This is a genomic window from Cohnella sp. GCM10020058 (assembly GCF_042683485.1).
Classification (GTDB): Bacteria; Bacillota; Bacilli; order Paenibacillales; family Paenibacillaceae; genus Cohnella.
Genome location: NZ_JBHUJV010000002.1, coordinates 57,672 through 115,342 on the forward strand (window position 1 = coordinate 57,672; position 57,671 = coordinate 115,342).

Annotated in this window: 41 protein-coding genes and 1 pseudogene (1 of these 42 only partly in view); 11 read left to right on the forward strand and 31 right to left on the reverse strand. The window is 59.4% G+C overall.

The genetic code is table 11. The features are described from left to right. The 17 genes from iolG to ACFSR7_RS03620 all read right to left on the reverse strand — a co-directional run. On the reverse strand, positions 1-964 hold the 5' portion of the coding sequence (gene iolG, locus ACFSR7_RS03540) for an inositol 2-dehydrogenase (protein WP_378159140.1). Its footprint begins 62 nt before the window's first position; the window shows 964 of its 1,026 coding nt (coding positions 1-964); it begins with the start codon at positions 962-964; its stop codon lies beyond the left edge, outside the window. Between the two features lie 30 nt (positions 965-994). Further along, the gene (locus ACFSR7_RS03545) at positions 995-2,440 is read right to left on the reverse strand and encodes a CoA-acylating methylmalonate-semialdehyde dehydrogenase (RefSeq protein ID WP_378159142.1); all 1,446 of its coding nucleotides are present in this window, start codon (positions 2,438-2,440) and stop codon (positions 995-997) included. Positions 2,441-2,480: 40 nt separating this feature from the next. Then, a complete protein-coding gene (iolC, locus tag ACFSR7_RS03550) occupies positions 2,481-3,539 on the reverse strand; it encodes a 5-dehydro-2-deoxygluconokinase (RefSeq protein WP_378159144.1) in 1,059 nt (352 codons plus the stop codon). Beyond that, entirely contained in the window at positions 3,536-4,456 is a 921-nt protein-coding gene (gene iolE, locus ACFSR7_RS03555; protein ID WP_378159145.1) for a myo-inosose-2 dehydratase, read from the reverse strand. Before iolE ends, iolC begins: the two co-directional genes overlap by 4 nt. Positions 4,457-4,468: 12 nt before the next feature. Continuing rightward, positions 4,469-6,334: a 3D-(3,5/4)-trihydroxycyclohexane-1,2-dione acylhydrolase (decyclizing) gene (gene iolD, locus ACFSR7_RS03560; RefSeq protein WP_378159147.1), complete on the reverse strand. Its 1,866-nt coding sequence runs from the start codon at positions 6,332-6,334 to the stop codon at positions 4,469-4,471. A gap of 149 nt (positions 6,335-6,483) precedes the next feature. Further along, positions 6,484-8,601 (reverse strand): DUF5054 domain-containing protein, encoded by a 2,118-nt coding sequence (locus ACFSR7_RS03565; protein ID WP_378159148.1) that lies wholly within the window; start codon positions 8,599-8,601, stop codon positions 6,484-6,486. A gap of 298 nt (positions 8,602-8,899) precedes the next feature. Further along, entirely contained in the window at positions 8,900-9,916 is a 1,017-nt protein-coding gene (locus tag ACFSR7_RS03570) for a LacI family DNA-binding transcriptional regulator (protein ID WP_378159150.1), read from the reverse strand. A 555-nt stretch (positions 9,917-10,471) separates the two neighbouring features. Next, positions 10,472-12,217 (reverse strand): right-handed parallel beta-helix repeat-containing protein, encoded by a 1,746-nt coding sequence (locus ACFSR7_RS03575; RefSeq protein WP_378159152.1) that lies wholly within the window; start codon positions 12,215-12,217, stop codon positions 10,472-10,474. 253 nt (positions 12,218-12,470) lie between these two features. Further along, complete coding sequence (locus tag ACFSR7_RS03580) at positions 12,471-14,138, reverse strand: extracellular solute-binding protein (RefSeq protein WP_378159154.1); 1,668 nt, start codon at positions 14,136-14,138, stop codon at positions 12,471-12,473. Positions 14,139-14,186: 48 nt separating this feature from the next. Beyond that, positions 14,187-15,113 (reverse strand): carbohydrate ABC transporter permease, encoded by a 927-nt coding sequence (locus ACFSR7_RS03585; protein WP_378159156.1) that lies wholly within the window; start codon positions 15,111-15,113, stop codon positions 14,187-14,189. Next, the gene (locus ACFSR7_RS03590) at positions 15,114-16,022 is read right to left on the reverse strand and encodes an ABC transporter permease (RefSeq protein ID WP_378159158.1); all 909 of its coding nucleotides are present in this window, start codon (positions 16,020-16,022) and stop codon (positions 15,114-15,116) included. A gap of 217 nt (positions 16,023-16,239) precedes the next feature. After that, entirely contained in the window at positions 16,240-17,652 is a 1,413-nt protein-coding gene (locus tag ACFSR7_RS03595; RefSeq protein ID WP_378159160.1) for a response regulator transcription factor, read from the reverse strand. Next, positions 17,645-19,435 carry a sensor histidine kinase gene (locus tag ACFSR7_RS03600; RefSeq protein WP_378159162.1) on the reverse strand — a complete coding sequence of 597 codons (1,791 nt, stop codon included), beginning with the start codon at positions 19,433-19,435 and terminating at the stop codon, positions 17,645-17,647. The genes ACFSR7_RS03595 and ACFSR7_RS03600 overlap by 8 nt, the downstream gene beginning before the upstream one ends. A gap of 146 nt (positions 19,436-19,581) precedes the next feature. Next, the gene (locus ACFSR7_RS03605; RefSeq protein ID WP_282907294.1) at positions 19,582-19,863 is read right to left on the reverse strand and encodes a hypothetical protein; all 282 of its coding nucleotides are present in this window, start codon (positions 19,861-19,863) and stop codon (positions 19,582-19,584) included. After that, positions 19,863-21,056, reverse strand: coding sequence for an NAD(P)/FAD-dependent oxidoreductase (locus ACFSR7_RS03610; RefSeq protein ID WP_282907293.1), 1,194 nt, complete (start codon positions 21,054-21,056; stop codon positions 19,863-19,865). The genes ACFSR7_RS03605 and ACFSR7_RS03610 overlap by 1 nt, the downstream gene beginning before the upstream one ends. A 474-nt stretch (positions 21,057-21,530) precedes the next feature. Further along, entirely contained in the window at positions 21,531-21,677 is a 147-nt protein-coding gene (gene sda / locus ACFSR7_RS03615; RefSeq protein ID WP_090110608.1) for a sporulation histidine kinase inhibitor Sda, read from the reverse strand. A 293-nt stretch (positions 21,678-21,970) separates the two neighbouring features. Next, positions 21,971-22,642, reverse strand: a complete 672-nt coding sequence (locus ACFSR7_RS03620; protein WP_378159164.1) for a YheC/YheD family protein — start codon at positions 22,640-22,642, stop codon at positions 21,971-21,973. A 330-nt stretch (positions 22,643-22,972) separates the two neighbouring features. Here ACFSR7_RS03620 and ACFSR7_RS03625 point away from each other — a divergent pair, with 330 nt between their 5' ends. The 3 genes from ACFSR7_RS03625 to ACFSR7_RS03635 all read left to right on the forward strand — a co-directional run bounded on the left by ACFSR7_RS03625 (position 22,973) and on the right by ACFSR7_RS03635 (position 28,062). Then, positions 22,973-26,359: a DEAD/DEAH box helicase gene (locus ACFSR7_RS03625; protein WP_378159166.1), complete on the forward strand. Its 3,387-nt coding sequence runs from the start codon at positions 22,973-22,975 to the stop codon at positions 26,357-26,359. A gap of 569 nt (positions 26,360-26,928) precedes the next feature. Next, a complete protein-coding gene (locus ACFSR7_RS03630; RefSeq protein ID WP_378159168.1) occupies positions 26,929-27,420 on the forward strand; it encodes a hypothetical protein in 492 nt (163 codons plus the stop codon). Between the two features lie 222 nt (positions 27,421-27,642). Beyond that, positions 27,643-28,062 (forward strand): DUF3997 domain-containing protein, encoded by a 420-nt coding sequence (locus ACFSR7_RS03635; RefSeq protein WP_378159573.1) that lies wholly within the window; start codon positions 27,643-27,645, stop codon positions 28,060-28,062. Between the two features lie 128 nt (positions 28,063-28,190). Here the strand turns inward: ACFSR7_RS03635 and ACFSR7_RS03640 are convergent, their stop codons facing one another. Next, entirely contained in the window at positions 28,191-28,553 is a 363-nt protein-coding gene (locus ACFSR7_RS03640; RefSeq protein WP_378159170.1) for a HesB/IscA family protein, read from the reverse strand. A 150-nt stretch (positions 28,554-28,703) separates the two neighbouring features. Between ACFSR7_RS03640 and ACFSR7_RS03645 the strand changes: the two genes are divergently transcribed. Beyond that, positions 28,704-29,300, forward strand: a complete 597-nt coding sequence (locus ACFSR7_RS03645) for a pentapeptide repeat-containing protein (RefSeq protein WP_378159172.1) — start codon at positions 28,704-28,706, stop codon at positions 29,298-29,300. Between the two features lie 328 nt (positions 29,301-29,628). Here the strand turns inward: ACFSR7_RS03645 and ACFSR7_RS03650 are convergent. Next, positions 29,629-31,081 (reverse strand): annotated as a pseudogene (locus ACFSR7_RS03650) (IS1182 family transposase). A gap of 113 nt (positions 31,082-31,194) precedes the next feature. Continuing rightward, entirely contained in the window at positions 31,195-31,662 is a 468-nt protein-coding gene (locus tag ACFSR7_RS03655; RefSeq protein WP_378159174.1) for a hypothetical protein, read from the reverse strand. Between the two features lie 271 nt (positions 31,663-31,933). Between ACFSR7_RS03655 and mqnE the strand changes: the two genes are divergently transcribed. Both mqnE and ACFSR7_RS03665 read left to right on the forward strand, forming a co-directional pair. Further along, positions 31,934-33,037, forward strand: coding sequence for an aminofutalosine synthase MqnE (gene mqnE, locus ACFSR7_RS03660; protein WP_378159176.1), 1,104 nt, complete (start codon positions 31,934-31,936; stop codon positions 33,035-33,037). 15 nt (positions 33,038-33,052) lie between these two features. Next, positions 33,053-34,114: an NAD(P)/FAD-dependent oxidoreductase gene (locus ACFSR7_RS03665; protein ID WP_378159178.1), complete on the forward strand. Its 1,062-nt coding sequence runs from the start codon at positions 33,053-33,055 to the stop codon at positions 34,112-34,114. A gap of 28 nt (positions 34,115-34,142) precedes the next feature. Here the strand turns inward: ACFSR7_RS03665 and ACFSR7_RS03670 are convergent, their stop codons facing one another. Next, entirely contained in the window at positions 34,143-34,409 is a 267-nt protein-coding gene (locus tag ACFSR7_RS03670) for a YuzB family protein (RefSeq protein ID WP_378159180.1), read from the reverse strand. 82 nt (positions 34,410-34,491) lie between these two features. Between ACFSR7_RS03670 and ACFSR7_RS03675 the strand changes: the two genes are divergently transcribed. Further along, entirely contained in the window at positions 34,492-34,740 is a 249-nt protein-coding gene (locus ACFSR7_RS03675; protein WP_090111072.1) for a NifU family protein, read from the forward strand. Positions 34,741-34,808: 68 nt separating this feature from the next. On the opposite strand, the gene ACFSR7_RS03680 is transcribed toward ACFSR7_RS03675, so the two are convergent. The 5 genes from ACFSR7_RS03680 to ACFSR7_RS03700 form a co-directional block, all read right to left on the reverse strand. Continuing rightward, a complete protein-coding gene (locus tag ACFSR7_RS03680; RefSeq protein WP_378159574.1) occupies positions 34,809-35,591 on the reverse strand; it encodes an SDR family oxidoreductase in 783 nt (260 codons plus the stop codon). A gap of 28 nt (positions 35,592-35,619) precedes the next feature. Then, a complete protein-coding gene (locus ACFSR7_RS03685) occupies positions 35,620-36,342 on the reverse strand; it encodes a Cthe_2314 family HEPN domain-containing protein (RefSeq protein WP_378159182.1) in 723 nt (240 codons plus the stop codon). 188 nt (positions 36,343-36,530) lie between these two features. Next, positions 36,531-42,122 carry an NHL domain-containing protein gene (locus tag ACFSR7_RS03690; protein WP_378159183.1) on the reverse strand — a complete coding sequence of 1,864 codons (5,592 nt, stop codon included), beginning with the start codon at positions 42,120-42,122 and terminating at the stop codon, positions 36,531-36,533. Positions 42,123-42,228: 106 nt separating this feature from the next. Further along, the gene (locus tag ACFSR7_RS03695; RefSeq protein ID WP_378159185.1) at positions 42,229-43,353 is read right to left on the reverse strand and encodes a response regulator; all 1,125 of its coding nucleotides are present in this window, start codon (positions 43,351-43,353) and stop codon (positions 42,229-42,231) included. Further along, complete coding sequence (locus tag ACFSR7_RS03700; protein ID WP_378159187.1) at positions 43,353-46,421, reverse strand: ATP-binding protein; 3,069 nt, start codon at positions 46,419-46,421, stop codon at positions 43,353-43,355. Before ACFSR7_RS03700 ends, ACFSR7_RS03695 begins: the two co-directional genes overlap by 1 nt. A gap of 211 nt (positions 46,422-46,632) precedes the next feature. Here ACFSR7_RS03700 and ACFSR7_RS03705 point away from each other — a divergent pair, with 211 nt between their 5' ends. Genes ACFSR7_RS03705 through cls form a run of 3 tightly spaced genes read left to right on the forward strand, consistent with a single transcriptional unit; the run spans position 46,633 to position 49,801 of the window. Continuing rightward, complete coding sequence (locus ACFSR7_RS03705; RefSeq protein ID WP_378159189.1) at positions 46,633-48,189, forward strand: ABC-F family ATP-binding cassette domain-containing protein; 1,557 nt, start codon at positions 46,633-46,635, stop codon at positions 48,187-48,189. A 41-nt stretch (positions 48,190-48,230) separates the two neighbouring features. Continuing rightward, the gene (locus ACFSR7_RS03710; RefSeq protein ID WP_378159191.1) at positions 48,231-48,353 is read left to right on the forward strand and encodes a hypothetical protein; all 123 of its coding nucleotides are present in this window, start codon (positions 48,231-48,233) and stop codon (positions 48,351-48,353) included. Continuing rightward, positions 48,350-49,801: a cardiolipin synthase gene (cls, locus tag ACFSR7_RS03715; RefSeq protein WP_378159192.1), complete on the forward strand. Its 1,452-nt coding sequence runs from the start codon at positions 48,350-48,352 to the stop codon at positions 49,799-49,801. Before ACFSR7_RS03710 ends, cls begins: the two co-directional genes overlap by 4 nt. Before the next feature lie 97 nt (positions 49,802-49,898). On the opposite strand, the gene ACFSR7_RS03720 is transcribed toward cls, so the two are convergent. From ACFSR7_RS03720 to ACFSR7_RS03740, 5 genes are all read right to left on the reverse strand, one after another. After that, positions 49,899-50,708 carry an acyltransferase domain-containing protein gene (locus ACFSR7_RS03720; RefSeq protein WP_378159194.1) on the reverse strand — a complete coding sequence of 270 codons (810 nt, stop codon included), beginning with the start codon at positions 50,706-50,708 and terminating at the stop codon, positions 49,899-49,901. A 62-nt stretch (positions 50,709-50,770) separates the two neighbouring features. Then, positions 50,771-52,546, reverse strand: coding sequence for a UbiD family decarboxylase (locus tag ACFSR7_RS03725; protein ID WP_378159196.1), 1,776 nt, complete (start codon positions 52,544-52,546; stop codon positions 50,771-50,773). 18 nt (positions 52,547-52,564) lie between these two features. Further along, positions 52,565-53,596, reverse strand: coding sequence for a COX15/CtaA family protein (locus ACFSR7_RS03730; RefSeq protein ID WP_378159197.1), 1,032 nt, complete (start codon positions 53,594-53,596; stop codon positions 52,565-52,567). A 320-nt stretch (positions 53,597-53,916) separates the two neighbouring features. Then, entirely contained in the window at positions 53,917-54,267 is a 351-nt protein-coding gene (locus ACFSR7_RS03735) for a thioredoxin family protein (RefSeq protein ID WP_378159199.1), read from the reverse strand. A 128-nt stretch (positions 54,268-54,395) separates the two neighbouring features. Further along, on the reverse strand, positions 54,396-55,943 hold the full coding sequence (locus ACFSR7_RS03740) for a stalk domain-containing protein (protein WP_378159575.1): 1,548 nt from the start codon (positions 55,941-55,943) through the stop codon (positions 54,396-54,398). A gap of 133 nt (positions 55,944-56,076) precedes the next feature. Between ACFSR7_RS03740 and ACFSR7_RS03745 the strand changes: the two genes are divergently transcribed. After that, positions 56,077-57,423 carry a DUF2515 family protein gene (locus ACFSR7_RS03745; RefSeq protein ID WP_378159200.1) on the forward strand — a complete coding sequence of 449 codons (1,347 nt, stop codon included), beginning with the start codon at positions 56,077-56,079 and terminating at the stop codon, positions 57,421-57,423. Positions 57,424-57,671: the final 248 nt, after the last annotated feature.

Below are 57,671 nucleotides of genomic sequence, written 5' to 3' on the forward strand. Positions count from 1 at the left end.
AAAGCTTGGATGCCAGCGCGATCCGCTCGGCCCTGTAGGCGTCCTCGCCGCTTACCGGCACCGGCGTCCCGTTCAGCAGGCATTCGACGAACTGCCGGGTCTCTTCGATATAGGCGCCGTTGTACCGTTCGAGGAAAAAATGCAGCGGCTTGTCGCTCCGCACGCCCTCGGCGCTTGCCACCACCGCCGTGTTCGGAAAGTCGTTGGCCGCCGCGACGCTGCCCCCGGAGCCGAACACTTCCGCGCGCTGGTCGTAGCCGTAAGCCGCCCGCCGGCTGCAGTCGATGACGCCGAGCGCGCCGCCTGCGAAGCGCAGCGTGACGATCGCCGTGTCTACGTCGCCGTGCGCCGCGAATATCGGATCGACCAGCACGGCGCCTTGCGCAAACACCTCTTCAACCTCGCGGCCCGACAGGTATCGCGCCATGTCGAAGTCGTGGATCATCATATCCATATAGATGCCGCCGGACACCTTGATGTAATCGGCAGGCGGGGGCGCCGGATCCCGGGAGGTGATCCGGATCATGTGCGGCTCGCCGACCGATCCCTCCTGCACATGCTCGCGGATGCGCCTGAAGTTGTGATCGAACCGGCGGTTGAAGCCCACCTGCAGCTGGACGCCCGCGAGACGGACGGCTTCAAGCGCCTCTTCGGTCGCGGACAGATCCATGCTGACGGGCTTTTCGCAAAAAATGTGCTTGCCGCGCGCAGCCGCCCGCTTAATGAACGGAACGTGCGTATCGGTGGAGGAGCAGATGAATACGGCGTCGATCGCCGGATCGTCCAGGACGGCGTCGCTGTCCGCGATCGCGATGCCGCGCGCCGCGGCCCATTCGCGCAGCTCTTCGCCGGCGTACGGATCGCTGATCGCGACGAGACTCGCCTGCGGATCGCGCAGCAGATTGTCCGCGTGAATCCGGCCGATCCGGCCCATGCCGATAATGCCGATGTTTATTTTTCTCATGCCGCATCGCCTTTCGTCAGTAGATATGGATTACCAGCGCGCCGTAACCATCTTCTTGCGGGTGTAGAACTCGACGCCGTCGCCGCCGTTGGCGTGCAGATCGCCGTAGAACGACTTCTTGAAGCCGGAGAAGGGGAAAAACGCCATCGGCGCCGGCACGCCCAGATTGATGCCGAGCATGCCCGCATCGATCGTCTCGCGGAACTGCCGCACGCTCGACCCGCTCGACGTGAACAGGCACGCGCCGTTCGCGAGCTCAGAAGCATTGGCGATGCCGATTGCCTCGTCCAAGGTATCGGCCCTCATGACCGACAGCACCGGCGCGAAAATCTCGTCCCGCCAGATCGCCATATCTGTGCCCACCCGGTCGAAGATGGTCGGGCCGACGAAATAGCCCTCGCCCTGGGCCGCCTCGTCGAGGCGGCCGTCGCGCACCAGCTCCGCGCCTTCGCGCTTGCCGGCCTCGATATAGCCGATCGTGCGCGCCTTGTGCGAATCGCGGATGACCGGACCAAGGAATACGCCAGGCTGCGAGCCGTCACCGATCGTCAGACGATCGGCTGCCTCGTTCAAGCGCCGAACGAGCTCGTCGCCGATGCCGCCGACCGCGACGACGACGGCGCAGGCCATGCAGCGCTCGCCCGCCGAACCAAAGGCGGCGCTTACGATCTCCTTGACCGCGAGATCCAGGTCGGCGTCGGGCAGGACGATCGAATGGTTTTTGGCACCCGCGAGCGCCTGGACCCGTTTGCCGTGCGCGGCGCCGGTCTTGTACACGTACTCGGCGACCGGCTGCGAGCCGACGAAGGAGATCGCGCGGATGCCCGGGTGCTCCAAAATGCCGTTCACCACGTCGCGCGCGCCATGCACGAGGTTTAGGACGCCAGCCGGCAGGCCGGCCTCATGGAACAATTCGGCGAGCCGGTTCGCGAGCAGCGGCGTGCGCTCCGACGGCTTGAGCACGAAGGCGTTGCCGCAAGAGATGGCCAGCGGGAACATCCAGCAAGGCACCATCATCGGAAAGTTGAACGGCGTGATGCCCCCCACGACGCCGATCGGGTAACGGTACATGCCCGATTCAAGATTCGTCGCGATGTCGGGCAGCTGCTTGCCCATCATGAGCGAAGGCGCGCCTGCGGCGAATTCGACGCATTCGATGCCGCGCAGCACTTCGCCGTGCGCTTCCGCATAGCTCTTGCCGTTCTCAAGCGTAACGAGCCGGGCGAGCTCCTCCCAATGCTCGACCAATAGCTGCTGGTACCTGAAAAGGATGCGCGCGCGCTTCGGCACGGGCGTCCGGCTCCATTCCTTGAAGGCGGCTTCCGCCGAGGCGACCGCGCGGTCCACGTCCTCGCGCGAGGACACCGGGACGTGCGCCAGCACCTCGCCGTTCGCGGGATTGACGACCGCTTCCGATCCTTCGCCCAATGCCTCGATCCATTCGCCCGCGATCCAGTTTTTCAATGTATGTGCCATGCGTGATTCCTCTCTTCCATGTTCATAGTTAAACGCCGAGTCAGTTGGCGACGATCTCTCCGCGCTCGCAGCGCGCGATATAGTCTTCGACCTGCCGCACCGTCGGCATCGCGTCGGAGCAGCTGTGGCTGGACACGACAATGCTGGCGGCGGCGCTGCCGAACGACATGCTGCGGTCGACCGCCCAGCCGGACAGCAGGCCGTACAGGAAGCCCGCTGCGTAAGAGTCGCCGGCGCCGAACGTCTTGATGACCTTCGCCGGATAGGAGACGGCCCGGTGCTCCCCGCCGTCACGCGTATAGGCGACTGAGCCGGCTTTGCCGTGCTTGACGATGACGAGGCTGGCGGCATGGCCGAACCACTTGGAAGCCGTGAACGCATCGCTGCGGTCCGGATTATGCTCGAAGCGCTCCATGCTGTCGAATTCCTCGCGCGTGCCGACGATGATGTCGCTTTTCTCTGCGGCCAGATTGTAGTAGACGGCCGTCTCCTCCGGGGATTTCCACGTATAAGGGCGGTAATCGATGTCGAAGGCGACGGCGGTGCCGTGTCTGCGCGCATAGGTCAGCGCCAGCAGCGCCGCTTCGCGGGACGGACTTGCGGCCAGTGCCGTGCCCGACAGGAGCAGCAGCCGGCTGCGCGCGATCAGCGCCTCGCTTACCTCGGACGGCGAGAGCAGCAGGTCGGCGACGTTATCCCGGTACATCAGGATGCTGCAGTCGGACGGGCTCTTGATCTCGGTAAACGCGAGCCCCGTCACCGCGCCCGTCCGGTCGGTCGACACGCCCTGCGTATCAATGCCGTCGCGACGCAGATAATCGGCGATAAATCGGCCCATCTGGTCGTCCGCGAGCTTGCCGATGAAGGCCGTCCGGAGTCCGAGCCGGCTCGCGCCGATCGCAATGTTGGCCGGAGATCCGCCGACGTACTTGGTGAACGTGAGCGTCTCCTCCATCGGACGGTTGATCTCGTTCGCGTTCAGATCGATGCACAGGCGTCCGAGCGCTGCCAGGTCGAACTCGCGACCCTCCGGCAAGGTCAATCCCCCGCTCGCCTGGCCCGTTTTTGCGTTTATGCTGCGGCCGTTTTCACTGCTCATTTCCGCTCCTCCTTCTCCTGTTCGTCCTTCAGCGCCGTCAGGTAAGCAAGCGCCCTGGCCGCGTACTCGCGCGGCGGATGCGCAGCCGGATCCTGTTCGCCCTCGAGCATCGCCCAGCCGTCGTAACCGCGCGTCCGCAGCTCCCGTACGATCGGCCCGAAGTCGATGCCGCCGTCGCCCGGCACGGTGAATACGCCTCTGCGGATGCAGGTGACGAATTCAACCCCGTCCGCGCGTGCCACCTCAAGCTCGTTCAGGCGCACGTCCTTCAGATGGATATAAGCGATGCGGTCGTAATGCTTGCGCAGCAGCGCGAGCGGATCCGCCCCGCCGTACAGCGCGTGCCCGGTGTCGTAGAGCAGGTACACGGCCGCGGGATCGGTCATGGCCATCAGCCGATCGATCTCCTCCGGCGTCTCGACCGCGGTGCCGCCGTGATGGTGGTAGGTCAGCTTGAGACCGAGCTCGCGCGCGATCCGCCCCGCTTCGTTCAGTCCTTCGGCCAGGTGGCGCCAGCCGTCCTCGGTGAGCCGCAGCACCTCGCGCTCGTGCGGCGTGCGCCGCGGATCGAAGTGCAGCGAGCCGCCGACCTCGCAGGTGCTGATGACCGTACTGCCCATATCGCGCAAAAACTCGGCGTGCTTCCGGTAGTCCGCCAGCTCCCGCTCGCGGTAAGCCGGGTCGCTCAGCAGCACCGATTTCCAGCGAGAGACGAGCCCGATGCCCCGCGCGTCCAGCAGCTTGCGCAGCCGATCGCGGTCCTCCGGGAATTTGCGGCCCATCTCGGTGCCGGTAAGCCCCAATGCCGCGATATCGTCCAGGATCTGCTCGCAGGTCGTCTCCTCGCCATGCTCCCGTACGTCCTCGCCGACCCAGTTAATCGGATGAATGCCCATTTTCCAAGGAAAAGCGCTCACTGAAATTCCCTCCTAATAAGGTCTGGCCTCGCCGAGCTTCTGCTTCATGACCGCATGCGCCTCGACGACCCGTTCGCCTTCCGAAACCTCCGGTACGCCCACGTTCCACCACGACTCGTAGCCGTCCGTATTCGTGCCGGGCAGCACGGCGATCTCGATCAGCGTCGTGACCTTTTCCGCACGGGCGCTCAGCAGCGCTTCGCGAAGCGTCTCGGGGGAATCGGCCTTGTAGGCGGCCGCCCCCAGACTGCGGGCGTGCGCCGCAAAGTCGATCGGCATGTATGCGCCCGTATAGCGGGCGGAAGACGGCTCGCGGTAGCGGAATTCGTTGCCGAAGCCGTCGCTGCCGTGACCGCGCTGCAGATTGTGGATGCATTGGAAGCCGTGGTTGTCGAACAGCAGAATCGTGAACTTGCGTCCCTCCTGCAGGCTGGTGATGAGCTCGGAGTGCAGCATCAGGTAGCTGCCGTCGCCGACGAACGCATACACGTCGCGGTCCGGCGCGGCAAGCGCCGCGCCGAAAGCGCCGCTGACCTCGTAGCCCATGCACGAGAAACCGTATTCGAGATGATAGCCGCCCGGCGTGCCGGTCCGCCACAGCCGCTGCAGGTCGCCGGGCAGGCTGCCGGCCGCGCACACGATGACGGCCTCGTCGCCGAGCGTCTCGTTCACGACGCCGAGCGCGCGGGTCTGCGTCAGGCCGTCCTCGCGCTCCAGCGCGTACAATCGGTCGATCTCGGCGTTCCATAACGCGCGGATATCGGCGATCTCGTTCGCACCGTATGCGGTGCGGTAACCGAGCGCGAACAGACGCTCAAGCAGTACCTCCAGCGCCGCCTTCGCGTCGCCGATCCAGGCCGCGCCCTCCAGCTTGGCGGCGTCCATGCCGCTCACGTTGATGTTGAGAAAAGCGGCACCCTCGCGGGCGAAAGCCGACTTGGAGGCGGTCGTGAAGTCGGAGTAACGCGTGCCGATGCCGATAATCAGGTCCGCTTTCTTCGCGAGCCGGTTCGCCGCGAGCCCGCCCGTCACGCCGATGCCGCCGACGTTCAGCGGATGGCTCCAGGGCAGCGATCCGCGGCCCGCCTGCGTCTCGGCGACCGGAATGCCGAAGGCTTCCGCCAGCGCGGCCAGCGCCTCGGACGCGCCTGAATAGCGGACGCCGCCGCCGGCTATGATGAGCGGACGCTTGGCCTTGGCCGCGAGGCGGATGCAGCGTTCGATCGCCTCGGCAGCGGGCAGGGTGCGGTCGCGGTAATGCACGCGCTTCGCGAAAAAGGCGGCCGGATAATCGTACGCCTCGGCCTGCACGTCCTGCGGCAGCGCGAGTGTCACGGCGCCCGTCTCCGCCGGATCCGTCAGCACGCGCATCGCGTTCAGCGCCGCGCTCATGAGCTGCTCCGGCCGGACGATCCGGTCCCAATAGCGGCTGACCGGCTTGAAGCAGTCCGTGGCGGATACGGTGTAGTCGCCCGGCGCCTCGATCTGCTGCAGCACCGGATCGGGCTGGCGGGACGCGAAGTTGTCGCCCGGCAGCAGCAGCAGCGGGATCCGGTTGACGGTGGCGGTGCCCGCCGCGGTCACCATGTTAAGGGCGCCCGGTCCGATCGAGGATGTACAGGCGTAAATTTGCTTGCGGTTTTTCTGCTTGGCGTACGCTGTCGCGGCATGGGCCATGCCCTGCTCGTTTTTGCCCTGCACGTAGGTCAGGCTGCCCGGACTCCGCTCGAGCGCTTCTCCGATGCCCGTCACGTTACCGTGGCCGAAAATGCCCATGACGCCCGCCACGAACTTCGTCTCAACGCCGTCCTCGCTGATGTACTGCGCGTCCAGAAACCGGAGCAGCGCCTGCGCCATCGTCAGTCGGATCGTTTCCATAAGCCAAGTCCTCCAATCTTTTATTGGGATTAAGCGCTTAATCTAATTGGCGAGAAAAACGGCTGCGAAATGGTTACTACGAACTCGCATCGCCGCAATTCCACACTTTTTTTCGATCTCAAATCTGAGCCTCGGCCAACCCGATTCGTCTAGACTGGATTCGACCGCAGCTTCAGCCGGAAGCGGAACTTCCCCTCTTCCCCGTACCACATCGGGAAGTTGGTGCCCCAGATGTTGTTGTGCAAATTAAAATGCCAGCCGCCGTCAAGCGGCGCGAACGTGCCGTCGAAGCGGAGCAAACGCCGCTCGCCCGGCGCCGCCAGCGCGGCATCCAGCGTCGCGATGTCCGCTTCGCCGTCCGCTCCCCGGTAGCTCACGCCCGTGCCCACGGCATGCAGATTGCGGTTGCCGCCCTGCACAACCTGCAGCGGTGATACCGCACTTCCCATTTTGTCCATCGTCCAGCGGTTCGGATTGCCGGCCTGGAGGCAGCAGCTTAGCCAGCTCGCCTCGGGCAACCGGTTCGCGTCCTTGCCGAACCACTGCAGCGTCAGGCCGATCTCGTCAGCGGCGTTCGTATCGAAGACATAAGACAGCTCCAGCTCCCGTGGCGCGCCGTACACCTCCCATGATTCCTCGGGCATGCGCAGTCGCAGCACGTACCGCTCTCCCGACGCCTCCGCCGCATGCTTGATATCGACCACCGTCGGCCGGAAGGCTCGGTGACTCGGCAGCGGACGAACGAACTCAAAGCCGGGCTTGCCGAAGTCGGCGTCGGCCCACGGATGGGTGAACGGCAGGTTTTGCATATACGTGCGGAAATAGTGACCGTAGCTGTCGGTACCGAACGTCTCGTACACGTAGCCGCCGACGCCGCCTTCGGCGCTCCATTGCTTGCCGTTGCCGTCCGCCAGATGCGAGAGCGAGCCGTCGTCCGCGAACGCCAGCTCAAAGCCGCCGCTCTTGTAACGCTCGTGCGTTCGCCGCTCGGCGAATCCGGCCGTATCCGTGCGGCGCGGCTCCAGTTCGGCGAGCGCGGCCTGCGCTTCATTCCGCAGCTCCGTCGGGAGCGCTCCGACCGCTTGCTCCGCATACGCGCGCTGCTCCGCCCAGGAGCGCTCGATCATGGCATACGACCGGACGCTCTCCTCCCCCTCGAACAGCCCCGCCGAATGCTTGTCGAATTCATCCATGGCGAACGCGCCGATGTAGGCGAACTTCGCGGGCTGGTCGTGCGGATCGACGATGTCTCGGCGGCGCGCCTCCATGAAGTCGGCCTTGGCATAGTTGCGGAAGTCCGGCAGCCACTTTTTCACGTCGAGCCCCCACGTATGCTCCGCGGTGAGCAGCAGCGCCTCGTTCAGCGCGAGGCCGGCATCTTCGTCCGCCCGCAACCGGCCGTTCGCCAGCCATTCGCTCCGCAACCGCTGCAGCGCCCGCAGCCGGGCGAGCTTAAGCGGATCGGTGCCCGCGCCGTGAATCCAGGTGTCCCCGATCTCCTCGCGGACGACCGGCAGCCTGTCGCGTACCGTCTCCAGCCGCAGCGCGAAGGCGTCCATCGTCGAAGCCTGCACCTGCGCGCCCGGGTAACGACGTTCGATGTCCTTGAACTGCTGACGGATCTCCTCCGCTTCGGGAGGGCCGCAGTTGTCGCCGGTATGGGCGAACAGCAGCGCGTCGCCGAGCCCCTCGACCTCCACCGCTTCTCCGTAATTGCCGGCGTAATTGACGATGATCTCCGATCCGTCGTCGGCCTGCCAGCGGAACAGGCGCGGCACGTCCGGCCGCTTGGACGCCGGATTGACGCCGAGGTGCAGGTAACGCAGCCCCGACCGTGCCATCAGCGGCACCATGCCGATCGTGTGGCCTGGGACGTCCGTCATCTTCGCCGCGACGGTCCCCTTGCCGTACCGTGCGTCTAGCTCACGGCCGATTGCAAGGCCGGCTTCGAACAGCCCCGCGTCCATCAATTCCGTATGCGTCGTAAACGGCAAGCCGTGCCAGGCGATATGACCGGCCGCGATCGCGCGCTCCATGCGCGCCTTGTCCTCGGGCTGCGCCTCGTCCAGATAGCGGCCGATAAGCCAGGAGCCGGTCGTCCATACGAACCGCTCGGCGCCGCCCTCTTGCTCTAGCCGCTCGGCCAGCGCGATCGCCTTGGGTATATAGTCGTCCATGTACTGCCGGACCACCTGCTCCGCCAGATGGGTAAAGCCGATATCCAGATGCGTTTTGAAAATGACGTGCACGCGTTCGATTGGCGTCACCGTCGCATTCCCCCTGCAACCGTTTTATTCATTTCTACTTTAATCGAAAATCCGAAATGGGTAAAGCGCTTAACCCAAATTGAAAAAATTTTTACCATACAATTTTTCATTATCTATACTTCTTGGTAACTTCGCCCCGCCATAGCGGAAAATTGTTCCGCTATCCGCTCCCGCGGAGTACCTTCGCTCCGCCATAGCGGCAAAAAGGGCCGCAATAAAGCAAGCGCGAAAAGCTGGCCCTGCCCGAATGCCCGCCTAGGCCATGCATCGCCGGCCAGCAGGCAAAAGCCAGTTACCTTCAAGCCCCGGAATCCGTCGCCGCCGTCGACTCGCGCACGACGAGCTCCGGCTGCATGACGATCCGTTGGGGAACGAGGCTATCACTCTCTTGCCCGCCCCCGATCAGCAGCTCAAAAGCCAACTTCACCATCTGCCCGATCGGCTGGGCGATCGTCGTCAGCAGCGGGTTGGTCGCCGTCGATAGCAGCGTGTTGTCGTAACCGATGACAGACAGCTCGGTTGGCACGGAGATACCGGCTTCCCGGGCCGCTTGAAGCGCCCCGACCGCGAGCAGCTCGTTGCTGCAAAACAACGCCGTCGGCCGATCGACGCGCCGCAGCAGATCGAGCGTGGCGCGTTTGCCGTCCTCGATGCTGGAGGCGCAGGGCTGGATGTCGCAGTCTTCGAGACGAACACCCGCCTCGAATAGCGAGAAACGGAAGCCCCGCACCCGCTCTTGGCTGCTGCTTACCTTCAAGTCCTCGGCAAGCACTGCCATCCTGCGATGACCGAGCCCGAGCAGATGTGCGGCGGCAAGCGATGCGCCACGAAAGTCGTCGGTGGCGACGCCGCTGACCGGCAAGCCCTGCACTTCGCGGGCGATCGTCACTGTCGGCAGCGGCTTCTCGGCGAGCTGCGCCAAAATATCGGCGCCGCCCCCGGTGCCGATGAGAATTCCGTCGACGCTTTTCTGCTCCAGCAGCCGAATATAGGCCAGAACGCGTTCGTCCTGATTGTCCGTGCTGCACGTAATGACGCTGTACCCCGCCGAATGGGCGATGTCCTCGACCGCCCGCGCGATTTCCGCGAAAAACGGGTTGGCGACGTCCGGGATGAGCAGTCCGAGCGTGTACGTCTTTTTGCCCGTCAGCGCGGAAGCGATGACGCTCGGCTGATAATTCAACCGTTCCATCACCTGAAGGATTTCTTCTCTTTTTTTCTTGCCGATCTTGCCTTTGCCGTTGATGGCGTTGGAGACCGAGGCGATCGACACGCCCGCCTCCCTGGCGACATCGTATATGGTAGTCGGTTTCATAGACGCAGCTCCACTTCGGTCGAATCGGAAAACGCGCTTGCCGCGCGCCTAGAGCTATTATCCGATGTTAGGACCGGCATTGCAATCGGAGCCGAATCTCACTCCAGGTTCGTGATTCCACGTCGCTTTACACAAACGCCTCACCGAGGTTGGACGTCAGCTCTACTCTCACATCCGTCACCACGTTGTGGACACCCACTCAGTTTCACATCAGCCGCTCCATTGTGGACATCCACTCTACTTCTGACTCCGCCGCTCCGCCGTGGACAGTCTTTCAACTTTCACATCAACCGCTCCGTTGTGACCACCCGCTCTACTCCTCATCCGCCACGACAGAAATAATTGCATTTGAACATTTATTTTTCCTGCGCAGCGGAAGTTATTCTCGATAAGTGTCAAAGAGCAGTTATTTTGAATACTTTTGACGCAAAATGCCGGTTTGGGTTGAATTAGATGCCTTTTGACAGCTATCGACCTAAAAAAGGCCATTCTAGTTGAAAATAAATGCCTTTTAGCAACTATCGCTCGGCAACACGGCACCCATGCCAGTCCCGTCTACGCTTCCGAAACGAAAAACAGATTGTCCCGAACGTCCGTATCCGCGCATTCGTTCATACGAACCGTCTGCTCGAACAAGCCGAAGCCGCCGCCCGATACCGCCGCCACCTGAATCTCGTTGTCCGCAAAAGAAACGTCTGCCGCTCCCTTTGCCTTCAGCACCAAGGCCTCCCGCGTCTCGAAGCGATTGCCTTCGATACGAATATGGCGATGCACCGGCCGCGCCGCGTCAGGCGCGTCGACCGCCGGCGTGATGGCGATCACCGGAAATTCGGCGTCGCCGCATTCGACGAACCGGTTGTTCCGGATCGTCAGGTCGTGCACCGGGCCGGACTCGAACCACGACGAGGCATCCCCTTCGATCAGGATGGCGTTCATTCGCATCCGCTCGAACGTGTTGCCCTCGATGACGACCTTGCGGCGCGTCGTGATCAGAATGCCGCGCGTCGGAATGCGGACGAAACGGTTGCCGGCAATGCGCACCTCCGGCGTCCAGGTTACGTTCTCGACGACATCTCCCGGCTCGCAATCCTCCGCTGCCGGCGCAGGTTTCTCCAACGTCAGCCGCAGCGTGCGGTCGTCGATCTTTTCTACCGAACGTACCCTGCCGGTTCTGAACGACGTCAAAGAACTGCGCCTCGCGAACTCGATCTCATCTCCCGCCCGGAAAGCTTCGAAGCCATAGCTTTGCGGATGCATAAACCGCACCTCGACCACGCCCGCCGAAGGCCGGCCCACGATTTGCAAATACGTGCCGTGGATGTTGATCGCATCGTCGTGAGCGCCGGCGAACCGGGAGTCCGCAATCTCGATCCGGCCCCGGCAGCCCATCAGATGGATACAGTCCGCAAAAGCAGCGACGGTCCTGCCCGTCTCCGGACGCGGTGCCAGCTCCATGCGCACAAAAGATAAGTTCTCACTGTACTGTCCCACGATGCCGAGCCCGTGCATGAAGTGCATCCCTACGTCCTCCATGACGATGTCGCGGCTGTCCAGCAGGAAGGCCCCGACCTGGTCGCGGATGCCGTCGCGGAATTGCAGCACATAACCGGCCTCAATTCCCGCCAGCGCCTCTACCGCAGAACTGTCCTCGCCGAAGCTCAGCTGTACTCGTCGCGATCCGATCAGCTCCGCCGTCGCCGCCGCCTCGACCGGATTATCGATGCGCCAGGTCGTATCGCTCGCAGGATCGTATGCCTGCACCGGTCCCTCGTGGAAGCGCCAGCCTTCGCCGATCCAGACCAACTTGCCGCTCTCTACCATGCAGCGGGAATCCGGATGAACCTCAAGCTCCAGCCAGTCGCCGCCGACGCCGGTCACCTTCGCTTCCGTCACCGTCGGCTCCGCGTAGTCCATGCGCAAATTGCGAATCGTTACCCGTTCGCATCCGTCGAGCGCGAGCATCGTCTGCTTGCCATGAAAAACGAATAGCGCCCCCTGTCCGTCCAGCGTCAGATCGCGCACACCTTTCATATAAATGCCGATCGTCTTCGTGATATCCGGATTCTCCGTCTCACTGGCCGTATTCGTGATGAAATAAGGCACGCGTGCGGCTTTCTCGGCATAAAAATCGTACCGGCCCGGCCCGCATATCAGCAGCACAGGTCCCCCTGCGCTTGCTGCCGCCGCGATCGCCCGTCGCATCGCGTCCGTCGTATCGTCACCGGAATCCGGCCGTGCGCCGAAGTCCTCAAGCCGCCAGAACGTCTGTCTCGCGCTCGCCTGTTGTTTCGTTTCGCGCATGCTGCTCCCCCTACTCTCGCTCCTGCTTCTGCTCCATCCGTCTCTCGCTATTTCCCGCTTCAGCTTCCGCCAACCTGCCAGCACTCCCGCAGCCAGCTCTGGCCTTCCGCTCTTCACGCACATACAAGGAAATGCCCGGCCGGCTACCCGGCAGGCATTCCCTTAGGCTTCTCTTGCACTCCTCAAGCTTTTCGCTTTTCAAGCTTTCACTCAAGCATCACTTAAGCCCTCACTCAAGCTTCCCCTCAACCTTCTACTTCCCCTGCTTCGCCATCTCCGCCGTCACTTCCGAGATCGCCTGCTGCAGCCCCTTGCCATCGTACCCCTTGACGATGTCGTGCCACATCGCGACCGGGTCGTCCTTGCTCAGGATCATGCGGGTGAAGTCGTCGTCGAAGTTGATGGCCGACAGCTTATCCTTGGCCGGCGTGGACATCGTGAAAATCTCGAACGCCGTCGGGATCGGCTTGGCATTCTGCATTTGCCAGTTCAGCTCGTCCTGGACGAATTGTACCACGTCGTCGCCCTTCGCGGCCCGGTTGATCGGCGAATCCTCGATCGCGCTCACGTTGCGCCACATCGCCAGCTGCGAGATGATGTCCATCGACGGATATTCCTTTTTCAGATCGATGTACGAATCGCCGTCCTTCGGACGCGTGATCGTGTATTGATCGCCGCTCTTGGTGAAGTCCTTGCCTTCGATGCCGTAGTCGAACATTTCCTTGCCTTCCGGAGAAAGCAGCCAGTCGTAGATGCGCAGAATGCGGTCCAGCTTCTTGTCGTCGACGTCGGCGTTGATCATCGTTTCGGACCACCAGGAGTTGGTCGTGTGGCGGTAGATCGTACCGTCGGCCGCCGGCCACAGGTGAAGCACCTTCACGTGGTCGAAGAAGTTCTGACCGGGGTTGTTTTTCTCCCACTCGGCCTTGATGCCCGTCGAGCCGCTCGCCGAATCGACGTTAAACGCCAGCGCGCCCGCTTTGTTCTGATAGAACTTCTGGTTGGCCTCGCCGGCTTTCTCGACCGCGAAGTCCTTGTCGAGCGCGCCGTCCGTGTACATCTTGCGGGCTTGCACGACGACGTTGTCCATTTGCTTGGACGCGTAGAACGGGATCCACTTGCCGTCTTCCTTCAGCCAGCTTTGGTTGCCGAATTGCGGGAAGGTCGGGACGAACACCGACTTGAAATAGCCCAGCGTATTCATGACGATGCCGGTGGTGTCCTGCTTGTTGTTGCCGTCCGGGTCCTTGGTGGCGAACGCGGTCAGCATCGCTTCGAACTCGTCGAACGTCTTGGGATCCTGAATGCCCAGCTTCTCCATCCAGTCCTTGCGGACGTAGATCGCGCGGTCCACGGCCCACAGGTCGGTGTTCGGATACGTCATGCGCGGTATCGCGTACAGCTTACCTTCGCGGTAGATACCTTGCACCTCCGGCGCTTTGGCGACCTTCTCGACGTTCGGATAAGCGCTCAGATCGGCCGGCAGCGCATGGACGAGTCCTTGCTTGACCCATTCGTTATACGTGGCGGGATTGTCGTTCGTGATGCTGTTGGTGATGATGTCGGGCAGCTGTCCGGCCGCGGCCCATACCTGCGCTTTTTCCTTGTAGTTGTCCCAGCCGATGTCCATCGGCTTCAAGGTGACGTTGAAGTCTTTCTCCAGCTTCTGCAGCATCTCGTCATGCTTCTCGAAGCCGACGCCGATGCCCCACCAGGAGACGGACAGGTCCAGGTGCTCCGCGTACGGATTGGCGTCCCCCGCAGGGGAAGCCGAGGCGGAAGACGCTGCTTGCGAAGAAGCGGCGGCCGGCGCGGAGGACGAAGCCTGTTCTTTGTTCGAATCGTTGCCGCAGCCCGCAAGCACGGTAGCCAGCATGACGGCGGATAGTCCAGCAGAACCCAGAAGCTTCGCTTTTTTCATGTGTGTAGTCCCCTTCGATATTTTTATAATAAAAGCTTGTCGCTCTTACTATCCCTTGATCGAGCCGATCAGCACGCCTTTGGCGAAATATCGCTGCATGAACGGGTACAGGCAGACGATCGGCAGCGCGCTGACGACGAGCACCGCCATCTTGAGCATCTCCGGATACAGGCCCGAATCCTGGAAACGGACGCTGGTCGTAATGCCGGACAGCACCTGCGCATAGTTCGTGAGCAGCTCCCGCAGCAGCGCCTGCAGCGGCAGCAGGTTCACGTCGGTCATGAACAGGACGCCGTACCACCACTCGTTCCACCGGTCTACCGCGTAGAAGAGCGCGATCGTCGCGATCATCGGCTTGGAGACGGGAAGCGCGATCTTGTAGAACACCTGGATATCGTTCGCGCCGTCGATCTTCGCGGACTCCTCGAGGCCGGCCGGCAGCGTGCGGAAAAAGGCGATGCAGATCATCAGGTAAAACGTATTGACCGCGACGGGCAGCACCATGACGAACAGATTGTTGATGAGATGCAGGTTTTTCATCGTCAGGTAGAACGGGATGAGGCCGCCGTTGAAAAACATCGTGAAGATGATACCCGACATGACGATGCCTCTTCCCGGGTACCCCTTCTTCGACAGCACGTAGGCGCCCGTCAGCGTGACGATCAGGTTGACCGACGTGCCGACGACCGTCACGAACAAAGTGACGAGAAAGGCCTTCAGAAAGCGCGGCTCCTGGAAGATGTAGCTGTATGCCGTCGTCTTGAACGTCGTGGGAATCAGGTAGACGACCTGCTTGGACACGGCCGCCGAATCGCTGAACGACATGATCAGGACGTTGTAAAACGGGAACAGCGTGCCGATCGTCAGCAGGATCAAAACGGCGTGGATGGCGATGTCCGCCCAGCTTCGCTTCCTGTGGCGAAGCGAGGCCGGCGCCGGGTTGGCGTTCGCTTTTCTCTCGATCGTCGTCTCCATCTAGACCAGCCCCTCTCCGCCGAGTTTTTTGACCATGTAGTTGGCGCCGTACAGCAGGGCAAAGTTGAGCACGGCCTTGAACAGTCCGACCGCCGTCGTCACCCCGAAGCTCGAGCCGTCCGAGAAGGCCGCCCGGTACACGTAGGTGTCGATAATATCTCCCGTCGCATAGACGCCGGGGTTGTACAGATTGAAGATCTGATCAAACCCGCCGTTCATCGCGTTGCCGACGGCCAGAATGAGCAGGATCGCGGCCGTGCCGCGGATCGAAGGCCAGGTGATCGCCCGCAGCTGCTGCCAGCGTCCGGCGCCGTCGACGCGCGCGGCCTCGTACAGCTCGGGATTGATGCCCGCGATGGCCGCCAGGTAGATGATCGCGCTCCAGCCGATCTCTTTCCAGATGTTCGAGAGGAAGATGATCGGCCGGAACAATCCCGGGTCGGTCAGGAACGTCTGCTTGCCGAAGCCCAGCGCCGCGATGATCTGATTCAGTACCCCGTCGTTGCTCAGAAAGTTGAACATAATGCCGCTTACGATGACCCACGAGATAAAGTGCGGGAACGTGTACACGGTCTGGTAAAACTTTTTCAGCTTCTGCCGGACGACCTCGTTGATCAGCAGCGCGAGCGCGATGGCCGCCGGAAATTCCAGCACGATCCGTCCGACGCTGATGATGATCGTATTGCGGAACGCCCGCCAGAACTCGCTCTGCTTGACCAGCTCCTCGAAGTTGCTCATGCCGACCCACGGGCTGCGAAGAATCCCTTCCCGGATGTGGTATTCCTTGAATGCCAGCAGAACGCCGTACATCGGAAAGTATTGGAACAGCACGTAGAACAGCACGGTCGGAAGGAGCAGGATGTACAAATAGCGGCTCTTGTAGATTTCCTTCCCTAATCTTTTTTCCATTGCGTACCTCCCGTAAGCGCTGCCATTGCTCTGGGACCTATTATCCCTCTCGGCGGCGGCATGCGGTATGCACGGGATTTATGGAATTGCCTGCAATCTGAAAGCGTTCGCAGGAAAAGAAAAAACCTTCGGCGAAGGTTTTCTAAAATACGTCCATAGAGGTTCTAAAAATAATACATAGCCAAACGGGACCGGTTCTGCGGGTCTTGTCGGATCCCTATCGCGACTCCCTGTATTGCGAAGGCGTCTTACCCGTTAGCTTCTTGAACAGCCGGGTGAAATAAAAGTAGTCCTGGTAGCCTATCCTGGCCGCGATCTCTTGCACGGAATCGTCTCCCTCCCGCAGCAGCTCGCAGGCGTTGCCGATTCGCAGTCTGGCCACGTAGGCGGTGAACGTTTCGCCCGTTTCTTTTTTGAACAATTGGCTAATATAGCTCGGGTTCATGAAAAACTGCTCGGACAGCCCCTGCAACGACAGATTCTCCCGGAAGTGCTGGGTCACGTAGTGCAGGATTGCGTTAAATGTCAGGTTACGCGTCTCCGGCACCGGCGCGTCGCTCTGCCTGAGATAGCGGGACGAGACGGACGCGAGTCCCTCGAGCATCGCATGCACGTCGGCGAAGACTTGCGCGAGCTGCTCATAGCTATAAAGCGCAGTCTCGGTCCGGCCCAGCTTGAACAGGAAGGAATTCGTCATGTTATAAACTTGAAAAGCGTGCCGTATAGACAGGCCGCCTTCCCGGAAAAGCGATCCGATGCGCGCGAACGATTCCGATAGCGCCTGTCCATTTTTGTCCTCGACCGCCTTGCCGACGTCCAGCATGCAAGCGTTCAGCGTCTCCTCCTGCCAGCGCCGAGGCCCGTAAACGCCGCTCCGTCCCGTAATGAAACGCTGATGCGCCGCGATGTCCGCTTCCGCGATAGCGTCACGGATCTCCCGCCAGTCTGTGACCGGACGGCCGATGCCGATGCCAGTCACGCCTTCATGCATGCCGGTCTCCCAACCTTCGCGGGCGGCCTGTACGTCCTGAGCGCCGGCCAGATAGGCCGTCTTGGATACGCCCGTCTTCAGCCGGAAGGCGGCGCCCCCGAGTCCCGGCGGCTCTCCCCCGCCGATCGCGACGACCGGCACGACGCCGGCGGCGATGCGCGCCGCGAGCCCCCGTTCCCGCAGCTCGCCGAGCAGCCGGTCCGCGACCGCCGGATCGGGCTCGTCGAGGAGCCGGAGCAGCGTTTCGGCCGGATCCGCGCCTCGCGCGTCAAGCTTGGCCGCCAGCTTCACGAGCACGCCCGCGATCTCGATCTCGTCGAACGGCTTGAGGCAGTAAGCCGCCGCCCCATAGGCAAGCGCCTTCTGGGCGTACGCGAACTCCGCGTAGCCGCTGACGACGACGAACTGGATCGGCTCCGGCAGCTCCCTCCCCCTGCGGATGAGCTCCAGCCCGTTCATTTCCGGCATCCGGATATCGGTGAACACGACGTCCGGCCGCAGCCTGCCGATGGCCGCAAGCGCCTCTTCTCCGCTGGCAGCCTGTCCGGCCACGTTAAAGCCGTATCGCTCCCAGTCGACCAGATCCTTCAGACTCTCCACGACCCAGCTCTCGTCGTCGACGAGCAGCACCTTATGCATCCGAATCCCTCCTCTCGCGGGCAAACCGCAGCCTGATATGCGTCCCCCATTCCGGCGAGCTGTCGATCGACAGGCCGGACGGCTGACCGAACGTCAGCGCGAGACGGTTGTTCACGTTGACCAGTCCGATGCTGCGGGGCTCGTCCGCCTCCGGCCCGGACGCGGGATTCTGCAGCATCCGCCGCAGCTCCTCGAGCCGCTCCGGCGGCATTCCGACGCCGTCGTCCCGCACGTCGACGACGAGATCGCCCGAATCGTCGATCTCCCCTGCAATCTCCAGTACGCAGTGCCGCAGCGTCGGCTCGACGCCGTGATAGATCGCGTTCTCCACGAGCGGCTGCAGGATCATCTTGGGCACGACGCATTCGGATGCCGCCTCCGTGATCCGGTAGCGCACCGTAAAGCGGTCCGCGAACCGGATCTGCTGGATGCACATGTATGCCTCCACGATCCGGATCTCCTCGGACAGCGGGACGGCGTCCGCGCCTTTGACGCTGTACCGGAAGATGCTGGACAGCGCGCGGGTCATCGTCTTAATGTTGCCCTGGCCGTTCACGGCCGCGATGCCGGTAATCGCCTCAAGCGTATTGTACAAAAAGTGGGGATTGATCTGGCTGCGGAGAAAGGCGAGCTCCGACTTTTTGCGCTCGAGCTCGGTCCCGTACAGCCTGGCGTTCGTCTCCAGCAGACGCTGCGTCAGATGCTCGATCTCGTCCAGCATGTCGTTGAACGCGGCAGCCATGATGCTGATCTCCATGTAGCCCTTGAGCGAGATGCGCTTCCTGAACTTCAGGCTGTCGCCGCCGCTCGCTGCCGTCGTCATGAAAAAAATCATTTTCTTGAGCGGCCGCAAAATGTTGTTGACGATGAACATGAGCGGAATGGCCAGCACGAGCAGTCCGATCGACAGAATGATCAGCTCCTGCTTGCGGATATCGAGAAGCTCCCGCAGCAGCGCATCCTTGGGCGCGGCGCTTAAGATAACGGCGTCGACGCCAGGCAGGCTCTCGGTCTGGACGACATATTGCTTGCCCTGCCATTTCAACGACTGGATCCCGTTCTGTCTCAGCCGGTCGGTCAGATCGGAGAGCCGGCTGCCGGTCTCCCGCTCGGTGTTGCTTGCGATAATCTTGTACGAGCGGTCGAGCAGGTAGATCTGAGTGTTCGTCTGCTTGAGCGTATAATCCTGCTCGCCCGCGAGCGACGCCGGATCGACGATAAAATACAGCGTGCCCACTCGCGTATTGAACAGCTCGCCTTGCTGCACATAATAGATCGTGGTGGCGAAAACAAGCCCTTGTCCCGACCCGTACAGCGTGCCGAACTGCCGCATGTCCACGTAATAGGCGTTCGACTTGCCGGGCAGCCGGGCGTTCAAATCGGCTACATAGCGGCTGCCGCCGTTGATGTCGATCGAGGCGCCGTTGTCGCCGGACACGACGATGTCGAGGATGCCGTCCTTGAGCTCTCTCTGACTGGTGAGCAGCCGGCTGATTTCTTTGAACATCTCGTAGCGCCGCAGCTCGTTTTTCTCCACGAGGAAGCTCTGGACGTCGGCATTGTACGAAATCGTCTGCATCAGGCGGAAAAGAACGTCCCGGTTGGAGGCGACGTTCTTCTTGATCTCAGCGACCGTCTGCTTGACGTACGTCTCGTGGTTGCGGGTGATCATCCCGGACATCGTCGTATACGTATGCAAAATGATTACCAAAATAACGAGGATGGCCGATCCGGCCAGGATGAACAGCTGCGAGCGGATCGACAGTCTTCTCAGGAAGGCCACGCGGTCTCATCCCCACCGTTAGAATGACTGCAAGTACGGCCTATTATCAGGCTGCGGCACGCCTTCGTCAAGCTAGAGGAAAAAGCAAAGGCAGGCGGGCTCCGAGCGAATCGGAACCGGCCTGCCTATCATCGCGCCTCTCGCGCTTAGTCGTCCTCGTCGTCCATCGCCGCGCGCATTTGCGCTTCCCACTCCGCGCGCCGGCGTTCCTCCAGGTATTCCTGCGACATGCGGTCTCGCTCGCGCCCTTTTTCCTTGAGCCGCTCGATGCCCGGCTGGATGAGCAGGTCCACCTCGGCCTGCACGACGGCGGACAGGTCGTAACGCTGCTGCGACTCGAGGTACCCGCCCACTTCCATCAGCGCGTTGTACCGGTCAAGCTCGTCCCGCGTCAGCAGCCCGCGCACCTGCACGCTGCAGTGCCGCATTAGAGAAACTTGCCCTTGCGGAGCACGAGCGGGATGCCGCCGATAATGAACAGGTAGCGAAGGTCGATCAGCTTCTTGATCCAGGCTGCCGTGCGGCCCTTGTATTTCTTGCCGAACGCCATCCCGATCGCCTCGCCCTTGCCCAGCGAAGCCACCGTGCCTTTGTTGCTGAATACGAAAGGCCGCAGCGACTGATTGCGGATCGAAGCGACGAGGTTGTGGGCGCAGTTGACGCCCTGCTGCATCGCGATCTGTGCCGTAGGCGGGTATGGACGCCCCTCCGGATTGAACATCAGCGAGTTGTCGCCGAGCACGTAGATGTTCTCATGGCCCGGCGCGCGCAAATACTCGTCGACCTTGACGCGTCCGCGCATCGTCTCGAAGCCGGCTTCCTCGATCAGCCGGTTGCCCCGGACGCCGCCGGACCAGATGACCGTCTGCGACTTGATCTCTTCGCCTTCGCCGACGATGACGCCGTCCGCCGTGCACTCCTTGATCGCGGTGCCGATGCGGAAGGTGACGCCCTTCTTGCGGAGCACCTCCATCGCGTACTCCACCAGCTCGGGATCGAAGCCAGGCAGCGCTGTCGGTGCCGCTTCGACATTGATGATCTTGACGAGCGAGCGGTCCACGTCGAACTGCTTGCACAGATCAGGCACGCGGTCGGCCAGCTCGCCGATGAACTCGATCCCGGTGAAGCCCGCGCCGCCCACGACGAACGTCAGATAGTCCGTGCGGTGCGGTTCGCGCTTGTAGCGGGCGAACTGGTATTCGATATGCTCGCGGATGAGACGGACCGAGTTGATGCTGCGGATCGTGAAGGCATTCTCCGCCATCCCCGGAATGCCGAACGTCTCGGACTCGCCGCCCAGCGCGATAATCAGATAATCGTAGGATAATGTACCGTCCTCCAGAATGACCTTGCGGTCCTGCGGACGAATCTGCACGACGGTCGACTTGACGAAGTCGATCTTGAACTCGTCGATGAGCTTGGAGATGCTCACGCGCGCGTTGTCCGGGTGATCCGTACCCGCTGCAGGCATATGGAGATGCGTCGTAATATAGTGATAATCATGCTTATTGACGAGTGTCACGTCAGCTTCATTATAATTAAGCTCTTTTTGGAGACGCAGCGACGTCAGAACGCCGCCGTACCCCGCGCCTAGGATGACGATTTTGGGTATACTGCTCATGGGATCCCATCCAATCCAGTTTGGTGTTCAACATGTGAAAAAATCCACAATGAAGATAGGCATATTTGTCTCTTTGCCTCAAAAGAATCATATCGGCTTTACCCTTCTATTTCAAGGTTCATTGTTACAAAATCGTTTGGACTTCTCCACAAATTTACCCTGTTCCGCCTGGCTTTATCCTGATTGCATCCCGCTTGGGGACACGGCTTGTTCGGGGACGTGCCTGACCCGGAATTGTCGTAAGTCCATGAAGAAACGGAGGGACTGCAAGGGAGTCCGGCATCGGCCGCTCCCGCGGATGTCGCCATCGTCGGCGGTTGGCGATATTGCGACTTTTCCGGGCAAACTAAAGCTCGTTGCAGGGGTTCTAAACGCATCGAATCGCGCATTTATAATAAAGAAGGCATCCCTGCCCTCGGCCGGAACGGCCGAAAAGCGAGGATGCCTTCATCCATATGATCGGGACGCGCGCGACTATTTCGCAAGCCGCTCTTCCTTAATGGGCAGTTGTCTGCGCCGGATCTCGGCGTGCAGCAGATGTACGAATTCCCTTTCCAGCTTCAAGCGGACGGCATGTTGGTAAGCTTCCAATAGCAGCTCATCCGACAACAACGGCAACATGGCCTACACCCTTTCTTAAGCAGGCTATTCTGACGAGGATCCCGCTCTGCGAGCTCTTCGTGATGGCATCATAGCATGCTCCTCAACTGAGGGACAAGCGCCTCGCTATCCACACCAAGCTGTGTACAAGATGTGATTATTTTGTTGAAAAAACCCGTTTTCCGCGTTCAACCGGAGAGAATATTGTGGATGAACTTATCCACAGGCAAAATACTGTTTTTTCCATAAAAATAATTCATAGCGAAATTTGCGATGATAGCTACCAATAATAGTAATGCGGTTTGCTCCAGCCGTTACTGTGGCCTCGTATTGACCTCCAGCATCCAGATCCGTCCGCCGCGGTCGATGCCATAATCGTAACCCAGCTGCCCGATCCCCGGGAAGCGACTCTCCAGCAGCGCCGTGGACGTACGGGTCAAGTGGCGCATCTGGCTTTTCTTGGGGCCGACGAGACGCCCCGACAGCGATCTGGCGATGCCTTGACCGGCCGTCACCCGCGTGCCTCCTCTGCAGAGATTGGTGACGAAAAGCCCCCTGCGCGCCACGCGTCCGACCATCGCCCTGATTTGCCAGCCCGCTTCCGTCTTCACGTGCTTGACCCGGTAGTCGATCGGCCTTCCGGCGACCGTGGCCAGTCGGATGCCGCGCTGAATCAGGTACGCGCGTCTTCCCTTGAGCCTGCCGAGATGTGCGCAGAGCCCCGCGAACGTACCGAAAGAACGGACCCTGCTTTTCGCATGAACCTGATACCCCGCACCGACCCGCGTAGCCTTGATGAGGCCGTGTCCTCCTGCACCGCGGACGGGCTTCAGAACGACCATGCCGTAACGATGCAGCATCGTCCTCAAATTCCCCGTGCTGTATCTTCTCGTAGGCGGGATGTGACGCGCCACATAGCCGTTCGTCATAAGCGCCGTCGTTTTAAGCCATTTGCTCGCCAGCATGCGTCCGTTCTGCTGATGCATGCGCCAGTCCTCCTTTTATCCGATATATAACCAGCATACTCGGACATCCGCGCACCGTCTTGGATGAATGGACATGGCAACCCGCCCTTTTGTCGGCAGGCGGCGGGGGGCGCCCAACCTGCCCTTTTACCCACATTCGATTGTGAATAAAACACCTATATGCTGTGGACAAACGTAAAATTCTCAATCGCAGCGCTGTGGGAAAGCTGAACAACTTTATTCACAGCATGAGCGACGCCCCTTCTCCACGCCTTGACCGCTTCGCATCTGGTATCATAGGGAGACATATTGCCTGCCGTACGGCAGCGATCAGAAGAGGAGTCTAATCCGATGAGCGCATCCTTCACGCGCCAGACCGTCCGTTCGCTCTGCGGCCGCATCGCCTACGAGAGCGGTCTGGCCTATGCCCGCGCCGGCAAAGTTACCTTCGCCGCATACGACGACGAAGCCTGCGTCTACGAGGCGGTCGTCCAGGGGAGCGGAAGATCCGTATACGAGGCGAACATCCGGATCTCGCAGGCGGGAGACATCGCCGCCTCCTGCACCTGTCCCTCCCTGGCTTCTTACGATAAATATTGCAACCATATCGCAGCCGCCCTGCTGCGGATCATCGAGCATCGGCTGGCGGGAAGCGTCCCGGAATCCGCCAGGAGTGCGAGATCCGGTCGCGGCGACGCGGAGGGGGACGGCCCGCATGAAGGGCTGGCCGCCAAAATGATCGGGCTGTTCGCTTCCAAGCCCGTCTCGCGCAGCGGCGCGCGCAAACGGTTCGAGACGCGCGAGCAGTTGTCGGTCGGCTTCGTCTGCCTTCCGCTTGACGACGGCCACGAGCTTGCGCTCGGCATCGAAGCGCGCATCGGCGCCGGGTCGGGGCGGATGCATGCGGTCAAGCAGATCGGCGGCTGGCTCGACAGCGTCGAACGCGGCGAATCTTATCCGATCGCCAGGACGTTCGCATACGACCCGGAGCTACACTGCTTTTCGGAGACCGACGATGAGATCATTCGGGAGCTCGTACGCATCAACCGCGGCGATGTCGCGTTCGTACGGTCGCCTTCGGGATTAAGCGGCGCGCGCAGCCAGCGGACGCTTCGGATTCCGCCGGAGGACTGGGAGGCGCTGTACGCGCTGCTCTGCCGGGCCTCGGACGTCTCTCTGCAGACGGGCGAGCGCCTGCTGCCGGGCTTGCCGTCGGCCGAGGGGCCGCTGCCCGTGCGCTACGAGATCGATTACGATCCGTTCGACGCGGACGGCGGCTGCCTGTTGGACGTCCGCGGTCTCGAGTCGGTCACCGTACTGGAGGCATACGGGCTCGTGCTGACGGAGGACGGGCTCGTCAAGCTGCCTCGGGCTTCCTGCACGCAGTTGGCGCAGCTCCAGCGCATGCTGCCGACGGCGGCCGCGGCAGAGCAGGCTGCCGGGCGGGCGACTGAACGGGGGGCTGAGCAGGGGGCTACGTGGGGAACAGCGCGGGAGGGTAAGACGATGGCGAGCGACGCGAGGCAGGTTCGCATTCCGCGCGCGCAGGCGGACGGCTTCATGGAACGCGTCGTGCCGGGGCTGATGCGACTCGGCAGCGTGAAGATCGCCGAAGCCGTGTCGGACAAGATCGTCCGCGAGCCGCTTAAGGCCAAGCTGTACCTGGATCGCGTGCGCGACCGGCTGCTGGCAGGCCTGGAGTTCCATTACGGCTCCGTCGTCATCAATCCGCTGGAGGCTGCCGGCGCCAAGCGTTCGGACGACGGCCCGATCCTCGTTCGGGACGGCGAGCGCGAGCGGCGCATCCTCGAGCTTATGGACGGCAGCGCCTTCGTCCGCACCGAAGCCGGTTACGTGATGGGCGGCGACGAGGAAGGCGAGTTCGAATTTCTGTACCGGGTGCTCCCGCTGCTCGAACCGCTGCTCGGCGTCTATGCGACGGCCGCGGTCCGCATCCGCCTGCTCCCCGATCCTGTTGTCGTCAAGGTATCGGCCGATACGGACCAGCGAACCGACTGGCTCGAATTCAAATTCGACATCGCCGGAATTCCGGAGGCCGAGATCAAGTCGCTCCTGCAGGCGCTCGTGGAGAAGCGCGCTTATTACCGCATGACCGGCGGCGCGCTCGTGCCGCTTGACGGCCAGGACTTCGCAGAGGTTAACAGGCTGCTCGACGCGACGGGAATGCTGCCTTCGGAGCTTAAGGACGGGAAGCTGCGATTGCCGCTCGTCCGCGGCCTCCATCTGCTCGAGCCGGAAGGCGGCGCGGTCGTGAAGCATGGGCGTGCGTTGCGGGGACTGCTCGACGACCTGCGACATCCGGATCAAGCCGCGTTCGCCTTTGCCCCGGTCGCGCTCGTCGGCACGCTCCGGGATTACCAACTCTACGGCTATCAATGGATGCGCACTTTGGCCCACTACCGCTTCGGCGGCATTCTGGCGGACGATATGGGTCTTGGCAAAACGGTGCAGAGCATCGCATTTGTCGCCTCCATGCTGCCTGTCATGCGCGAGCGCGGCCAGCCGGCGCTTATCGTCTGCCCCGCCTCGCTCATGTACAACTGGCAGAGCGAGCTGCGCAAGTTCGCGCCGGATATCAGGTGCCGCATCGCCGACGGCGCTAAAAATGAACGAGCGGAAGCGTTGGCGAATGCGTCCCGTTATGACGCGATCGTCGTCTCCTATCCGCTGCTGCGCAAGGATATCCAGCTGTATGCGGGCCTGACGTTCCACACGCTCATCCTCGACGAGGCGCAGGCGGTCAAAAACGAGACGACCCAGACGGCCCAAGCCGTCAAGCGAATCGTCGCAGAGCAGCGCTTCGCGCTGACAGGCACGCCGATCGAGAACGCGCTGGACGAGCTTCGCTCCATTGCCGGCGCGGTATTTCCGGGCTTGTTCCCGGGGCGGCGCGCGTTCTCCGAGCTGTCCCGCGAGGAAGTGTCGGACCGCATCCGTCCGTTCGTGCTGCGGCGTCTCAAGTCGGACGTGCTGCGCGAGCTACCCGACAAGATCGAGTCGGTCATCGCCTCCGAGCTGCTGCCTGCACAGAAGAAGCTGTACGCGGCCTATCTGGCCAAGCTTAGGACCGAGACGCTGAAGCATTTGGATCAGGATACGCTGGACCGCAACCGGATCCGCATCCTGGCGGGCATCACGCGGCTGCGCCAGCTCTGCTGCCATCCGGCGCTCTTCGTCGAAGACTACGCCGGGGGCTCAGCTAAGCTTGAGCAGCTGCTCGAGCTGCTGGACGATTGCCGCAGCGCAGGCAGACGCGCACTCGTCTTTTCCCAGTTCACGTCGATGCTGGCCATGATTCGGCAGGAGCTCGCCGCGCGCGGCATGACCCATTTCTACCTGGACGGCGACACGCCGGCAGCGGAACGGGTGGAGCTGTGCGACAGGTTCAACGCGGGGGAGCGCGAGCTATTCCTTGCTTCGCTCAAGGCGGGGGGCACGGGACTTAATCTGACCGGGGCCGATACGGTTATCCTCTACGACCTCTGGTGGAACCCCGCGGTGGAGCAGCAGGCGGCTGACCGGGTGCACCGGATCGGCCAGCAGCGCGCCGTGCAGGTCATCCGTCTCGTGGCCCAGGGAACCGTGGAGGACAAGATGACCGAGCTGCAGCAGCGCAAGCGCCACCTGATCGATGAGGTCATCCGCCCGGGGACGGAGTCGCTGTCTGCGCTCAGCGAGGCGGATATACGGGAGCTGCTGTCGATCGGGGCGGACTAGACTGGTCTTGCGCCGGCAGGGACGAGCGTGCTGGCGCTTATTTGCAGGCTATTGCAGAGCTTCTATTAAGATGTTAGGAGAGAAAGCCATGCCTAAAATTCAATGCACTTGCGGAAACATTCTTCGTATGGGGGATATCCCATGCAGGATACAGTATATGTTTATATCCGATACTGATTTCGACCAATTACAAGGAGCAGTTGACGCTCAAGAGACTTCATCTTTTCAAGGGCATAAAACTTAGCCGGGAATACGTCATATACGAATATAATGTGGACCTCCAAGTCGGCACTTGCAAATGCGGGAGCACGGATATCGAACAATACATTGTTTACACAGATAAAGAGCTTGATAAGTATACCCTTGATCGAAATTTCATCCGGGAAATGCCACTGCCTGAAAGGTCCGTTTGGTCGTGTAAGTCATGTCAGAGCGTGTACGTGCATGATCAGCAGGCATCCAGCGTAACAGGTTATAAACTTCACTTGGAAGTATAAAAACTGCGTGATTCGGAGTAAGTACACTTTATACGCCCTATCCGTCCGTACATTCAAGGGGGGAGAGTAGATATGTTATTTAAAAAACGGAATTACGATAAACTAACTGTCACAGTGGTTGCGAATGTAAGCAAAAAATATATGAATGTGTCCAAACACAAGCGCGTGCTCGCATCAGAGATACAAGAAAGCGTTTATCTTTTTGTCAATGAAACCAAGATCAATGAAGATTCCGACGAAGTGTTCGTGATCTCGGAGTTTTTTAATTCTCTTGCGGCCGACGGGAAATTCCCTATGTTTACGTGCTCCTGCGGCGTTTTTGGTTGCGGCGGGTTTTATATCGATGTCCATCATAAGAGAAAAAGCGTAACTTGGGTTACCGAGCAATCCACTAATAAAAAGCATTTATTTACAAGTGAAAACATTCGCTTCGTCGCCGAGGAGATAATCCGCAAACTATCCGAAGTGAATGACTTAAGAATAAAAAATAATCTGAAAGCTAACTACGACATTCAATTTTTTACATCACAGCTTGAATTATTTACTCAACAAACCAGACGGTAATAAAGATAGATTATCGGCAAGACGAACAGCGATCAAACTGCATGCTATAAAAGTCTCCTCTTATCCTCTGCTTATCTCAACCCCGAATAAGTTACAATATGTGGTAATATTGGGCTTAGCACTGCTAATCACTCTAGATCATGGAGATGAGCCTTTGCTGCCAGCCCTAATCGATAAGGAATTTAAAAATGTTCGTACAGGCTAGAGGTGAAAACGATGAGGATGCGGAAATGTTTAATCGTGTTTTTCAGTATCTTTTTATTAGTAGGGTGTCCAGGATATGCGGATTATGAGTACGATCTTCCTAATGATTATAAATTGAACAGGAACTCTGCGCATGAAATATTCATCGCCCCATCTGAAGGGTGGCGCATTGAGAATGAAATCATACCTGCAAAAGTAGTCGAACTGGCTTGGAATAGCAAATATGTCGTAGCTAAGCAACTTGGATTGAAATATGAAAAAGACAATTGTTCGTACCAGGTTCCCGATCAATCAAAAGTTTACTACTGGATACTTGATACCGAAACAAAAAATCGGTTAGGACCATTCGACTTTAACAATTTCAACGTTGAATCTAAACGACTCCACATCGATAACTTGAAATTAAAGGACGTTGAGTCATATAGAACGAATATTTAAAGAAAAAAACCTTCCATACTGTATGTTGTCGTCAACACCCAGCATAGAAGGTCGAATTTTACAGCCCGCAAATTCAGTATTTCAAAATCAAACTGCCTCGGCAGCTTATTAAATACCAAATCCCTTAATCAGCACTCGCCAGCCGCAGCAGGCTTGCCCGCGTCGGTCGCCGTGCGGAAGCTGGAACCGCAGCCGCAGGTAGCGGTCGCGTTCGGGTTAAATATGGTGAAGCCGCCGCCGAGACCCGACTCTTTCCAGTCGATCTCGAGACCGTTCAGGTACTTCGCGCTGTCCTGGTCGACGACGACCTTCAGGTCGCGGATGTCGAGCACGCTGTCGTCCTCGTGCTGTTCGTCGTCGAAGCCCATTCCGTATGAGAAGCCCGTGCAACCGCCCTCTTGCACGCCGACGCGCAGGAACAATCCTTCGTTTTCCTCTGCTGCGAGCATTTCTTGTATTTTCTGACCGGCCGCCTCAGTGATCTGAATCATGTACGGTCCCTCCTGACGTATAAAAACAGTAATCGAACTGACTACAGTATACTCCTCTCCGCCGGTTCTCTCAAGAGGAGCGGACGTCCTCGGGCCATCGCCGCCTGTGCTATACTTAGCTAAAAGTCCTTAGGAACGGAGCTGAGCCGTATGACAGCGTTCACCGAAGACGAGTATTATGACGAGAAGTTTAATGACCTACAGTTGGCAAATGAAGAACTTTCGTCCGTACGCTTCTACGACTGCACCTTCAGGAACTGCGACTTTAGCGAGGCTGCGTTAAGAGCGTGCAAGTTCTCCGGTTGTACCTTCGAGAACTGCAATCTGAATTTCATCAAGGTGACGGACAGCGAGTTCGTGGACGTCTCGTTCGTCAAATGCAAGGTCGTCGGCGTCAACTGGACCGAGGCCGATTGGCCGCGAACGGCGGGACGTCGCATGCTTAGTTTTAACCAATGCACGATCAGCCACTCAACTTTTATCGGACTGAAGCTGCCCGGCTGCGCGATCGTCGATTGCATGGCCAAAAACGCCGACTTCAGAGAAGCCGAGCTCGCCGATACGAGCTTCGCCGGCTCCGATCTCACGGAGAGCCTGTTCGGAGATACGACGCTGACCGGCGCCGACTTCACCCGGGCCACAGGTTACGCGATCAATCCGACGCAGAACCGCATCCAAAAGGCCAAGTTTATGCTGCCGGAAGCGACTTCGCTGCTGTATAACATGGACATCGAGATTGTGGACTGAGCATGAGCTGTATGTGCGCTCATACACCTCGGCATGCGCCTTTACTATGTGATTGACTTGGGCGGAGAGTCCTCGCGTTCGTGCACCATTATGGTGCACGATGCGTATCTCAGCGCGACTGAGGCGGGGCATCGCATCCTTAACGCTTTCGCCTGGGCCGAGCCCATCTCGATTCAAGCAAAAAACCGGGCGCTCACGCGAGCGCACTGAAGAACCACGGGTTTTCTCGAGCTTTACAAAAGGTTGATCTAAAAAAGACATCTGTTCTCGTTTTTGAGGGCAGATGTCTTCTATTTTTGCGCGATTTGGAGACAGGGGCTGGTTCTATTCAGTCCGTTAATTTTAGTATTCGCTTTAGGTTTACGGCAAATATGGCCATGGCACCTTGCAATTGCATGCCAAGCAGACCCGAGGATGTGGCGACATCGTACCTGTGTCCATGCTTCAGTTCGCTATTCTTTGCTTCGATTTTGTAGCGTTCCTTCGCTTTTGCTTTGAAGTTTTCCGTCTCTTGAAATGCCATTTGTTCCGAATGCACGTCGGATTTCATGCTTACGGAGTACGTTTTGTGTTTGGCTCCCTCTTTGTAGCAGCCTTCCTTTAGCGGGCATTGCTTACAGACCTCTACGTTGAAATAGTAAGTGTCCACCTGGTTTTTCCCTACGTCCTTCTTGCCTTGGCGAGCTTTACGGGTCGCCATATGACCAGCCTTGCATACGTACATACCCGCATCTTTGTTGAACAGGAATTCGTCTTCCTTCTTTCGGCCGCCTTGCGTAATGAGCGGATTGAGCTTCGATACGAGTTCCATCTCATTTTTCTTAGCGTAGGTCAGGTTGTCCTTTTCGGAGTACGCAGTATCGCCGATGACCGTTTTGACTTGCATGCCGGCCGCTTGGCTTTTCTCGATCAAGGTTTGCAATTGCTTGCCGTCGTTTTTCTCTCCGGTTGTAATCACCGCCGCCGTAATGATGCGTTCCTCTGTCATCGCCAAATGCGTCTTGTAGCCAAAAAAATGCCGAGTCTGCGCTCTTATGTCCCACGCGTGCATCCGGATCGGCCGCAATACGAAGCTGCTCCACATCGTCCTCCACGGTCTCTTTGAGGAGGTTCAGCGGTTCCGTCACCTTCGGCACTTGCGCAACACCGGATTCCGTTTCGATAAAGGTGATGAGCTTGTTGCAATAGGCGATCTCGTCCTCAAGCACATCGCTTGTGTTTTTGGTCGGCATGCGGTCCTTGACCGATTCGTCCATGGCATACACGGCTTTTCGCAGCTTCTTGGCCCGATCCTGAAGGATTTCCCGCGGCGACTTTTGGTTATAACGCGCTTTCGTATGGGTGGCGTCTACGATGATGGAGGTACTTTTTAGAATCTCCTTTTCGATGGCAAGGGCAACCGTTTTGCCGATGAGCATGTCCAGCAGGTTCATGTCCTTGAGACGCAGCTTACGGAACTTCGTCAAGGAGCTCGACTCGATGACCGGATCTTCCGGCGCCATATCCAGAAAAAACTTGAAAGACAAGTCATAACGTGAACGCTCCACCAGGTCGACGTCCGACAGCTCAAATATGGCTTTAAGCAACAGATATTTAAACATGCGGATGGGATCGATGGCGTTGCGGCCATTGTTTAGGCAGTACTTCTCTTTAAGTTCCTCGTATATGAAAGTGAAATCCACCATTTCATGGATCTGCCGCAGCAGGTTGTCCTTGGGGATTAGCATGTCGTACAGCTTGGCGTATGGACTAAGCATTAGCGATTGTTGTTGCCGAATCATTCGCTCACCCGCTCTCCGTGATGCCTTGATTATAAACGGAAAAAGGTACAATCTCCTCAATTTCTTGAGTGATTGTACCTTTCTGGTTAAAGGGACTTTTTCAGTGCCCCTGCTCACGCGCCCGGTTCTTCGTCCTTCCATTCGGCCAAGGCGGCCGCCGGCATCTGGATTGCCTTGAGCTCGATCCGGCAGCGGAAGCTGCCAGCCTCGTTGCCCAGAAAATCCGCGAGTCTGCGGAACACCATCGCGAGCTCCGGCCCGCTCGACTCGGTGTCGATGCCGTAGCGGAACTGGTCCGCCGGCAATCCTTTGACGCGCCTCTCGTCTCCCTGTTGGGCATCCGCATCCCGCGTGCGCTTCCACTCCTTGGTCGGCTCGAACTTATCGGTCCGGCGCACGAGCTGCTCATATATCTGATGCTTGCGAAGCCACATATAATATTGAATCGGGTTGTTCAGCCCCCAAGCTTGCGTCAGATCTTTGATCGTGTAGGTTGCGCGGTATTGTTGCAGCGTTGCGATCATGTCGGATTGCTCAAGCTGCTCCAATTCCTGAAGCGGCAGAACATCGGGTTTCGTCATTCTTATTGGCTCCCTTTTATTCGATTGATCTTCTAATACAGTACCATAATTTGTTTATTATTCAAGGTCATTCCCACTTTTCGGATGAAATATACCTGCCTGTTATGTATTGCCCTGTACTCTGCGGAGGCTTATAATGCTAATAGTGTGTTGAAACAGGTTTTTTATCTTTTTCTTATGTTCCTTTTTTCACAAACTATTGCTCGAACTCGCCGTGCCATCCATGGCAGGCGTGTCTATCCTATTCCATCCGGAGGAGGTCATGTTCTCCATGACACTCATAACGACGCATCCCGACCGGCGCATGGCGGAGATTGCCGACAAAGTTCGTTCCGGCGCGAGGCTGTCTCTCGAAGACGGCGTCCACCTGTATCGATCCGAAGATCTGCTCACGATCGGCCAGCTGGCCAACGAAGTCAACCTGAAGAAGAACGGCAAAAAAGTTTATTTTACCGAGACCATGAGCCTTTATTTCACCAACGTATGCGAATCCCATTGCGCCTTCTGCAGCTTCCGCAAGGACCAGGGCGAAGAGGGCTCATATACGCTATCGCCGGAGGAAATGTTCGCCTACGTCGATCAGCACATTACCCCGACGGCCAGAGAATTCCACATCGTCGGCGGTCATAACCCGCATGTCCCTTTCGAATACTACGTAGAATCGATCCGCGCGCTCAAGGAGCGCTACCCGCAGGTGACGATCAAGGCCTATACGGCCGCGGAGATCGATTTTTACTCCCGCATCTCGGGTCTCTCCTACCGCGATGTGCTCAAGCGCCTGATGGACGTCGGCCTCGAGTCGCTCACCGGCGGCGGAGCGGAGATCTTGTCGGATCAATACCGGGACAAGATGCGTGTCGAAAAGGCGGGCATTTCCGAATACATCGAAGTCCACCGTACCGCGCACCAGCTCGGCATGCGGACGCCGACGACAATGCTGTACGGCCCTGTCGAATCGGTCGAGGAACGCGTGCAGCACATCCTGCAGCTGCGCGAGCTACAGGATGAGACGGGTGGTTTCCAGGTATTCATCCCGCTGTCCATGCAGCCGACGAGCCCGAAGGCGGGCATCCGCCGCCGCAACTCGGCGTTTGACGATCTCAAAGCGATCGCGATCGGCCGGCTGATGCTGGACAACTTCCAGCACGTCAAGGCCTACTTCATTAATATCGGGACGCAGCTCACGCAAGTGGCGCTCACGATGGGCGCTTCGGACGCCCACGGGACGATCGTGAAGGAACGTATCAGTCATGCGGCAGGCGCGCTTACGCCGGCAGGCATTACGCGGGAAGACCTGGTTTGGCTCATTAAGGGAGCGGGTAGAATCCCGGTAGAACGCGATACGCTTTACAACGAAGTCAAGGTCTACGAATAGAAGGAGTCGTTTTACGTGAGCAATATTGTCATTTTAGGCGGCGGCTATGGCGGCCTGACGCTCGTGAACGAACTGATCGAGGAGAAGCTTCCCTCGGACGTCCGGATCCTGCTGGTCGACCGCATGCCGTTCCAGGGACTAAAAACCGAATATTATGCGCTCGCCGCCGGTACGTCGTCAGACCTGGATATTCGCGTCGAATATCCGAAGCACCCTCAGCTCGAAATCATACATGGCGAAGTGACGGATATCTCCCCGGCCGATCGCCGCGTCAACTTCGTGGAGCGCGATCCGCTGACCTACGATTATCTGGTGCTCGCGCTCGGCTGCACGGATAACTATCACGGCATTGAAGGCGCCGCGGAATTCGCATGCAGCATTCAATCTCTCGCAGCCACGCGCAGGACTTACCAGATGCTGAACAATACGGCGCCGTACGGACAAATCTCGATTATCGGCGGCGGGCTTAGCGGTGTCGAAGTGGCCGCCGAGCTGCGCGAGAGCCGTCCCGACCTCAATATCCGCATGGTGGACCGCGGTCCGAGCGTCATGTCCGGATTCCCGGGCAAGCTCCAATCGTTCGTCGCCGACTGGTTCCGCGAGCACAACGTCGAGATGCTGTCCCATATCACGACGACGAGCATCGGCGAAGGCGTCATCCATACGGCGACGGGCGACATCGCGTCGGACGTGACCGTATGGACGGCGGGCATCCAGCCCGTCGAGCTCATCCAGCGGCTCGATTATGCCAAGGACAAGGCCGGTCGCCTCGTCGTGAACGAGTATCACGAGATGCCGGACGCGCCGAACGTGTTCGTCATCGGCGACTGCTCGAGCCAGCCGTTCTCGCCGAGCGCGCAGCTCGCCCAAGCGCAGGGCAAGCAGGTCGCGCACGTGCTGTCGGCGCGCGTGCACGGCAAGGGCATCCATCTGCCCAAGATCAGACTGCGCGGGACGCTCGGATCCCTCGGCAAAAAGTCCGGCTTCGGCATCATGGGCCATACGCCGATCATGGGGCGCGTGCCGCGCATGCTGAAGAGCGGCGTGCTCTGGAAGAGCCGCCGCCACTTCGGCTAACCGAACCGTCGGGAAATCGGCCAAGCAGTCAGAGATCGTCCAGCAGCTTGTCGAGCGCCTTGCGGTGCTCGTCCTGGCTGCCCAGCTCCTCCATGATCGCGTCGTACAACGCCTCCGCCGTCTCGGCGACGACCGTCTCGCCGTTCACCATCACGTATGGAGATAGGTAGCATTCGCCGCAATTGCCCAGGCAGCCGTATTCGATCGTCTCCATGTCAGGCAGCCGGTTCAGCTTGTCGATCAGCCGATCGGTGCCGTGATGCACGTTACTGACACAAAATTCAACGATATTCATCGCCATTCTCCTTTCTCGGAGACATCCATTTTAATCGCGCGCAATTTGTATTATAATAAGCTGAAGAAGGGAGTGGATGATTGTGAGTGACAACGTTCAAGAAGCAACGAAGTACGACGAGGTGCTCGAAGTGCTCGACAAGTTGCGCCCGTTCCTGCAGCGCGACGGCGGCGACGTCGAACTGGTCGACGTAGAGGACGGCATCGTCAAGCTTCGCTTGATGGGCGCTTGCGGCAGCTGCCCGAGCTCCACGATCACGCTGAAGGCCGGCATCGAGCGCGCTCTGCTCGAGGAAGTCGAAGGCATCGAGGAAGTCGTACAAGTATTCTAATATCCCTTACGGGAACGTTCGAAGCCCTGCACGTCCGGCCAAGCGCCGGCGGTGCGGGGCTTCTTTTTTCATTCGTCCTTGGCGCGACGCACGTTGCTCTTAATCGGATCCAGGCCGCCGGACACGTCGATCGTGTTGCCCGTAACGAAGTCCGATTCCGGCAGGCACAGGAAGCCGATGACGCGCGCTACGTCTTCGCCGGTACCGGGCCTGCCGCGCGGGGACTCCTCGTCCAATACGCTTGCGGCGTCCGCGATGCCCTTCTCCTTGAAGCTGCCCCGAATGTCGCCGGGGCAAATCATATTGACCGTGATTCCGTTCGCCGCTTCCTCGACGGCAAGCGTCTTGGTGAAGGATACGAGCCCGACTTTGGCTGCCGCGTAGACGGCCCGGTGCGGCCAGGATCTGGCCTCGGCCGCATGACCGAAGCCGAAGTGAAGGATGCGCCCCCAACCTCGCTCGCGCATGCCTGGCAGCACCTGAAGATCCATATGCATCGTGCCGACCAGATTGCCGTTCATCAGGAAGTCGATCTCCTCGGCCGAGTAGTCGGCGAACAGCTTGCGCTTGCGGATGAACGGTCCAGCGCTGTTGACGAGGATGTCGACACCGCCGAGCTGCTCCTCCACGGTCCGCACCAGCCGCTCCGCGTCCTCGGCCTTGGCGATGTCGGCCTGCACGGCGACGGCTCGCCTGCCCATGGCCTCGATCTCCTCGCAGACGCGAAGCGCCTCTTCTCGGCTGTTCACGTAATTCACGGCCACGTCGCAGCCGAGCCCGGCCAGCTCGAGCGCGGTCCGCCTGCCGAGCCCCTTGGCGCTGCCCGTGACCAGCGCCGTCCTGCCTGCCAGCTTCAACGTCTCCACAACGAATCGCTCCTTAGGCGTGATGCGCCTGTTTCTTGGCCTTTTTGCACATATGGTTGAAAACGAGCGCGAGCGTAAGATATACGAGCTCCCAGCCCTCGTTCAGGTCGTTCATGTTCTCGTCGATGTTCTCAAGGTGCGGCTGCTCGCGCCTTACGTTCAACACCTGCAGCAGGTCGTCCTGGAGTTCCGCGTTCATCTGATGGATCTCCATGTTGCGTCTTCTGCGCAGCCTTCCCATCGTCTCGCGCCGCGGCTCGTACACGGCCTCAAGCTTCTCGGCCAGATCGGGATGGAGCCCGTTGTGGCGCATATTGCGAAGCACCGTAAAAAAGGAAAAGTGGTTCTCCATCCGATTTTCCGTATCGAGTCCCAAATACTCGTTCATCAGCGTGCCGAGTTTGTCCAATACCGAGAACAGGCGAATGAACGCATTTTTATCGAAGTAGATATGATTGTAATAATTGAGCCGGTCCTCCGGCGTCATCTCCTCAAAGGAGGTCACGTTCAGCAGCTTGGCGAACCGGAGCGCCGCATAGCGGCTCGACTCCAACTCGTCCAGCGAGCGCAGCAAGCCCTCGGTCCAGATCTGGTACTTGCGGATCCGCGCCGCTTCGATCGAATCCCCATCCCCTTGCTCCTGCATCAGCAGCGCAAACCGTTCCATCGCATCGATCGTATTCCGAACCGGCCCTCCCCAATCGTAAGGGGGTTCGCCGAATAAAGCTCGCAGCATAAAGGCCTCCAACCGGCGCGGCATATGTCGAATCGCAAAAGAAATCGCGCCAATCGCCTATTTCTTCATTGTACCGCATGAGCGATCCTGTGCTCAAGGGAACGGATAAGACCGAAAAGGCTATCGCCTTCTCAAAGAGAATAAGCGATAGCCTTTAATGAAAATGGCGTTACTGTATTAAATCAAAATTAAATCAAACCCGACTTTTGCAGCAGCCGCTGAATCAGGGTCGCCACTTCGGCGCGGGAAACGTTGGCTTTGGGCATCAGCTTGTCGCCTTGTCCGGCGACAAGACCCGCATTTACAGTGCTTGCTATGCTATCCAGCGACCATGCGCCTGCCTCCGAAGCATCCGCAAATGCGCCCAGCGCGCCTGCCGTATCTGTATTTCCTGCGCGATTGGCCAGCCCCGTCAGCTTCATAGCTTTGGCGATGATCGTCATTGCCTGCTCGCGGGTGAGCTTGTCGTTCGGACGGAACGTACCGTCCGGGTAACCCGAGATCAATCCGTATGAAGACGCCGTCCGAATCGCATCTGCATACCAGGCGTCGGAGGAGACGTCCAGGTACGAAGCCGTTCCTTCGCCCAGCGGAAGCCCGAGTCCGCGTACGACGATCGCTGCGAACTCCGCACGGGTCATGTCTGCATTCGGGGCGAACGTCGTATCGTTTATACCGTTGATTACTAGGCGAGAACCCAGGTCGTTAATTGCGTCCTTCGCCCAGTGCATCTCTGCGTCAGCAAAGGTCAAGGGATGCCAGACGACCACGTAGGCACTATTGGTCAGGCTGTTGATTTTGGCGACATATCGTCCATCTTCAACCGCCACCTTGGTAGGTACATGGCGGATCGAACCGTTTTCCCCGATGACGACACCGGTCGTAATACGATTCGGGTCGACGCCTTCGGGCAGATCGATCGTACGCTCCACGTAGCCGTTGAAGCGATCGACAATCGTTCTTTTGTCCGCGACGGTCGCAGAAATGGTAAATTCGACTGCCGGCGAAATGAACTGCGCATCTCCGGCGCTCGTTGCGGGAACGGTGTCCAGCATCTCTATTTTGACCCGGACGACGATATAGCTCAAGGATATGCCTGCTTCAAAATGAGCAGCCAGCGCGCCTACGTCGATTCGGCTAGCGGGCAGCCGGTAGCCGGTGCCTTCAGAACGAATTTCCAGCACGGCTTCCTTATCCGCCATGTTGCGGATCAGCTGTGCATTTAGCTCGCCCGTTACGATGCCGGATCCGTTTTGAACGGGGATCGTCAAAACATAACCGTTCGACTTGGAAGCCAGCAGCGCTTCTAATTTGGCCGGATCCAATTGAACGACCGTCGACTTTTTGGAACCGGTTGTCGTAACGATAGCTTTAGCCACGCCGTTTTGCGGAGAGCCGTTGACCAATACGGTCGTTCCGGGATCCGGCTGTTGGGCTTCTGTAGGAATCGTTGGAACGGTCGCCTGGCGAACATTTTCAGCAGACACCGTGACGTCGGCCCAGGCGACGATCTTGCCGTTCGCATCCACCTCGGCGATGAACAGGTGTTGACCCGCCGTCACCGGGATATCGCTACTTGCCGTCAGCGTGTCCGCGTAGCCTGCGGCAGCAGCGTCCGTGCCTTCCACCGGGTGCGCCTTGTCGCCCGCTGCACCGATGACGACTTTCAGCGTGTGGCCGCCGCCCACGCTTGGCACCGACGTCGTCTGCGTCGTGCCGACTGTGCTGCCCGGCGCCCACGCAAAGTCGTTTGCGTTTAGCGTCGGTACGGCGCCTGGCGCTTGCTTGATATTTGCCGCCGTCACCGTCACGTCGGCCCAAGCAACGATCTTGCCACTCGCGTCTACCTTGGCGATGAACAGATGCTGGCCCGCCGTGACTGCGATATCGCTGCTTGCCGTCAGCGTGTCCGCGTAGCCTGCGGTAGCAGCGTCCGTGCCTTCGACCGGGTGCGCCTTGTCGCCTGCTGCGCCGACGATGACCTTCAGCGTGTGGCCGCCGCCCACGCTTGGCAATGCGGTCGTCTGCGTCGTGCCGACTGTGCTGCCCGGCGCCCACGCGAAGTCGTTTGCGTTTAGCGTCGGTACGGCTCCCGGCGCTTGCTTGATATTCGCCGCCAGCACCGTCACGTCGGCCCAGGCGACGATCTTGCCGCTCGCATCCACCTCGGCGATGAACAGGTGCTGACCCGCCGTCACCGGGATATCGACGCTTGCCGTCAGCGTGTCCGCGTAGCCTGCGGAAGTAGCGTCCGTGCCTTCGACCGGGTGCGTCTTGTCGCCCGCTGCGCCGATGACGACCTTCAGCGTATGGCCGGTTCCCACGCTTGGCAGTGTCGTCGTCTGCGTCGTGCCGACCGTACTGCCCGGCGCCCACGCAAAGTCGCTTGCGTTGAGCGTCGGCACCGCTCCAGGCGCTTGCTTGATATTTGCGGTAGACACCGTGACGTCGGCCCAAGCAACGATCTTGCCGGCTGCGTCAACCTCGGCAATGAACAGATGCTGGCTTGCCGTCACTGCAATATCGCCACTTGCCGTCAGCGTGTCCGCATAGCCTGCGGTGGCAGCGTCCGTGCCTTCGACCGGGTGCGCCTTGTCGCCCCCCGCGCCGACGATGACCTTCAGCGTGTGGCCGCTGCCCACGCTTGGCACCGACGTCGTCTGCGTCGTGCCGACCGTGCTGCCCGGCGCCCAAGCGAATTCGCTTGCGTTCAACGTCGGGACTGCTCCCGGCGCTTGCTTGATATTCTCTGCCAGCACCGTAATATCGGTCCACGCGACGATTTGGCCGCTCGCGTTAACCTCGGCGACGAACAAATGCTGGCCCGCCGTAACTCCGATATCGCCGCTTGTAGTCAGCGTGTCCGCGTAGCCTGCGGTAGCCGCGTCCGTGCCTACTACCGGGTGCGCCTTGTCGCCCGCTGCGCCGACGATGACCTTCAGCGTGTGACCGCTGCCCACGCTTGGCACCGACGTCGTCTGCGTCGTGCCCACCGCGTTGCCCGGTGCCCACGCGAAGTCTTCCGGCTCCAGGAAAGGCACCATCGCCGGTGCTTGCCTGACATTCGCCGCCAGCACCGTAATGTCGACCCAAGCAACGATCTCGCCGGTTGCGTCTACTTCGGCGATGAAAAGATGCTGATTCGCCGCTACCGGAATATTTTCGTTTGCCGTCAATGTGGACACGTAGGCTTGCGCTTCAGCGTTCGTGCCTGCTAAGGGGTGCGTCTCCCCGCCCTCTGCGCCCACGATAAACTTCAGGGTATGACCGCTATCTATGCTTGGCAGCGCTGTCGCCTGCGTCGAGCCGACCGCACTGCCCTGCGCCCACGCAAAATCGTCCGCCTCCAATAAAGGCACCGGTATCGGCGACGGCGTCGTGTCCGAGACCTCGATAGAAACGACCGGAGCGGTTCCCGCGCTCATAACGAGCTTAATCGTATGCATACCGTTGTTCAGACCGCTCAACGAAGATTTCTTTAAGGTTACCGTGATTCCGTCTACCGTATAATCTTCGTCCGACGTCAGCACTGTCTGATCGACATAAACGTCCGTCAGCGTATTGCCGTTCGCCGTGAGCGTCAAGGCGACATCGGCCTGATTCGCCGGGTTTTTATCGAACGTTGCTGTGGACGGCGTAACCGTAGAATTTTTGATAGGAACCATGATCTTGCGAATGAGCGAATTGCTGTAATCCGCAACGACCATATTGCCGGCAGCGTCGAACGCTAGCCCTTGCGGCCCATAGAAGCTGGTCTGGAGCGGGCTCTTGCCGTCTCCATTAAAGCCGGCCGTACCCGTACCCGCATAAGTCGTGATCTTGCCGGTCGAGTCTACCTTACGGATAACGTTATTGCCGCTGTCCGCGATATACACATTGCCTTTTGAATCGGCAACCATCTCATATGGCATATTCAGCGTTGCATTTACCGCGAGACCGTTATCGCCCGAATAGCCTTGGCTGCCCGTTCCTGCAAAGCCGTTTATTTTTCCGTCCGTACCGATCTTGCGCACTTTGCTGTTAAATGGCGAGGCTGCTGATACATATATATTGCCGACGCCGTCGATCGCCAATCTCGAGGCCATCCCGAGACCGGCATCGGTCGCGCTTCCACCATCGCCGCTCACGTTGAGAGAACCGTTGCCCGCTACCGTAGTGATGATCCCGCCGGCATCGATCTTGCGAATACGGCCATCGCTACCGTCAAGCACATAGTAGTTACCTGCCGTATCGAATACGATATCGCTCGGCGACTTGAACTGGGCGGACAGCGCCGATCCGCCGTCTCCGGAATATCCGAATGTCCCGTTGCCGGCCACCGTCGTGATCGTCCCGTCAAGCGCTATTTTGCGGATTCGATAATTGTAGCTATCGGTCACATACAGATTGCCTTGGGCATCAAAAGCCAATCCTTTCGGCGATTTAAGTTGAGCGGCACTAGCTGGCCCGCCGTCGCCGGAGAATCCCGATGTGCCGTTTCCCGCATAGGTGGTGATTTGTCCGGCCAAATCCACTTTTCGGATTCGATAGCTATCGGTCTCGGAGAAATATAGGTTTCCTGCCGAATCGTACGCGATCTCGGAAGGATAGTTCAGTTGCGCGTCCAACGCGCCTCCCCCGTCTCCTGAAAACCGCGAACTGCCGTTACCGGCATATGTCGAGATAATCCCGGCACTGTTCACCATGCGAAAAACCTTGTTGTTATTATCCGCGATAAACAGTGACCCGTTACCATCTATGGCAACATCGCCCGGATAATTGAATTTGGCGGCTGTCGCCAATCCGCCGTCTCCTGAATAACCGGTACTTCCGTCGCCGGCGTAAGTGCTGATCTTTTGCGTGCTTTTGTTCACCAAGCGAACCACGCCGCTTGAGCCGTCCGTAATAAACAAATTGCTCGCCGAGTCAAGCGTCAGGAAGGTGGGAGATTTCAGCTTGGCCGATGTCGCCGCGCCTCCGTCGCCCGAATATCCGTAGACGTTGGAACCTGCGTAGTTGCTGATCACACCGTTTGTCACTTTGCGTACCACATTGTTGCTCAGGTCGGCGATATAAAGATTGCCTGCGCTGTCCACGGCCACGTCGTTGGGAGATTGAAGCTTGGCAGCCGTCGCCTGCCCGCCGTTGCCCGAGAAGCCGCTCACGCCCGTACCTGCCACGGTTGAAATTTTTCCCGAGGTGTTCACTTTCCTCACTCTGTTGTTGCCGCTTTCCGCAATATACAGATTGCCGGAACCGTCCACGGCGATGCCCATAGGACTTAGTTTAGTGGCCGTCGCAGTCAGGTTCTCGCCGTCATAGCCGGTTGTGCCGTTCCCTGCAACCGTCGTGATAATGCCGCCCGGCGTCAACTTGCGCACCACGTGGTTATAGCTGTCCACGATGTAGAGATTGCCCGCGCTGTCCAGCTCGAGGTTCAACGGTCCGTTTAATCTTGCGGACGTCGCCGGCCCTCCGTCACCCGTATATCCGGCATACCCGTCTCCGGCGACGATCGTCTGAAGGCCTGTCGACTTATCGACCTTACGTATAACATGGTTAAAATAATCCGCCAAATATACACTTTGGTTGTTAACGGCGACACCGCCAGGGCTTAGGCCCACGCTTGTCACGATCGTGCCGCTCTTCCCGGCGCCGCCCGAGCCTGCCACAGTCTGCACGAAGAGATCGGGCGCGGCATAGGCCCGCAACGAGTCTCCTCCTTGCCAATTGCCGACCAGCGACACGGCTGTCGCCAACAGAAGGGCAAGCCACCTTTTTGCGTTCTTTTTTGCTGCCATGATTCCGCCTCCGCTTGAGTTGTTTGCAATGAAGCCGCACATGACTTCAGTCTAGCAATCGCCTCTAAGCGGATTCTGTACAGAAATTCGACAATTATCGACAAATTTATAAAAAGCGTGCATGCAGCTGTTCATATTTGGTTCGAACGGCTAAGGTCGGTTCGATTCGCAGCTCCTCGCGGCAGGCCGCGCAGTAGTCAATGAAGCAAGTTTCCATAGCCGATTTATCGTTCAGCTCGCACCATACTTCCATGGCCAGTAGACATAGCTCCTCACTGAACGGATTTCGTTCCTTGATTGCGGATAGCCGAGCCGCAGCTTGGTCGAAACGGCCGGAGCTCACCTCATAGGCAGCCGTCTTCATTGACAGGTGCATATAGCCGTCGGCCAGCCTGGTTCTTGCGCTTCTCAACCATTCAAAGTCGAGATCGGCCATATAATCGCCGCGGTACAGCAAGAGGACGTTCTCGTAATAAGGAAGCGTACTCTCCTCGCAAGGGATATCCCGCAACAAAGCCTGTTCAAACTGCGCCGCATCCGCGACGAGTTCCGCTTGCGCCAGCCTGTAGCTTTCCAGCTCGAATTCAATCGTGGCGCCGTTCTCCGATTCTTTCAACAGCTTTCTCAGCTGATAGATCGATGTGTGAAGGTGAGCCACCGGCTTGTCCGCCTCGCCTTCGCCCCAGAGCATCTCCAGCAGATTCTCGCGCGACACCCAGTCCCCCGCATGGAAGAGCGCGGCGAACAACTGCTGCGTTTTCAGCGTACGCCATCTGAGCGGCTTGCCGTCGCGGTCGTAAACCTGAAGCCTGCCCAGGCACCGCACGTTGGGCTGCTCGATCACGCTGACTTCCGGCGGCTTCGGCCTGGCCATGTATTCGGCGTACAGCCGGTCCAGCGTCTTGGCAAGCCGTGCCGGCCGCACCGGCTTCAGCAAATAATCGAACGCCTGCACCTCGAACGCATCGACTGCATAGTCCGCATAGGCCGTGACAAAAACAATCCGGATGTCCGGATCGATCGAGCGGACAACGCCGGCCGCCTCCAGTCCGCTCAGTCCCGGCATGCCAATATCGAGGAACATACAATCCGCCTTCAGATTGGACAAATGGTTAAGCGCATCTGCGGCGGACGTATACGTCCCTGCGATCTGCAAGCGTCCGTCTGCGGCGAGCAGGCGCGCGAGCTGCTGGATCGCCGGCCTCTCGTCGTCCACCAAAATCGTCTTCATCATAACGGCACCTCAAATCGAACAATCGTTCCTTTATTCGGCTCGCTCTTGATCGTCAAGCCTTTACCGTATAGCAGGAGTAGCCGCTTCTGAATATTTCTAAGCCCGACGCCCTGCCGCTCCGCCTTGCCCAAGAGCAGCTTATCGAGCGTCTCTGGCGTCATCCCGACACCGTCGTCGCTCACCTCGACAGTCAGCAGACCCGAGGCCTGTTTTACCCTGACGGAGATCGTTCCGCCTTCCACCTTCTGCATGATGCCGTGCCGCACCGCATTTTCGACGATCGGCTGGATCGTCAACGGCGGAAGCATGGCGCTCATATCGGCATCCGCCGTCATTTCGATTTGCATGCGCTCCTCAAACCTTGCTTTTTCCAGCGCCAGATAGGACTGCACCAATTGCCACTCGTTCCGAAGAGGCGTCAGTCGGTCGCGATTGTGAAAGTTAAAGCTGCCATGCAAATAGTCGCTCAGCTCCATGAGCAGTTCGGTCGTCTTGTCGGGATTGACCGGACTGAACGAGATTGCGGTATTGAGCGCATTGAACAAGAAGTGGGGCTTGATCTGCGCTTGTAAAAAAGCCATTTCCGTCGCTACCGTCGTGCGTATGGAAGACCGAAGCTCAAGCAGCGCCTGCACCCGGATACGCAGCTCGTCCCCATCCACTGGCTTGGCTAGAAAATCGTTGATTCCGGCCGTGAAAGCTTCTCCGGGATCGTTGGGAAGGTTTCTTGCCGTGAGCAGCAGCACCGGAAGCTCGCCCAGCGCGTAGACCTCGCGGATCTTGCGGGTCAGCTCCAGCCCTGACATCTCCGGCATGCTCCAATCCGTTACGACGAGATCGGCGGATTCGCCGGCGGATAGCGACTGCCAGGCTTCAAGCGGATCGCGGAACGTAACGATCCGGTGAAGCGGCGACAGCAGATTTTTCAGGACTTGAAGATTGACGGGGTCGTCGTCGACGATCATGACGTTGCCGCGGATGCCGCCCGCGGCTGTTCGCTCCTGCGCGGTCGGCGCGTCCCCGATGGCGGCAGATAGCGAAGCCGCTTCCGCGGCCGCTGCAACCTCCAGGCTCGCGGAATCCGACAGCTCTTCTCCGTCCAGTTCCCATACGGGCACGGTGAACGCAAAGCATGAACCTTGGCCAGGCTCGGAATCGACGGAGATCGTTCCGCCGCCCAGCTCCACCAGTCTTTTGGAGATGCCTAGGCCAAGCCCTCTACCTGTCGCTCCGCCGTCCGATCCGCCGCCCGGCCGGTAAAATTCAAACAACGAGGCGAGCCGCTCCCGCCTGATGCCAAGCCCCGTATCCTCGATCGCGATACGCACGACATTTCCGACCGTTTCCGCCCCGATTCGAATTTGCCCGCGCGCCGTGAATTTTACGGCATTGCCCAGCAGATTGAACAAAACCTGGCGAAGCCGTTCCTCATCCGCGCGCAGGAGCGGCATGCCCGCCGACAAGGCGCGTACGATCGCCACCGGCTTACCCGCCGTCATCGGCTCGAGAAGGGCGACCACAGCTTGAACGACGGACGGCAAATGCACGGCGGTCGGCCTGTATGAAATCGTATGATGCTCAAGACTTGAAAAATCGAGAATATCGTTGACGAGAAGCGACAGCCGCTTGCCCGCATCGGCGATCATGTCGATCTGGCGGCGCTGTGATTCGTTCAGTTCGCCGGCCGCCCCCTCGGACAGCGAGGAAGCGATATTGATCATACCGTGAAGGGGCGTACGAAGCTCGTGCGAAGTGTGGGCCAAAAATTCGTCTTTGAGCCCGTCGAGCGTCAGCAGGCGGCGCGTCAGCAGTTCGTTGTCCCTGTTGGCTGCAGCCGCCTTGAACGCAACCTGAAGCGCCTGAAAAACGAGGAACAGAAAAAATCCGCACGATACCAGGAAAGAGCTCTGCCGAATGCCGTATGCATCCAGCAGGCTGCCGATCATTGCGATCGACAAGGTTGCGATATTAAGCGCCGCAAGTCCCGAGCTGGGCGCCCGGCGGATCAGGCTGCCGGACAGGACGAGCACCGCGTAGCCCATAAAAGTGACGGACAGCATAAAAACCAGCACGGCCCATTCGCTATGAACGAAGAGATCGGGGACGAATACATCCGCAGCCAGCATCGCCGCCGCCGCCCATTGGCAGACGCGGTTAAACCCGCGGCCGGGCGCGGTCTTTAAAAAGCCGGAAACGTACTGGATCAGCAAAAAATAAAATGCGATGGCGGCGCCGACTTGCAGCCGCAGCACGAGTTCGTAGGGGAGACTGGGCCAGATATCGTCAATCAGCTTTTCGCCGTGCGTGACTACATAGATCAGGGAGCATAGGGACATTCCGCCCATGATAAATAGCGTCCGTGCCTCGTTTTTGCGCAGCAGATAGGAGGACGCAAAAAACAGGATGGCAACGGAGAAGCCCGCGACGGCCAGCCAATCCGCGGTATGCCTCCGCGTGTCGTTGCTTGCGATCGACGCTGCGTCCCCGAACAGCATCGGATAGACGATGCCTCCGGAATAGTAGCTGTAGTTGGATACTTGCACGAGCATCTCGATCGTATCTGCGGAAACGGCGAAGAAGCCGGTATAGGGTACGTTTCGTTCCTTCGCCGTAGCCTTCGTCGCAGCGGGCGATCCGTTGGATCCGATCTCGATGCCATTTACGTATATGCGGTTCGACGAGCGAATGTTGATCGTCTTCACGCCGTACAACCGATCGCTGGGCGGCAGCAGAATGCGCAATCGATAGGTTGCATAGCCGCGCCCCTTCCCGGCGTTCGCGCCAAGCAGCCGATTCCAGTCGCCGGGCACGTCGGCGATACGGCGCTCTGCGGCGTTCGGCAATTCGTTGGAGCCGGGAGACACGAATTGCCCGGGGTACAGCTCCCACTGCCCGCGCAGCGGCACGACGCCATCGGCGTCAAAGTCCCATCGACTCAGATCGAGGATGCCGTCCTGAGCGACCGGAACGTCGGCATCGGCATTTCGCCCGGCTGCCAGCCAGGCCGCTGGCAGAATCAAGATGGCAAGCGCCAGGACGATTAGCGCGGTCTTCTTGTTTTTCATGGCATCTCCCGGTTGTGGTCTTTGCAGTTAAACTTTGTTTCTATCATAACATGCAGTCGCGGCCTGCCGGGCCATGTCGTTAAAAATCGAAGGAGGACGACGTGCAATCGGCGATAGCCGCATAACTTGGTCTTCCTTTTCCCATGCCTTGCGGACTATAATGAAAACTGGCGCTTTGACGCGCGATTACCGAATATAAAGGGGAATTCCCATGAGCATATTGAATGTGCAAAACCTGAGTCACGGCTTCGGCGACCGAGCCATCTTCAACGACGTATCCTTCCGCCTGCTGAAGGGCGAGCATGTCGGTCTCATCGGCGCCAACGGCGAGGGCAAATCGACCTTCATGAACATCGTGATGGGCAAGCTGGAACCAGACGCAGGCAAGGTCGAGTGGGCGCGCAAGGTGCGTGTCGGCTACCTCGATCAGCACTCGGTGCTGCAGAAGGGCATGACGATCCGCGATGCGCTGAAGACGGCTTTCCAATACCTGAACGATCTCGAGTCCGAGATGAACGGCATGTACGAGCGGATGGGCGACGTAGAGCCCGACGAGCTCGAACGCCTGCTGGAAGAGGTCGGCGAGATTCAGGAAATTCTGAACAACAACGACTTCTACCTGATCGACGCCAAGGTGGAGGAAGTCGCGCGCGGACTGGGCTTGACCGATATCGGTCTCGACCGGGACGTGAACGATTTGAGCGGCGGCCAGCGGACGAAGGTGCTGCTTGCGAAGCTGCTGCTCGAGAAGCCCGACATCCTGCTGCTGGACGAGCCCACCAACTACCTGGACGAGCAGCACATCGAGTGGTTAAAGCGCTATTTGCAGGAATACGAGAACGCCTTTATTCTCATTTCGCACGATATTCCGTTCCTGAACAGTGTCATCAACCTCATCTACCATATGGAAAATCAGCAGCTCTCCCGTTACGTCGGCGACTATGACAACTTCCTTGCCCTGCACGAGGCTAAAAAGTCGCAGCTCGAGTCGGCCTACAAGCGGCAGCAGCAGGAGATCGCGGACCTCAAGGACTTCGTCGCACGTAACAAGGCGCGCGTGTCCACACGGAACATGGCGATGTCCCGGCAGAAGAAGCTCGACGCCATGGACGTCATCGAGTTGGCCAAGGAAAAGCCGAAGCCTGAATTCAACTTCAAGGAAGCGCGGACCTCGAGCCGCCTGATCTTTGAAGCCAAAGGCCTTGTTATCGGCTATGACGAGCCGCTAAGCCGTCCGGTGGATCTGCTGATGGAGCGCGGCCAGAAGATCGCCCTCGTCGGCGCCAACGGCATCGGCAAGACGACGCTGCTGCGGAGCCTGCTCGGCGAGATTCCTGCGCTTGCGGGCGCCGTCGAACGCGGAGACAACCAGTTCACCGGCTACTTCGAGCAGGAGGTCAAGGGCGGCGCGGACGACACCTGCATCGAGTCTGTGTGGCGCGAGTTCCCTTCGATGACGCAGTTCGAGGTACGGGCGGCGCTGGCAAAGTGCGGTCTGACGACCAAGCATATCGAGAGCCGCATCTCCGTATTGAGCGGCGGCGAGAAGGCCAAGGTGCGGCTGTGCAAGCTCATTAACCGCGAGTCCAACCTGCTCGTGCTGGACGAACCGACGAACCACCTGGACGTCGATGCCAAAGAAGAGCTAAAGCGTGCGCTCAAGGCTTACAAGGGCAGTATTTTGCTCATCAGCCACGAACCTGAATTTTACCGCGAGGTCGCGACGGACATCTGGAACGGCGAAGCTTGGACGACGAAGGTCATTTAAACGGGACGTTTGCCGAAAAGAAACGATTGGAGATGGCGCACATGACCCTGCCAGCATGGGAGAGACAGATCGAGGCAGGCGTTCCGGACCGCTCGTCCGGACAACAGACGGACTGGCCCCCTTCGCGCCATCTCGCTTTGAACGGCGAGGAGGAATATCTGTGATCTCCACTTCAACGATTATCTGGTTGTTTCTCGTGCTGAACATGATCTTCGCCGTCTTCGTCGTCTTCCAGGGTCGGCGCGATATCGGATCGACCTGGGCATGGCTGCTGGTCTTGTATTTCATCCCGATTCTGGGCTTTATCATGTACTTGTTCCTGGCGCAGGACTATCGCAGAGTGAAGCTGTTCAAATGGGGCGACCTGGACAAGATCGGCATCCGCAATCTGTCGCAAGCGCAGCTCGAATCGCTCGGCTCGCCAGATTCGATGCGTTCCCTCGGCAAGATTGCCGCACGGCACGCGGACCTGATCCATCTGCATCTCAAAGGGAGCCGGGCCTTGTGGAGCCAGGACAACGAGGTGGAGACCTTTACGGACGGGCGGGCCAAGTTCGACCAGCTGCTCGCGGATATCGCCGCCGCCACCGAGACGATTCATTTTCAAACCTACATCTTCCGCTGCGACAATCTCGGACGCGAGGTGCTGAACGCGCTGACCGCCAAGGCCAGGCAAGGCATCAAAGTCCGCCTACTGTACGACGAGCTGGGCTCGCGGAGATTGAGCAGACGCATGCTGCGGCCGCTCATCGAAGCAGGCGGCGAAGCGGCGGCCTTCTTTCCCTCCCGCTTCCGCGTCTTCAACCTGCGGATGAACTACCGCAACCACCGGAAGCTGGTCATCGTGGACGGCCGGATCGGCTATGTGGGCGGCTTCAATGTCGGCGACGAGTACCTGGGTCTCGATCCGAAGTTCGGCTACTGGCGAGACACGCATCTTCGCATCCGCGGTTCGGCGGTGCACAGCCTCCAGACGCGGTTCATCCTCGACTGGAACCAGGCGACGCGCAAGCACGACATCACTTACGGGCAAGAGCTGTTCCCGGAAGACGCACCCGCCGGAGCAGTCGGCATGCAAATCGTGGCGAGCGGTCCCAACTCCAGGCTGGAGCACATCAAGCAGGGCTACATCAAGATGATCGCCTCCGCGAAGGACTCGATCTATTTGCAGAGTCCCTACTTCATCCCCGATGCAAGCATGCTCGATGCGCTGCGGATCGCCGTCCTGTCCGGCGTTCATGTCCACGTCATGATCCCGGACAAGCCGGACCATATGTTCATTTACTGGGCGACGCTCTACAATATCGGAGAGCTGCTCGAGACCGGGGCGAACGTTTACTTGTACAAGAACGGCTTTATCCATGCGAAAACGCTCGTTGTGGACCAGGAGATCGCTTCCGTCGGAACCGCCAACACGGACGTGCGCAGCTTCAAGCTGAACTTCGAGGTCAATGCGTTCATTTACGACGCCAGCCTGTCCTCGCAGCTCGTAGAGGCATTCAAGCAGGACATCGCGGTGTCGGAGCTGCTCACGATCGAGAAATACCGCAGCCGCCCGCTGCGGATCAAGTTCAAGGAATCGATCTCGAGGCTGCTGTCGCCGATCTTGTAGGCGAAAAGCGGGAGGAAAAAAGTCAGGGAGAGGGCTCCCTGACTTTTTTGTGTTTGTATGGTTTGTGAAAAGTGCGGAGCGCCCCTTGCCACCGTCATTAATTTACGATAATACCTAATCCCGCGCCCAGCTGGCCTCCCGCTTCCAAGAACGCTTTGGCCCGCCGCTGCAGGCCGGTGTTCGCGTCATACGCAACGGGATCGTCCTGCTTCGCGCCGAAAATCCGTTCCTCCGCCTGCCTGGAGGACTCGTCAAGCTCGTAGATCTCGAACAACCGCTGGAACTGCATGATGTTCGAGCTCGGGTCCAGCACTTGGTCGAGGCCGGGATAGAGCAGCCAGGAATGGCAGACGAATACCGGCGGTACGCCTCGGAAAAAGGCGCGTGCCTGCGCGAAGGATGCCAAAGCCGCCTGCGGATCCAACGGCCCGCCCGCGGGGATGTGGACGTTCAGCACGAGGTCTCCTTTCGCAAACTTCCGGTCCCCTACGCTCAAATCGCGATCGAGCGAGATCGGCTGGAACTGCAGCCGGCCGAGGCGAAACAAAGCAAGTCGCACATGGTCCTGCAGCCAGTTCGATTCCTCAATTCCGTACTCTCCGTAGGTCGTCTTGGAAACCTCGCTCCAAATGCGGATATCCGAGAAGGTATCGAAATATACCTCGTCGGGAATTTCCTTTAGTCTGTACTCGTCATAAGCATCAACGGCCATTCTCACGAAAAAGTACAGTAAAAACGGTCTGTAATCCGCCCTCTGCCTGATCGAGGTAAGCATCGCTTCGCGATCTTGGAGAAAAAAAGCTTTATATTCGGAAAAATCGTCGTCCTCCAGCCGATCATACTTCATCACGAGCGCCGATGCGTCCGGATGCAGGCCGATCGCCGCGCCAAGCGTCTCCATATCCATTTGTCGATTCCTCCCTGGTTTGTCAAAACGGGACGCAAGCTGCGTCCCGCCGATTGCCCGTATTATGACTTGCGAATCCCGTATTCCCGCCATCTGTCGTCCACCAGCTTCACGATATCTTCGCGCGGGAACAGCTCGTCCGGGTAACCGGGCTTCATGCGCGCGTCGATGACGATCGGCAGCCCGTAGCCGATATGGTGGCGGCTCGCGATCGTCTTGGCATATATGTCATGCGCGGGATTGAAGCGCGTGAACACGGTCCAGAGGAACTGCCGCTCCGATGCGGCGATGTCCGCATCGTCCGCCAGCACGACAAGCGGCCATTGCCAACCCTCTCGCGCGGACAGCACCTCGGCAAGACGCTCCGCCAGCTCGGGCTCGCGCTCGAACGCGTCGCCGCGGACGACGAGACAGCCCGGTCCGAAGACGCGGATGTCCGCGATGCCCGGCAGGCTCCCGCCCGCGTATTCGCGCGGCAGGTCGCGGATCGGATCGCCGACGCCCATCATGACGGCCTTCGAGCCGTGGTTGAGCCTGCGGCCGGTGTAGTCCAGCGTGTCGTGCGACGTATGATCGAATACGAACAGATCCTTCAGCGGGTCGAACCGCTCCAGCACCGTCGTCAGCAGCGCGGAGAAATGCTCCAGCTCAACCGGACGGTCCGTCAGCATGAGGAACTTGGTCAGCGACAGCTGACCCTGTCCGAGAATGCTGAACGCCGTTCCGAGCGCCTCCCGCGAGTAGCTCTCGCGGACGACCGCCGAGGCGAGCGCATGGAATCCCGTCTCAGCGTATGTCCACAGGCTGCGGATGCCCGGCATGACCATCGGAAAAGCAGGCGACAACAGACGCTGCAGGAACTCGCCCAGATAGTAGTCCTCCTGGCGCGGCTTGCCGACGATGGTCGCCGGATAGATCGCATCCTTGCGGTGCCAGACGTGGTCGACGTTAAATACCGGGAAGTCGTGCGTCAGCGAGTAGTAGCCGAAGTGATCGCCGAACGGCCCCTCGGGGCGGCGCAAATGCGGCGGTACGCTTCCCTTGATCGCGAACTCGGCCTCCGCCGGAATGCGATGGCCGCCGAGCGGATCCTCCGCCATCGGGAGCTTGCCGCCAAGGATAAGCGAAGTAAGCAGCAGCTCCGGCAGCCCTTCCGGCGCCGGCGCGATCGCCGAAGCGATAAGCGCCGGCGGACCGCCGAGAAAAACGGACACCGGCAGCGAGCGGTTCATCTGCTCCGCTTCATGGTAGTGGAAGCCCCCGCCCTTGTGAATCTGCCAATGCATGCCGGTCGTCGAATCGTCGTACACCTGCATCCGGTACATGCCGAGATTCTGCTTTTTGCCATGCGCAGGGGACTCCGTGTAAACGAGCGGCAGCGTGATGAACGGACCGCCGTCCTCCTGCCAGCAAGTCAGCGCCGGCAGTCCGGCCAACGGCCGTTCGCGCTTCGATACGCCAAGCACGGGCGCAGCATCATGCGATACCTTCTTCATGCCGACCTTCATCAGATCCAGCAGCATGTCCTTTTCCCGCCAGAGCGCGGGCAGCGTCGGCGGCATGAGCGTATCCATCGCGCCGATCAGCCGGTTGACGAGCTGCTCGGGGCGCGGTCCGAACGCTTTATCGACGCGGCGGCTTGTCCCGAACAAGTTGGTGACGACCGGGAAGGCGGCGCCTTTGACTTTTGTGAACAGCAAAGCCGGGCCCTCTGCATCGATGACCCGGCGATGTATCTCGGCAATCTCCAGCACAGGGTCGACCGGCGTCTCGATGACAGCCAGGTCGCCCTCCTGCCTCAGCATTTCCAAAAACGGACGAAGCGAAGAAAAACTCATATGATTCCTCCATTGACGTCAGCGACGGGATAGCTGCCAGGCGCGGATCGCCCAGAGGCACAACCCGCTGAACAAGACAGTTATGATGATCGTGTGCAGCAGACTGGTAAAGACATATACGTCGTGGTGCTCGAGCGTGGCGGTGAGCAGCCAGCCGCTCAGGCTCTGCAGGATGACGAGCGCAAGCGATACGTATCCAAGCCGCGTCAGCTCCCCGTGTCCGCCGGTGCGCCGCCGGACGAGCAGTACGACCGCGCCGATGAAGAGAAACAGCACGATCGCGCCGAGCCTGTGGGCGAATACGATCCCGGTCGCGCCGCTCAGCTCCGGTACGACTTCGCCGTTGCAGAGCGGCCAGCCGATGCAACCGCCAGCCGAATCCGTATGACGCACGTAGGCGCCTAAGTAAACGACCGCATAACAATAAATAATGACCGACAAGATCCAGCCGAACAGGCCGGCAGGCACGGTGGCGGCAGACGCGCGGGGAACGGCGTTGCTTGGGCGACTCTTAGAAAAGGAGTTGTCTTGCCGTCCGGCGTCAAACGAAGCTGCAGCAGGGACGGTTCCCTTCATAATCGGCCATGCCCCGGCATCGCCGGTGCGGAGCGCGCGGTCCCAGCGTCTAACCCAAGCGTACAACAGCCACGTACTGGTGAACGCGATCATCGAGATGCCGAAGTGAATGGCAAGCACGGCGTCCGACGTCGGCATGATGACGGCAAGCATCCCAAGAACGGCCTGGAAGATGGTAAAGAGCAGCGCGGCGCCTGCGTACAGGCGAGCCTCTCCATTGGCCGGCTTCAGTCGCATCGTGAGCAGGAAAACGGCGAAGACCAGAAGACCTTCGAGACCGCTGACCGCGCGGTGCGTGTATTCGACGATCGATTCGACCGTGTAGGCGGGAATAAACTTCCCGTTGCAAAGCGGCCAGTCCGTTCCGCAGCCGCGGCCCGATTCGGTATTGGTGACGACGACGCCGGCGATGAGCACGAGCAGCATGCCGATGCAGCTCCACAAGGCGAGCAGCCTGTAAGCTCTAGCAGTCATATTCCATCCCTAATTTCTATAATGAAGTAGTCGGCTTCAGCCCGTTTTCATTATACCCGAGCGATTGCAGTCAATGCTATGTTCAAACTGTGAACGGCTTCGAACTTTGTGAAGAGTGTCACAAAGGCGTCGAATTTCTCTAGGGATGGCAAAAATAAAGACGGGACGAAGCAGGTGACTGCCTGCATCGCCCCATCCTTTATTGAAGTCGAAGTCATCCCGGAAAATGACGGCGTCCAACTCGAAGTTCGCAATTAACCGGTTTTTCCGGGTATCTCCCTAAATCGGCACGGTACCGCTGAATTCGCAGCGGCCAGCGATCACGCCTTCGGCGAGATCTCGGCGGAGACCGCCACCGCGCGGTCTAAGAACTGCTCGATCTCTTCGCGCGACTTGCGAAGCTTGCTGACGAACCGGATCAGCTCGCGCCCCTCGCGGAAAGCGATGAAGCTCGGGATGCCGAGAATGTTCAGCTCGCTGCACAGATCGGGCAGATCGTCGCGGTCGATCTCGATCAGCCGGAGCCGATCGGCATAGGCCTCTTCGACCGCAGGCATGAACGGATCGATGAAGTGGCAGTCCGGACACCAGGTCGTCTTAAACACCGCCACCGTCAAACCGTCCGCGCCTACGCGCTCCCTGAAGTCGGACTCGTTCGTGATTTTTTCCATGCCGCATAACCTCCTTGGACGAGCGCCGGAATCGGCGTCCGTGTCGTTAACGGTCATTATACGCCCGTTCCCGTTGCCGTACAACAGCCGCTCGCCAAGGGATGCATGTCTGCAAGCAATCGTCTGCGTTACAGGTCCCGCTTCACTTCGAGCAGTTGCTCGCCGTCATAGCCGTCGGTCAGCGTATAGGTCGCGTGCAGGAGGCCAAGCAGGTCGTCAGCGCTCATATACGAGACGCCTCCGAGCCTTGCGACCGGCGACTGGAGCTTCACGGTCTCGCCGTTGACGAGCGCCTTATCCGAGCCGAGCGTAAGCACGAACTCCTGGATCGTCGGTTCATCGTAGAAACGGATTTGCTTGCGTGCCGCGTCGAATGTGATCGGATTGCCCAGCTCGCGCATCGTCTCTTTGATCGGCAAGTAGACGTTGCCGTCGTCGTCGCTGGCGAACGGTACGCCCCACTCCGAGCTCAGGATGAAATATTGGTCGTCGATCTGCAGATCGTTTTTGAGCAAGCCGTATACGGCCGAATCCACGCTCAGCTGGTTAAGCAGCTTGCGCGGCTTCATGGCTGCCAGCTCTTCGACGTCCATCGCGTTCGCAGGCACCTCTACCTCTCCAAGCCCCTGATCTTCGTTAATGTTCCAGGTCTCCTGGGAAGTGCGGATGACCACGCCTTTAAGCGGGATATCTTCATCGTCGAACAAGCTCGCGTCAAGCGCGATCTCGACGTCGGACTTGCGGATGTGCAGGGCTTTGTCGGCGTAAAAATCGCCCTTGAACGTCAGCGCTTCGTTAAACGTCTGCTTCCAATCTTCGTCGGAGCTCGCTTCTTCATAGTCGTCGCGCAGTTCCTTCACGCCGTCCATGACGCTCTGCGCGGCTTCCGTCAGATCCTCCGGCGACCATTCGGTATCTTCGGACTCGAGGCCGAGCGCGTCCTTCAGATCCTGCGGCAGGTCCGACGCCCAGGCGGCGAGCTTCTCGATCAAGCCCTTCACGCCTTGGCCGTCAGCAAGCACCGAATCGAGGAATGCCGGGATCAGCTCGCCCAGCTCCTTGCCGTTTAACTCGGCATGCACCTTCATCAGGTCGGTCTGCGTACCGTTGATCGGCACTTGCACGGCTGCGGCTTCAATCTTTGGCGGATTCGGCAGATGCCCCACCACGAAAGATACGACCTGCTTGAGCGCGTCCCGTACCGCCTGCTCGGCAACCTGAGAAGTCATTTCGCTAATCCCTGGGAACAGATCTTCTCCAGTAAGCGAGCCCGCCTGGAGCTCTTCCGCATCCAGTACGAGCGGGCGCTTCGCGCCTTCGACCGTCAATACGACGGTCGTCGGGTCTACCTGCAGCGCGAACGGTACCGTCCGCTCGTTCAGGGATAGACTGCCGCTCGCATTCATATTGCCTTTGTCATCCGAGCGCACTTGATCGAGCTGCAGCTTGATTCGGCTGAAAAGCTTAATCATCCGCTGCGTCTCCTCGTCCTCGGCCGCAATCGCTTCCTCGTCCCAATTCAGTTGAATCTCAACGGAGCCGCTGCCTGCCGACGAACGGACGTCGAGCTGCTTGGTCAGCATCTCGTTCAAATTCACGCCGCCCACGGCTTGACAGCCGACGAGCACGACGATCAGGAGGGCGATCAATGCCATCCCCAATCCACGTTTCTTCATTTTAACCACGAAACCTATCCCTCCCGATTATAACCATCCAATGATATCCATTTAATTGATACCCGGTTATGGATAGTTCGACGCGACATTTGGAAATCCTTCCAATATAGAACGATTCATGCGAGAGGGGGAGATGACGATCGAAGACACGACGGGCGCTTTCCGGAAAAATAGCGCGCTGCCCGACGAGCCTGCTTGGACCGCCGTGACCAGGGGACTGGTCAAAGGCGCAGCCATAAAAGGAGCCGCGCTGCTGGAATCCCTCAGGCTCGCGCGTCCGCGCACATCGCTGCGGCTGCCCAAAGGAATCGCTGCCTGGGTCGAGTCGGAGCTTGGCGAAGATCTCCATCGAGGATGGCGTGGCGCCTCCTCCCACCTGGACGCGTCCAACGCTTCGCTCGTTGCCTGCATAAGGGAAGAAACCGAAACGCGCAATCGCAACAACGTGACGCGCACGGCTGCCTATATGGAAATGTACAAAACTTTTCCGGAGCTGCATTGGGCGCTGCTCGCGCATCTGGTGTCGCGCAACGGCGGATGGAACATGACTGACCTGCAAGGCGCCTGGCTGCCGAAGCTGCTCACCCATCGGGACAGAGCGACGTTGTTCGGCATGCTCGAGTCCTGCAACGCGCTCATTTTCCGGGACGCCTACCCGCAGCTGCGGCTTTACGGGGAAAGCCGCCGGGCGGGACGCAGCCGCTTTTCGCTGCTGCCCGCCTTCGGCGTATCTGCGTTCATGCGGCCGTTCTGGGAGCGTTTCTGGATCGAACGGGACGCGACCGCGCTGACGGTCGCCCTCATCGTGAACGAGCAGCAGGTGATTGAGCGTCGCGTCGTTCAAGATCCGGCATACAAGGATACGGTGCTCGGTTCCGTGGCTTTTAAAGGGATGCGTCCTTTACAGCTGCAGCAAGTGATCGTACCGTTAGGCGGTGTGCGGGCCGCGGAATTGAGACTAGGGAAATCGGGTTCGCTGCATGAAGGCCTCGCGGACCGAGGGAAGGAACACGCAGACACCATGCTGGCAGGCCGCGTGCTGGAGTCTTTCTCGAACTTGGACGAGCGCATCGGATTCGGCAAAAGCTTGTATGCCATGCTGTTCGCCTACCCGAAGGTGCTGGGCGGCGCGCTGGCTTATGCGGAGACGGTCAGCCATACGGGCTCACGGGCCGACTACTGGCCGGAGCGGTTCACCGCGCAAAAAGACCAAGAAGGACTAGCAGGAGCTTCGGACGGGGAATCCGAGCGGGCATGGTACAGTCCCAAACTGGCTGACGCTTGGCCCGACCGGCCGCTCGGAAGCGTGTGCGAAGGAGATTGGCTGGTCAACCTGGACATCCTCAAGCACTTCAGATCGCTGCGGGCGCCGATCGTCTTCGCCATGACGCATGAGCATGAATTCGGCCAACGCAAGCTCCAGGCCGCGACAATGGCGCTGCAAAGTCTTAAGCAGCGGGCATCGCGGCCGGAAGCGTGATCGGGGCATAATTATGGCGAGATCTAGTTTTTCTGTGGCTCAAAGACCGCCATGACGGTCCTATTTAGGTTTCGCGGAACACCTGTCAGCGGCTCGCCCGACAGCCGTACCGATGGGGTGACCGATCATCGTCTGTGTCGTTCTCGCGCCGCAATGCCTGCAAATATACATCTTATTTAGCCGGAATCGGCCTTTCTGAACAGGAAAGATGCAAAAATGCAGGCTTTTTCCTCCATCAACTTGATATC

Bases quoted from the DNA above. Each gene is read 5' to 3' on its own strand.
- ACFSR7_RS03735 (WP_378159199.1), bottom strand. From the start codon at position 54,267: ATGGAAAAAATCACGAACGAGTCCGACTTCAGGGAGCGCGTAGGCGCG.
- ACFSR7_RS03685 (WP_378159182.1), bottom strand. From the start codon at position 36,342: ATGCTGCGAGCTTTATTCGGCGAACCCCCTTACGATTGGGGAGGGCCG.
- ACFSR7_RS03635 (WP_378159573.1), top strand. From the start codon at position 27,643: ATGCGGAAATGTTTAATCGTGTTTTTCAGTATCTTTTTATTAGTAGGG.
- ACFSR7_RS03725 (WP_378159196.1), bottom strand. From the start codon at position 52,546: ATGAGTTTTTCTTCGCTTCGTCCGTTTTTGGAAATGCTGAGGCAGGAG.
- sda (WP_090110608.1), bottom strand. From the start codon at position 21,677: ATGTTGCCGTTGTTGTCGGATGAGCTGCTATTGGAAGCTTACCAACAT.
- ACFSR7_RS03655 (WP_378159174.1), bottom strand. From the start codon at position 31,662: ATGACGAAACCCGATGTTCTGCCGCTTCAGGAATTGGAGCAGCTTGAG.
- ACFSR7_RS03580 (WP_378159154.1), bottom strand. From the start codon at position 14,138: ATGAAAAAAGCGAAGCTTCTGGGTTCTGCTGGACTATCCGCCGTCATG.
- ACFSR7_RS03610 (WP_282907293.1), bottom strand. From the start codon at position 21,056: ATGAGCAGTATACCCAAAATCGTCATCCTAGGCGCGGGGTACGGCGGC.
- ACFSR7_RS03700 (WP_378159187.1), bottom strand. From the start codon at position 46,421: ATGAAAAACAAGAAGACCGCGCTAATCGTCCTGGCGCTTGCCATCTTG.
- ACFSR7_RS03645 (WP_378159172.1), top strand. From the start codon at position 28,704: ATGACAGCGTTCACCGAAGACGAGTATTATGACGAGAAGTTTAATGAC.
- ACFSR7_RS03690 (WP_378159183.1), bottom strand. From the start codon at position 42,122: ATGGCAGCAAAAAAGAACGCAAAAAGGTGGCTTGCCCTTCTGTTGGCG.
- ACFSR7_RS03745 (WP_378159200.1), top strand. From the start codon at position 56,077: ATGACGATCGAAGACACGACGGGCGCTTTCCGGAAAAATAGCGCGCTG.
- ACFSR7_RS03695 (WP_378159185.1), bottom strand. From the start codon at position 43,353: ATGAAGACGATTTTGGTGGACGACGAGAGGCCGGCGATCCAGCAGCTC.
- ACFSR7_RS03590 (WP_378159158.1), bottom strand. From the start codon at position 16,022: ATGGAAAAAAGATTAGGGAAGGAAATCTACAAGAGCCGCTATTTGTAC.
- ACFSR7_RS03570 (WP_378159150.1), bottom strand. From the start codon at position 9,916: ATGAAACCGACTACCATATACGATGTCGCCAGGGAGGCGGGCGTGTCG.
- ACFSR7_RS03730 (WP_378159197.1), bottom strand. From the start codon at position 53,596: ATGACTGCTAGAGCTTACAGGCTGCTCGCCTTGTGGAGCTGCATCGGC.
- ACFSR7_RS03545 (WP_378159142.1), bottom strand. From the start codon at position 2,440: ATGGCACATACATTGAAAAACTGGATCGCGGGCGAATGGATCGAGGCA.
- ACFSR7_RS03670 (WP_378159180.1), bottom strand. From the start codon at position 34,409: ATGAATATCGTTGAATTTTGTGTCAGTAACGTGCATCACGGCACCGAT.
- ACFSR7_RS03630 (WP_378159168.1), top strand. From the start codon at position 26,929: ATGTTATTTAAAAAACGGAATTACGATAAACTAACTGTCACAGTGGTT.
- ACFSR7_RS03705 (WP_378159189.1), top strand. From the start codon at position 46,633: ATGAGCATATTGAATGTGCAAAACCTGAGTCACGGCTTCGGCGACCGA.
- ACFSR7_RS03595 (WP_378159160.1), bottom strand. From the start codon at position 17,652: ATGCATAAGGTGCTGCTCGTCGACGACGAGAGCTGGGTCGTGGAGAGT.
- ACFSR7_RS03625 (WP_378159166.1), top strand. From the start codon at position 22,973: ATGAGCGCATCCTTCACGCGCCAGACCGTCCGTTCGCTCTGCGGCCGC.
- ACFSR7_RS03575 (WP_378159152.1), bottom strand. From the start codon at position 12,217: ATGCGCGAAACGAAACAACAGGCGAGCGCGAGACAGACGTTCTGGCGG.
- ACFSR7_RS03605 (WP_282907294.1), bottom strand. From the start codon at position 19,863: ATGCGGCACTGCAGCGTGCAGGTGCGCGGGCTGCTGACGCGGGACGAG.
- ACFSR7_RS03710 (WP_378159191.1), top strand. From the start codon at position 48,231: ATGACCCTGCCAGCATGGGAGAGACAGATCGAGGCAGGCGTTCCGGAC.
- iolD (WP_378159147.1), bottom strand. From the start codon at position 6,334: ATGGAAACGATCCGACTGACGATGGCGCAGGCGCTGCTCCGGTTTCTG.
- ACFSR7_RS03585 (WP_378159156.1), bottom strand. From the start codon at position 15,113: ATGGAGACGACGATCGAGAGAAAAGCGAACGCCAACCCGGCGCCGGCC.
- mqnE (WP_378159176.1), top strand. From the start codon at position 31,934: ATGACACTCATAACGACGCATCCCGACCGGCGCATGGCGGAGATTGCC.
- ACFSR7_RS03740 (WP_378159575.1), bottom strand. From the start codon at position 55,943: ATGAAGAAACGTGGATTGGGGATGGCATTGATCGCCCTCCTGATCGTC.
- ACFSR7_RS03640 (WP_378159170.1), bottom strand. From the start codon at position 28,553: ATGATTCAGATCACTGAGGCGGCCGGTCAGAAAATACAAGAAATGCTC.
- ACFSR7_RS03720 (WP_378159194.1), bottom strand. From the start codon at position 50,708: ATGGATATGGAGACGCTTGGCGCGGCGATCGGCCTGCATCCGGACGCA.
- iolC (WP_378159144.1), bottom strand. From the start codon at position 3,539: ATGAGCAGTGAAAACGGCCGCAGCATAAACGCAAAAACGGGCCAGGCG.
- ACFSR7_RS03620 (WP_378159164.1), bottom strand. From the start codon at position 22,642: ATGCATCAGCAGAACGGACGCATGCTGGCGAGCAAATGGCTTAAAACG.